This is a genomic window from Weissella cibaria (genome assembly GCF_004521965.1).
Taxonomy (GTDB): Bacteria; Bacillota; Bacilli; order Lactobacillales; family Lactobacillaceae; genus Weissella; species Weissella cibaria_A.
Window position 1 is genome coordinate 1 of the sequence record NZ_SDGK01000025.1, and the last position, 46,635, is coordinate 46,635.

52 protein-coding genes are annotated in these 46,635 nt (G+C 44.1%); 38 read left to right on the plus strand and 14 right to left on the minus strand.

Annotated features, from left to right (window positions below):
* The first annotated feature begins 358 nt into the window (after positions 1 to 358).
* A complete protein-coding gene (locus EST42_RS03840; protein WP_134644288.1) occupies positions 359 to 1,222 on the plus strand; it encodes a helix-turn-helix domain-containing protein in 864 nt (287 codons plus the stop codon).
* Between the two features lie 53 nt (positions 1,223 to 1,275).
* Here the strand turns inward: EST42_RS03840 and EST42_RS03845 are convergent, their stop codons facing one another.
* Positions 1,276 to 2,223 (minus strand): NAD(P)-dependent oxidoreductase, encoded by a 948-nt coding sequence (locus tag EST42_RS03845; RefSeq protein ID WP_134644289.1) that lies wholly within the window; start codon positions 2,221 to 2,223, stop codon positions 1,276 to 1,278.
* Between the two features lie 148 nt (positions 2,224 to 2,371).
* On the opposite strand from EST42_RS03845, the gene EST42_RS03850 reads away from it, so the two are divergent.
* The 12 genes from EST42_RS03850 (at position 2,372) to EST42_RS11535 (ending at position 12,556) form a co-directional block, all read left to right on the plus strand.
* On the plus strand, positions 2,372 to 2,986 hold the full coding sequence (locus tag EST42_RS03850) for an ECF transporter S component (protein WP_134644290.1): 615 nt from the start codon (positions 2,372 to 2,374) through the stop codon (positions 2,984 to 2,986).
* Positions 2,987 to 3,229: 243 nt separating this feature from the next.
* Positions 3,230 to 4,699 (plus strand): cytochrome ubiquinol oxidase subunit I, encoded by a 1,470-nt coding sequence (locus EST42_RS03855; RefSeq protein WP_134644291.1) that lies wholly within the window; start codon positions 3,230 to 3,232, stop codon positions 4,697 to 4,699.
* A 2-nt stretch (positions 4,700 to 4,701) separates the two neighbouring features.
* Positions 4,702 to 5,706, plus strand: coding sequence for a cytochrome d ubiquinol oxidase subunit II (gene cydB / locus EST42_RS03860; RefSeq protein ID WP_134644292.1), 1,005 nt, complete (start codon positions 4,702 to 4,704; stop codon positions 5,704 to 5,706).
* An 84-nt stretch (positions 5,707 to 5,790) separates the two neighbouring features.
* Positions 5,791 to 7,524, plus strand: a complete 1,734-nt coding sequence (cydD, locus tag EST42_RS03865) for a thiol reductant ABC exporter subunit CydD (RefSeq protein WP_134644293.1) — start codon at positions 5,791 to 5,793, stop codon at positions 7,522 to 7,524.
* Positions 7,517 to 9,274, plus strand: a complete 1,758-nt coding sequence (gene cydC, locus EST42_RS03870) for a thiol reductant ABC exporter subunit CydC (RefSeq protein ID WP_134644294.1) — start codon at positions 7,517 to 7,519, stop codon at positions 9,272 to 9,274. The genes cydD and cydC overlap by 8 nt, the downstream gene beginning before the upstream one ends.
* Positions 9,275 to 9,286: 12 nt before the next feature.
* On the plus strand, positions 9,287 to 9,958 hold the full coding sequence (locus EST42_RS03875; RefSeq protein ID WP_134644295.1) for a glycoside hydrolase family 73 protein: 672 nt from the start codon (positions 9,287 to 9,289) through the stop codon (positions 9,956 to 9,958).
* A gap of 26 nt (positions 9,959 to 9,984) precedes the next feature.
* Positions 9,985 to 11,106 (plus strand): ATP-grasp domain-containing protein, encoded by a 1,122-nt coding sequence (locus EST42_RS03880; protein ID WP_134644296.1) that lies wholly within the window; start codon positions 9,985 to 9,987, stop codon positions 11,104 to 11,106.
* 90 nt (positions 11,107 to 11,196) lie between these two features.
* On the plus strand, positions 11,197 to 11,526 hold the full coding sequence (locus EST42_RS10985) for a hypothetical protein (protein WP_245150372.1): 330 nt from the start codon (positions 11,197 to 11,199) through the stop codon (positions 11,524 to 11,526).
* A 22-nt stretch (positions 11,527 to 11,548) separates the two neighbouring features.
* Complete coding sequence (locus tag EST42_RS10990; RefSeq protein ID WP_245150373.1) at positions 11,549 to 11,686, plus strand: hypothetical protein; 138 nt, start codon at positions 11,549 to 11,551, stop codon at positions 11,684 to 11,686.
* A gap of 122 nt (positions 11,687 to 11,808) precedes the next feature.
* The gene (locus EST42_RS03890; RefSeq protein WP_167711082.1) at positions 11,809 to 12,138 is read left to right on the plus strand and encodes an IS3 family transposase; all 330 of its coding nucleotides are present in this window, start codon (positions 11,809 to 11,811) and stop codon (positions 12,136 to 12,138) included.
* Positions 12,139 to 12,169: 31 nt separating this feature from the next.
* Positions 12,170 to 12,358 carry a hypothetical protein gene (locus tag EST42_RS11530; RefSeq protein WP_425335773.1) on the plus strand — a complete coding sequence of 63 codons (189 nt, stop codon included), beginning with the start codon at positions 12,170 to 12,172 and terminating at the stop codon, positions 12,356 to 12,358.
* A 9-nt stretch (positions 12,359 to 12,367) separates the two neighbouring features.
* The gene (locus EST42_RS11535; protein ID WP_134644298.1) at positions 12,368 to 12,556 is read left to right on the plus strand and encodes an IS3 family transposase; all 189 of its coding nucleotides are present in this window, start codon (positions 12,368 to 12,370) and stop codon (positions 12,554 to 12,556) included.
* A 41-nt stretch (positions 12,557 to 12,597) separates the two neighbouring features.
* Here the strand turns inward: EST42_RS11535 and EST42_RS03905 are convergent, their stop codons facing one another.
* Positions 12,598 to 12,717, minus strand: coding sequence for a DUF4044 domain-containing protein (locus tag EST42_RS03905; RefSeq protein ID WP_010373386.1), 120 nt, complete (start codon positions 12,715 to 12,717; stop codon positions 12,598 to 12,600).
* A gap of 113 nt (positions 12,718 to 12,830) precedes the next feature.
* Between EST42_RS03905 and EST42_RS03910 the strand changes: the two genes are divergently transcribed.
* From EST42_RS03910 to EST42_RS03950, 9 genes are all read left to right on the plus strand, one after another.
* Positions 12,831 to 13,199 carry a DUF3397 family protein gene (locus EST42_RS03910; protein WP_134644299.1) on the plus strand — a complete coding sequence of 123 codons (369 nt, stop codon included), beginning with the start codon at positions 12,831 to 12,833 and terminating at the stop codon, positions 13,197 to 13,199.
* A gap of 24 nt (positions 13,200 to 13,223) precedes the next feature.
* Positions 13,224 to 13,436, plus strand: coding sequence for a cold-shock protein (locus EST42_RS03915; protein WP_343109541.1), 213 nt, complete (start codon positions 13,224 to 13,226; stop codon positions 13,434 to 13,436).
* Position 13,437: 1 nt separating this feature from the next.
* Positions 13,438 to 14,007, plus strand: a complete 570-nt coding sequence (locus EST42_RS03920; RefSeq protein ID WP_134644300.1) for an NUDIX hydrolase — start codon at positions 13,438 to 13,440, stop codon at positions 14,005 to 14,007.
* 1 nt (position 14,008) lies between these two features.
* Positions 14,009 to 14,299 carry a hypothetical protein gene (locus EST42_RS03925; RefSeq protein WP_134644301.1) on the plus strand — a complete coding sequence of 97 codons (291 nt, stop codon included), beginning with the start codon at positions 14,009 to 14,011 and terminating at the stop codon, positions 14,297 to 14,299.
* 33 nt (positions 14,300 to 14,332) lie between these two features.
* Positions 14,333 to 15,025 (plus strand): 5'-methylthioadenosine/adenosylhomocysteine nucleosidase, encoded by a 693-nt coding sequence (locus EST42_RS03930; RefSeq protein ID WP_134644302.1) that lies wholly within the window; start codon positions 14,333 to 14,335, stop codon positions 15,023 to 15,025.
* A gap of 280 nt (positions 15,026 to 15,305) precedes the next feature.
* Complete coding sequence (locus tag EST42_RS03935) at positions 15,306 to 16,319, plus strand: VOC family protein (protein ID WP_134644303.1); 1,014 nt, start codon at positions 15,306 to 15,308, stop codon at positions 16,317 to 16,319.
* A 154-nt stretch (positions 16,320 to 16,473) separates the two neighbouring features.
* Entirely contained in the window at positions 16,474 to 17,268 is a 795-nt protein-coding gene (locus EST42_RS03940) for an alpha/beta hydrolase (RefSeq protein ID WP_134644304.1), read from the plus strand.
* 66 nt (positions 17,269 to 17,334) lie between these two features.
* The gene (locus EST42_RS03945) at positions 17,335 to 17,676 is read left to right on the plus strand and encodes a DUF1831 domain-containing protein (protein WP_134644305.1); all 342 of its coding nucleotides are present in this window, start codon (positions 17,335 to 17,337) and stop codon (positions 17,674 to 17,676) included.
* A 513-nt stretch (positions 17,677 to 18,189) separates the two neighbouring features.
* On the plus strand, positions 18,190 to 18,900 hold the full coding sequence (locus EST42_RS03950; RefSeq protein ID WP_134644306.1) for a LysM peptidoglycan-binding domain-containing protein: 711 nt from the start codon (positions 18,190 to 18,192) through the stop codon (positions 18,898 to 18,900).
* 71 nt (positions 18,901 to 18,971) lie between these two features.
* Here EST42_RS03950 and EST42_RS03955 read toward each other — a convergent pair whose 3' ends face one another.
* The 3 genes from EST42_RS03955 to EST42_RS03965 are packed head-to-tail and all read right to left on the minus strand — an operon-like array spanning position 18,972 to position 20,404.
* Positions 18,972 to 19,232, minus strand: coding sequence for a hypothetical protein (locus EST42_RS03955; protein ID WP_134644307.1), 261 nt, complete (start codon positions 19,230 to 19,232; stop codon positions 18,972 to 18,974).
* Positions 19,233 to 19,249: 17 nt separating this feature from the next.
* Positions 19,250 to 19,903, minus strand: coding sequence for a hypothetical protein (locus EST42_RS03960; RefSeq protein ID WP_134644308.1), 654 nt, complete (start codon positions 19,901 to 19,903; stop codon positions 19,250 to 19,252).
* A gap of 51 nt (positions 19,904 to 19,954) precedes the next feature.
* Positions 19,955 to 20,404, minus strand: a complete 450-nt coding sequence (locus tag EST42_RS03965) for a class Ib ribonucleoside-diphosphate reductase assembly flavoprotein NrdI (RefSeq protein ID WP_134644309.1) — start codon at positions 20,402 to 20,404, stop codon at positions 19,955 to 19,957.
* A 269-nt stretch (positions 20,405 to 20,673) separates the two neighbouring features.
* On the opposite strand from EST42_RS03965, the gene nrdH reads away from it, so the two are divergent.
* From nrdH to nagE, 11 genes are all read left to right on the plus strand, one after another.
* Positions 20,674 to 20,910, plus strand: coding sequence for a glutaredoxin-like protein NrdH (gene nrdH / locus EST42_RS03970; RefSeq protein WP_099087764.1), 237 nt, complete (start codon positions 20,674 to 20,676; stop codon positions 20,908 to 20,910).
* Positions 20,911 to 21,006: 96 nt separating this feature from the next.
* Complete coding sequence (gene nrdE / locus EST42_RS03975; RefSeq protein WP_134644310.1) at positions 21,007 to 23,178, plus strand: class 1b ribonucleoside-diphosphate reductase subunit alpha; 2,172 nt, start codon at positions 21,007 to 21,009, stop codon at positions 23,176 to 23,178.
* Positions 23,179 to 23,289: 111 nt separating this feature from the next.
* The gene (gene nrdF / locus EST42_RS03980) at positions 23,290 to 24,252 is read left to right on the plus strand and encodes a class 1b ribonucleoside-diphosphate reductase subunit beta (RefSeq protein WP_134644311.1); all 963 of its coding nucleotides are present in this window, start codon (positions 23,290 to 23,292) and stop codon (positions 24,250 to 24,252) included.
* A gap of 297 nt (positions 24,253 to 24,549) precedes the next feature.
* Positions 24,550 to 25,536 carry a tryptophan ABC transporter substrate-binding protein gene (gene trpX, locus EST42_RS03985; protein WP_134644312.1) on the plus strand — a complete coding sequence of 329 codons (987 nt, stop codon included), beginning with the start codon at positions 24,550 to 24,552 and terminating at the stop codon, positions 25,534 to 25,536.
* A gap of 13 nt (positions 25,537 to 25,549) precedes the next feature.
* A complete protein-coding gene (locus EST42_RS03990; RefSeq protein WP_134644313.1) occupies positions 25,550 to 26,452 on the plus strand; it encodes an ABC transporter permease in 903 nt (300 codons plus the stop codon).
* Positions 26,445 to 27,215 (plus strand): ABC transporter ATP-binding protein, encoded by a 771-nt coding sequence (locus EST42_RS03995; RefSeq protein WP_134644314.1) that lies wholly within the window; start codon positions 26,445 to 26,447, stop codon positions 27,213 to 27,215. The genes EST42_RS03990 and EST42_RS03995 overlap by 8 nt, the downstream gene beginning before the upstream one ends.
* 119 nt (positions 27,216 to 27,334) lie before the next feature.
* Positions 27,335 to 28,873 (plus strand): ClC family H(+)/Cl(-) exchange transporter, encoded by a 1,539-nt coding sequence (locus EST42_RS04000; RefSeq protein WP_134644315.1) that lies wholly within the window; start codon positions 27,335 to 27,337, stop codon positions 28,871 to 28,873.
* 2 nt (positions 28,874 to 28,875) lie between these two features.
* On the plus strand, positions 28,876 to 29,253 hold the full coding sequence (locus EST42_RS04005; protein WP_134644316.1) for a fluoride efflux transporter FluC: 378 nt from the start codon (positions 28,876 to 28,878) through the stop codon (positions 29,251 to 29,253).
* Complete coding sequence (locus EST42_RS04010; protein ID WP_134644317.1) at positions 29,250 to 29,612, plus strand: CrcB family protein; 363 nt, start codon at positions 29,250 to 29,252, stop codon at positions 29,610 to 29,612. The genes EST42_RS04005 and EST42_RS04010 overlap by 4 nt, the downstream gene beginning before the upstream one ends.
* 150 nt (positions 29,613 to 29,762) lie before the next feature.
* Positions 29,763 to 30,539, plus strand: a complete 777-nt coding sequence (locus EST42_RS04015) for a DegV family protein (RefSeq protein WP_245150374.1) — start codon at positions 29,763 to 29,765, stop codon at positions 30,537 to 30,539.
* Positions 30,540 to 30,695: 156 nt separating this feature from the next.
* The gene (nagE, locus tag EST42_RS04020; protein WP_134644318.1) at positions 30,696 to 32,717 is read left to right on the plus strand and encodes an N-acetylglucosamine-specific PTS transporter subunit IIBC; all 2,022 of its coding nucleotides are present in this window, start codon (positions 30,696 to 30,698) and stop codon (positions 32,715 to 32,717) included.
* A gap of 104 nt (positions 32,718 to 32,821) precedes the next feature.
* Here nagE and EST42_RS04025 read toward each other — a convergent pair whose 3' ends face one another.
* The 5 genes from EST42_RS04025 to EST42_RS04045 form a co-directional block, all read right to left on the minus strand.
* The gene (locus EST42_RS04025; protein ID WP_134643832.1) at positions 32,822 to 33,814 is read right to left on the minus strand and encodes an IS30 family transposase; all 993 of its coding nucleotides are present in this window, start codon (positions 33,812 to 33,814) and stop codon (positions 32,822 to 32,824) included.
* Positions 33,815 to 33,987: 173 nt separating this feature from the next.
* A complete protein-coding gene (locus EST42_RS04030) occupies positions 33,988 to 34,728 on the minus strand; it encodes a DnaD domain-containing protein (protein WP_134644319.1) in 741 nt (246 codons plus the stop codon).
* Positions 34,729 to 34,818: 90 nt separating this feature from the next.
* On the minus strand, positions 34,819 to 36,114 hold the full coding sequence (asnS, locus tag EST42_RS04035) for an asparagine--tRNA ligase (protein WP_134644320.1): 1,296 nt from the start codon (positions 36,112 to 36,114) through the stop codon (positions 34,819 to 34,821).
* Positions 36,115 to 36,143: 29 nt separating this feature from the next.
* Positions 36,144 to 36,656, minus strand: coding sequence for a cell wall elongation regulator TseB-like domain-containing protein (locus tag EST42_RS04040; protein WP_245150375.1), 513 nt, complete (start codon positions 36,654 to 36,656; stop codon positions 36,144 to 36,146).
* A gap of 63 nt (positions 36,657 to 36,719) precedes the next feature.
* On the minus strand, positions 36,720 to 39,548 hold the full coding sequence (locus tag EST42_RS04045) for a helicase C-terminal domain-containing protein (RefSeq protein ID WP_134644321.1): 2,829 nt from the start codon (positions 39,546 to 39,548) through the stop codon (positions 36,720 to 36,722).
* Positions 39,549 to 39,688: 140 nt separating this feature from the next.
* On the opposite strand from EST42_RS04045, the gene mvk reads away from it, so the two are divergent.
* The 5 genes from mvk (at position 39,689) to EST42_RS04070 (ending at position 44,449) form a co-directional block, all read left to right on the plus strand.
* Entirely contained in the window at positions 39,689 to 40,624 is a 936-nt protein-coding gene (mvk, locus tag EST42_RS04050) for a mevalonate kinase (RefSeq protein WP_134644322.1), read from the plus strand.
* A gap of 9 nt (positions 40,625 to 40,633) precedes the next feature.
* Positions 40,634 to 41,620, plus strand: a complete 987-nt coding sequence (gene mvaD, locus EST42_RS04055; protein ID WP_134644323.1) for a diphosphomevalonate decarboxylase — start codon at positions 40,634 to 40,636, stop codon at positions 41,618 to 41,620.
* Complete coding sequence (locus tag EST42_RS04060) at positions 41,620 to 42,678, plus strand: phosphomevalonate kinase (protein ID WP_134644324.1); 1,059 nt, start codon at positions 41,620 to 41,622, stop codon at positions 42,676 to 42,678. The genes mvaD and EST42_RS04060 overlap by 1 nt, the downstream gene beginning before the upstream one ends.
* Positions 42,679 to 42,689: 11 nt before the next feature.
* On the plus strand, positions 42,690 to 43,727 hold the full coding sequence (gene fni / locus EST42_RS04065; RefSeq protein WP_134644325.1) for a type 2 isopentenyl-diphosphate Delta-isomerase: 1,038 nt from the start codon (positions 42,690 to 42,692) through the stop codon (positions 43,725 to 43,727).
* Between the two features lie 170 nt (positions 43,728 to 43,897).
* Entirely contained in the window at positions 43,898 to 44,449 is a 552-nt protein-coding gene (locus EST42_RS04070; RefSeq protein ID WP_029237510.1) for a TetR/AcrR family transcriptional regulator, read from the plus strand.
* 65 nt (positions 44,450 to 44,514) lie between these two features.
* Here EST42_RS04070 and EST42_RS04075 read toward each other — a convergent pair whose 3' ends face one another.
* The 4 genes from EST42_RS04075 to EST42_RS10725 form a co-directional block, all read right to left on the minus strand.
* Entirely contained in the window at positions 44,515 to 45,420 is a 906-nt protein-coding gene (locus EST42_RS04075; protein WP_209019472.1) for a YitT family protein, read from the minus strand.
* A 658-nt stretch (positions 45,421 to 46,078) separates the two neighbouring features.
* Positions 46,079 to 46,300 carry an SDR family NAD(P)-dependent oxidoreductase gene (locus EST42_RS11540; RefSeq protein WP_425335771.1) on the minus strand — a complete coding sequence of 74 codons (222 nt, stop codon included), beginning with the start codon at positions 46,298 to 46,300 and terminating at the stop codon, positions 46,079 to 46,081.
* Positions 46,287 to 46,427 (minus strand): hypothetical protein, encoded by a 141-nt coding sequence (locus EST42_RS11545; protein ID WP_425335772.1) that lies wholly within the window; start codon positions 46,425 to 46,427, stop codon positions 46,287 to 46,289. The genes EST42_RS11540 and EST42_RS11545 overlap by 14 nt, the downstream gene beginning before the upstream one ends.
* A 20-nt stretch (positions 46,428 to 46,447) precedes the next feature.
* Positions 46,448 to 46,635: hypothetical protein (locus tag EST42_RS10725; protein WP_209019473.1), on the minus strand; the 188-nt coding region annotated here is incomplete at its 5' end.

A 46,635-nucleotide genomic window follows, 5' to 3' on the forward strand; every position in this document is an offset into this window, starting at 1 on the left:
GATAAATGCAAAAAAAGCGTTGGTGATTAATCACCAACGCCAAAAAGAATAGAACCGTTTTTGACTTTAATCGATTAAGTGGTATGTGCCATGATGAGACAACGTCCCAGGCAGGTATAGTCGCCATGTTTTGTTATGAGATGAAGTTCTTGCATATTCAAATTTAATGTAGTCACCGTACTGAAGGGGTAAGGTTAGGAACCAATGCTGATGTACATTATATTCGTGCAATGATACCTGTCGTAATTGTTTATGAAATTAATTAGCGTACCTGTTAACAGTTAACAGGGTGCGCTTGTAAGTTGATTTTCACCCCGTTAAGATAGGAATATCTTATGGATTATTGGGAGATTATGTAATGAAGGTATTAAGTGGTGCACTAAAGCGTCGGCGTGAACAATTGGGGATTTCTCAAGCAGAGGCTGCGGAAGGTATTTGTCATCAGTCGTTACTATCACGGATTGAACGACTAGATGAAGTGTCGAATATCACAGTGTTACAAAAGCTATGTGATCGTCTACAGCTAACGGTATCGGACGTCGCACGCATGGACAACCGTATGTTGACGACGCTAAGTGTCGTGCGACAATTGATTGAGCGTCGCGAAATTGAGCAGGCAGCAGAAGCGCTGGAAAATCCAGGGTTAATGAGTCGTATTCCAGTCTTTGCTTATCCTGAATACAATGTTTTGTCAGCCCGGGTTGCATTAGCGGAAAATCGAATTGCGGACGCCATGCAATTATTGCAGTTAGCGTTGGGAGATGTCGAAAAGCATCAGTATGAATTGACGGTCGAAATTTTTACGGAGATGGGTGCGACTTGGTTAGCGCAAGGTGAACATATTAACGCATCAGAGTGTTTCGAACGGGCGCGAGGTATTATCCATCGATTGCCACGGGATGTGCAACTCGGTATGGCACGTGTTATTGCGCATACGAACCGTCATCGAGCGGAGATGTATTTGGCTGTTGGAGACCCACAACGAGCGATGGAACGGATTACGGAGGCGATTGATATCTTACCTGCGCCTGAAGTGACAGACTATCATGAAATGGTAGAACTACAAATGTTACGGTCACGTTGTGCAGATGCGTTATCATTAGAAGAAGAAGCAGCCAACGCGAAGATGCTGGTATATGCAGCAGCTGAATTTTCTAAGGATGCCAAATTGCAAGACGATGTGAAGCAATATTTGACACCAGTTATGCCTGAAGAGGTATAGCTAGTAATGAATACTAAAAGCCCCCGGCAAAAATTTTGCTGGGGGTTTAAGCATTAGTAACCACGTGTTAAATCTACGACATTAACCGATAGCGGCTCATTTGCCAAGTAACTTGGTAAGTTCTTCATAAATAGTGGGAACAGGTTGCCAGCACGTCCTGCACTAGAATGTTCTGCCCATGTTGTATGTTGTGTTAGCAGGAGGTTTGGGTGTTGCCACAAGGGTGAATCATCAGGTAATGGTTCAGGCAACGTGACATCCAATGCTGCCTGACGGATAGCCCCTGTTTCCAATGCCGTGATTAAATCACTCTGGTTGACAGTCGTGCCACGACCAACATTGATGAACAAATACAAGTTGCCAAGGGTTGCAAAACGTTCAGCGTTGAAAAAGTTAACCGTTGTGTCAGTGCCTGGCAAGACGTCAACGACAACAGCAATATCATCAGGTAGTGCATCTAGATTGTCGATAGCGACAACGTCATCAAAGTCTTCAACTGGATGACCAGAGGTGTTGACACCATAGACACGTCCACCAAATGCCTTAAGATACCGAGCAATTTGGCGTCCGATGTTGCCGGTTCCAAAGATAACGGTAGGTAGCTCGCTAATTGTATATTGATCAGTGAATTCTTGCCAGCGGGTTTGGGTTTGATAAACATTTAACCCCCGAGCAAAATGCAGGATATAACTGATTACGGATTGAGCAATTGGGACGGACTTCAAACCACTGGCGTTCGTTAACATCACTTGTCGAGCAGAAAGCTCTGCTAAGGGCATGTAATCGACACCGGCCGACATGGTTTGAACCCATCGAAGCCTGCTAGTTGGATCAGCAAGTATTTTCTCACCGATTTCCGTTGACCAGCCGTAACTAATTTCAATTTCGCTGATATCAGCCGCAGTGACTGTGTCAGGTGTTACAACAGTAATGTCGAGATCATGTAAGACGGCGATGTCTTGCGGTTGCAATTTTGTAACTTCTAAGAGTAAGCGTGACATAATAAATTCCTCCTTGATTTGGGTTGCTTACGATAAGTGTATGTTATTTACAGGAGTTCGTCTATTAATAGTGTATTCCCTTTTCTCCACTGTTTGCAAAGATAGCCTGTTAAAATAACCGCATTAATAAATTTAGAGGTTATTGGAAATGACAAATACACGCTTGAAGACTCGTCACATGGTATTGACGGCGCTATTCATTGCAATTATTTTAGTACAATCAATCATTCCATGGTTGGGTTATTTACCACTTGGTGCTTTTGCCGTGGGTGCAGCTGTACAAATTATTAGTGTGACGGTTGCGATCGGTGCGCTTATTCTTGGTCCAGCGCGAGGTGCACTGCTTGGCTTTGCTTGGGGAGCGTATGCGCTATGGAATGCTTGGACGCACGCGCCTGTAATCGGTGGATTTATTTTCCGTAATCCAATTACAGCGCTTGTACCACGTATTCTGGTCGGGTTGATTATTGGCTACCTATATTGGCGTTTTGTAAGGAACCGTTCACTTGGGCAACAAACAATTTGGCTTGTTGGTCTTGGTGCATTATCAGCTTTTATTAACACGTTCTTTGTACTTGGTTTCACCTGGATTGGCTTTACGGTGATGCACACGACCTTTACCGGCATTCCACAAACCGGCTTGCTTGGGTGGTTGATCGTCAGTATTGCTGGATTCAATGGTATTTTTGAAATTATTGTGTCAGCTATTTTGGTGCCCTTGATTGGCGTACCTGTTTTGACGGTGTTGCGTCGAGCAGAGTAAGTCATATTTTTTAGATAAGAGCAACTTGGCCTTAGGCCAATAGCTGCCGTGATAAATCCCAGTTTCATTCGTGAAGCTGGGATTTTTTGCGACAAATGTCCGAAAAGGGTGATTTGTATGAATAAATTCTAAAGCGGTATAAATAAAGTGGTAAAAATAGGACATACTCTGTACAATTATAACTATGTAAGCATTTATTCATTGTTTAGGGATAATTTAATATTTTTATAGGAGGCAAACAGTATGGATTTGACAATAGGGTTGTCTATTTTAGACTTGGCACGTGTGCAATTTGCCATGACAACTGTATTTCACTTCTTCTTCGTACCGCTGTCAATCGGACTAGGTTTGGTTGTTGCAATCATGGAGACGATGTATGTCATCAAAAAAGATGAGCAATACAAACGCATGACGAAGTTCTGGGGTAAGATTTTCTTACTTAGTTTTGCAGTGGGTGTTGTTACAGGTATCGTTCAGGAATTCCAATTTGGGATGAACTGGTCACGATATTCACGCTATGTCGGGGACATCTTTGGACCAGCTTTGGCCGTTGAGGCGTTGGTAGCGTTCTTCATGGAATCGACTTTCTTGGGTTTGTGGATGTTCGGATGGGAGCGTTTCAATAAGGGACTTCACTTGGCGTTTATCTGGATTACCACGATCGGGTCAGCCTTTTCTTCTTTGTGGATTTTGGCAGCTAACTCATTTATGCAAAATCCAATCGGTTTCAAGGTGGATCATAAGTTTGACCGCGCCGTTTTAGTCGATTTTCCAGCATTGCTACAGAATCACCAGTTGTGGCTAGAATTCCCACACGTTATCTTTGGGACGTTCTTGGCAGGATCATTTGTTGTGATGGGAGTGTCTGCTTGGTCATTGTTGCGTAAGCCAACACATGAACTAGATTTCTTTAAGAAGTCAATTAAGATTGCGGCAATTGTGGCATTGGTTGGAACGGTAGGAATTGGCCTGACCGGTGATCGTCACTCATTGTACTTGCAAGATGACCAACCAATGAAGTTCGCTGCAACCGAGGGCCTTGATAAAAACGTTGGTGGTAAGAACGAATCGGCACCTTGGTCGGTCGTTGCTTACACGAATCCAAAAACTCACGAAATTGAATGGTCATTGGACGTGCCATACGTGTTGTCAATTTTGGCGCATCACTCGCTTGTTGGTGGAAGTCAAGGTTGGGCAGAAATTAATAAAGAATTACACGAAAAGTATGATCTTAAATTTGGTAAGGATATGAACTACTACCTACCAAACAATACGATTTACTATGCATTCCGTATTATGGCTATGTCAGCTGGGGCTTTTGGCCTACTATCAGTCGTTGCTTTATGGGCTGTTCGTAAGAAGTCTAAGCTTGATATTACGAAATACAAGTGGGCATTGTGGATTTTCGGACTAGCAATGTACTTGCCATTCGTTGCCATTACGGCTGGTTGGCTGGTTACAGAATTAGGACGAGCACCGTGGGTGGTTTACGGTGTTTTGACAATTGCTGATGCCGTGTCACCAAATGTGTCATTTGCTTCACTACTAACATCAAATATTTTGTACTTCCTAACGTTTGCTGTTTTGGGTGGTTTGATGGTGATGTTGTCACGACGAGTGATGATTTTCGGGCCTGATTCTGAAGAACGTGTGGACGAAGAATTGGTTGATCCATTCTCCGCAAAAGCATTTGAAGCTGGCAAGGAGGTTTAAGCATGACAGATTTTCAAATTTTATGGTTTGTTTTGATTGCCATTCTATTTGCTGGATTTTTCTTTCTAGAGGGATTTGATTTCGGAATTGGAATGGCATTGAAAGGTGTTGCGAAAACAGAACATGAAGAAGATGCGTTGATTGCATCAATTGGTCCTCACTGGGATGGTAATGAAGTATGGTTGATTACTGCCGGTGGTGCCATGTTCGCAGCATTGCCATTTTGGTATGCATCACTATTTTCTGGCTTCTACTTAATCTTATTTGCGATTTTGCTAGGGTTAATCTATCGTGGTGTTTCATTTGAGTTTCGTGAACAAATGAAGACAGCCAAATATCGCAATTTGTGGACAACCATTTCGGCGGTTACGTCGTTCTTTGTACCATTCCTATTCGGTGTTTTGTTTGCAGATGTTGTGCAGGGAATGCCGTTGGATAAAGCCGGCGACATGTCAGCAAAGTTCTTTGACTACTTCAACGTCTTCTCCATTATTGGGGGTGTTGCAGTGGCGTTGCTGTCATATGTCCATGGTTTGAATTACCTCCGCTTGAAGGTAGAGACGGGCGTCCTACACGACCGAGTTCAAACCCAAATCAAGGTATTGTATCCAGTTTTGTTGGTTGGTGAAGTTGCTTTTGCGGTAGGCTTGTTCTTGTTCACCGACTTCTTTGCTAAGAAGCCATTGATTACAGTAGCGTTTCTAGCTGTGATTGTCCTATTGACAGTCATTGCGTGGCTGACCGGTTTGAAGCGTCGTAATGTTTGGTCATTTATCACGTTGGGATTGGCCATTATTGCAGTCGTACTACTACTATTTACCGGTTTATTCCCACGTGTGATTGTTGGGGATGTACCAAGCATGTCATTGCTGTTGAAGAATGCAACATCATCAGCATACACACTGAAGTGGATGACAATTATTTCGTTGACGGCTTTGCCAATTGTCTTGGCATACCAAATTTGGAGTTTCTATATCTTCCGTCAGCGTATTGTTGTTAAGAAGTAATAATGCCCGTCGCGTGCGGACATGGAAGGGGGTCAAGGTTAACTTGGTCCCTTTTGTACATATCGAGAAAATGGAGAGTTTGTCATGTTAGATAAACGATTGTTTAAATTTCCGGGTGCCCGGCAAGCGCTCGGCATGTTATCACTACTAACGTTGATTCAGGCGATTGCTATTATTGGTCAAGGACGGTTTCTAAGTGTCGCCATTACAGATTTGTGGGGTGGCAACCAATTAACATCAATTGGCATGGTGATTGTTTGGTTTATGTTGGCTTACTTGTTGCGAGAAGTAATGGGGGTCGCTAAGCAATATGCGTTAGCCCCATTCGCCGACAAAACGACGGCTAGTTTGCAGACACAGGTAACACAGAAATATGCGGCTTTAGGTCCTCGAACGGTGGCCAATCAAGGTACTGGTAAGTCAGTGACGTTAGCAGTTGAAGGAATTGACCAAGTTCATGATTATTTAACTTTGGTGTTGGTGAAATTATTTGATATGAGCATCACCCCATGGCTCATTTTGTTGTATATTGCGACCATTAATTTCAAACAGGCGGTATTTTTATTTGTCATTTATCCAGTGATTGTGATTTTTATGATTGTGCTGGGATTGGCAGCCCAAGCAAAGGCTGACCGAGAGTATGAAACGTTTAACCGTTTATCAAATCATTTCGTTGATTCACTCCGAGGCCTAACAACGTTGAAACAATTGGGGTTAGCCAAGCAATATGCGCAAAATATTTACGATGTTTCTGAAGACCATCGTAAAGCGACGATGAGTACGCTCAAGATTGCTATCTTATCAACGTTTGCGCTGGATTTTTTTACAACGTTATCGATTGCGGTCGTTGCCTTGTTCTTGGGGTTGGGCTTAATGGATGGAGCAACACATTTATTGCCAGCCTTAACGATTTTAGTTTTGGCGCCCGAATATTTTTTGCCAATTCGTAACTTTGCTAATGATTATCATGCCACGCTAAATGGGAAGAACGCTTTAGCAGATATCATGACTTTGTTAGAACAACCGGTTGCGCCGGAAACAAATCGATATGTGCGACAGAGTCAACGTTGGCAAGCAACGGATACGTTGACTTTAGACCAGGTATCATTTAGCTATCCCAATGCTGACCGACCAGCACTTCAGCAGATTAACTTATCCTTGACAGGTCATACTAAAGTGGCCTTAATTGGCACTTCTGGGTCAGGAAAATCGACTTTGCTCAATTTGTTAGGTGGATTCTTAGTTGGCGAGGGTGATGTAAAGATTAATGAACAAGCATTGCCACACCTACAACAGCGTCAATGGCAAGAGCAAATTCAGGTGTTGCCACAACATCCGTATATTTTTCATGACACACTACGAGCTAACCTGGCATTTTATGCACCCAATCAGCGTGACGAAGATCTGGTTGCAGTGCTACAACGAGTCGGACTCGCCGATTGGTTTGCCAGTCTAGCTGATGGACTGGATACGTTAATTGGTGAAGGGGCAATGCAAACGTCCGGTGGTCAAGCACAACGGATTGGGTTAGCACGGATTATGCTCGACGAAGAGCGTCGTGTTCTTCTGCTGGATGAACCGACTGCACACTTGGATATCGAAACTGAAGCGTTACTAAAAGAAACGATGTTACCGGTTTTCGACAATCGATTAGTTATTTTTGCCACGCATCGTTTACACTGGTTGCGCCAAATGGATTGGATTATTGTGATGCGAGATGGTGAAATAGTTGAACAAGGAACACTGGCTGACTTAATTGCGAATAACGGCTACTTCGTGACCTTACAAGCAGCGATGCGAGGAACGACACATGCGTAAAATGGTATCACTGATCAAACGAGACACCTGGGTATTTCCATACCTCAGGTCATATAAAAAATTATTAGCCTTGATTATTTTCTTAGGATTTATGACAACGTTTTCTGGGGCGGCTTTGATGTTTACCTCAGGGTTCCTGATTTCACGTTCGGCACAGATTCCTGAAAATATTTTGATGGTATATGTTCCCATCGTGTTGACACGTGCATTCGGAATTGGACGACCATCATTCCGCTACGCCGAGCGACTCGTGTCACACAATTGGGTACTTAAAATTGTGTCTACTTTCCGTCGGCGGTTATATGAATTAGTTGAAACGGGAACAAAATCGGTTTATGCGAAAACGCAAACGGGTGAGGTTTTAAATGTTTTAGCAAATGACTTGTTTAAGATTGAAAACTTTTACTTGCGGACCCTGTTTCCAACCGTAATTGGGTCAGTCATCTACGTACTAATTGCGATTGGTGTTGGCGTATTTAACTGGAGATTTGCCTTGGCAATCTTCTTGATATTGGGGATGAGCACCATTTTAGCGCCGATGATTACGCTAGCCGTCAATGGGGCACGTGACTTTAAACAACAGCAACTAGAAGCCGAATTATATACAGACTTAACTGATACGGTCATGGGCTTGCAAGATTGGATTTTAGCTGGCCGAACAGCAGAATTGGCTGAGCGACAACAAGCTGACTTTAATGCCATTAATCAGTTGAAGTCTAAACAGGCGCATTTTAATTGGTGGCGTGATTTTAGTGGTGCGATAATAATTGGCTTTACGGCAATTGTCTTGCTAGTTTTTGCAACGCGTCACTTTGGGAGCACAAGTTTAGGGGTTAATTGGATTGCAGCATTTGTGTTAGCTATTTTTCCGGCCGAAGATGCCTTGACCTCGATTAGCACTGGGGTAGGTGAATGGCCGCGTTATCAAAATTCGATTACACGGTTAAATGAGATGGATGAACAGGCGCAAGCTGAGGCACAGTTACAAACGGCACAGCAGGATGCACTGCCAGGCAATTCGACAATTGTGCTCAATCAGGTGACGTTTGGTTATGATCAAACACCGGTACTACAGGACCTATCTCTGACGATTCCAGATGGACAAAAAATCGCGATTCTTGGTCAATCTGGTGCAGGAAAGACAACCCTTTTGAAACTATTACTTGGTGACGAAATGCCCTTAGCTGGTAAAGTTACCATTGGTGGGACGGCAGTGGCTGATTTGAGTAGCCAACGGTCGACATTAATTGCGGTGTTAGATCAACAACCGTACCTATTTGCTAGTACGGTCGCTAATAATTTGCGGTTGGGGAAACTTGACGCGACTGATGCAGAGTTATGGGACGTGTTAGAACAGGTTAATCTAAATAAACTCGTGGTACAATTACCTGATGGCCTAGCCACACCAATGAGTGAGATGGGGAGTCGTTTCTCCGGTGGTGAACGACAACGATTCGCGTTGGCCCGTATCTTATTGCAAGATACACCGATTGTAATTTTAGATGAACCAACAGTTGCGCTAGATCCAATTACGGAATTGGCCGTATTGCAGACAATTTTTAAAACATTACATGATAAAACTGTGATTTGGGTTACCCACCACTTGACCGGAATCGAGCTCGTTGATAAGGTTATTTTTATAGAGAATCAGCAAATTGCGATGGCGGGTACACCAGCTAAGTTAACGACCACTGAGCGTCGTTTCCAGCGCCTGCTGGCTCTGGATCATGGCGATTTAATGTCGGAATAGGAGGGGAAGGTGATGGCAAAAAGAAAAAAGCGTCGGTCAGGACGGCCAAAACGCAATTTTCAGTTGTCACATTTTTTCGTTAAAAAAGGGCGACTGCAATGGTCGCGGGTGATTGTATTAGCTGTGCTTATTCTAGGCGTGGCTGTTTGGCAAACTGATATGCAACATCATGAGGCTGTCGCGCAGACGCCGACGGCTGATTTACCGTTAAATCAATTAACCCGGGAACAATTCATTGACCGTCTTGCCCCAGAAGCCCAAAATTTGCAGGCGGAGTATGGTGTACGTGCCTCAATTAGTATTGCGCAAGCCGCTTTAGAATCAGATTGGGGACGATCGGAGCTTGCTGCAAAATATAATAATTTCTTTGGGGTGAAGGCTTCACCCGGTATGCCGAGCGTGACACTGGCTACTAAAGAATATGTTAATGACGAATGGGTGACCATCAATGCAAGTTTCAGAACGTATCAAGATTGGCGTACGTCGATGGATGACCACGCGTACCTCTTGGCCCACGGGACGACGGATAATGCCAAACGTTATGCAGGCGTGATTTATGCAGTCGATTATAAAGCGGCGGCGCAGGCGCTAGTTAGTGGTGGTTATGCGACTGATCCAGGTTATGCGACAAAAATCGTGCAAATGATTGAAACGTACCATTTAAATCAATATGATGTTAATTAGAGTTACGAAACGAAGTGAGAAAAAGTATGAGTCTTGAATTTTTACCAGGATCAACAATTGGTATTTTAGGCGATGATATGATGAGCCAGTATGTCGCTCAAGTTGCCCATAATATGGGTTATAATGTGGCGGCATATAGTACGAGCCCTGAGGCGCCAGTGTTGTCTGAAGCGGACTATCGTTTCGTTGAAACAGCCGGTGATCTAACAGCGCTGCAAAATTTTTTGGCGCTATCATCAATGGTGACTTATACGTCATCATGGTTACCGGCCAAAGTTATCGACGCATTGGCTGAATCACGGTTACCACAGGGTACGGATTTATTACAACTGACCGATGATCACGCTCTGGGACGAGCATTTGCCGAAAGTCAGTCATTAAATATTTTGCCGTATGAAACAGTGAGCTCATTGGACGAGGTTGCACATGCAGCCACGGACCTTGGTTACCCGGTGGTGGTTAAACCAATTTTTAAACACAAGCATCACGATGATACCGTTATTCTGCGAGGCGATTGGGATTTGGGCCTTGTTGCACCAATGATTGATGGTGGCACGTTGATTGTTGAGACGTGGCTCGATGATGTCCAAGAATTTACCATGACGGCAGTTCGCGGCGCCACAGGGGACATTAAAATTTACCCATTGCGACAAACTGCGGTTGCGACAGATCACATGCGACGTGCGTGGACTATTGGAGACATCGCCGATGATTTAATGACGGTTATGTTGGGCGTAACAGAGCAAGTCGGTGGAGCTTTGCAGTACATTGGTGCTTATAACGTGGCATTCTTCTACAGTAGTACGGGTAACCTTTATATTCGTGATATTGCAGCGGGTGTGCAAGAAACAGCTGCCGTTTATACAGCAACAACCAATGTATCTGTTGCTGAGCAACACGTGCGGGCTATTACGGGACAAGCACTGTCAGACATTTTAATTAATCAGGCAGCAATCTATATGCCGTTTACAACTGAACAAGTGCCGGCATTGATGCGTCATTGGGAAATTCAAGCTAATTGGCAGATTTATTTTTACCGTTTTCCTGATACAACTGGGACAGCAGGGTATGTCTTAGCTTGTGGTCCTTCAGTGACGTTGTTGTTTAATCAATTGCACGTGGCCGGTGTTTGGCAGTTTGCCGATTAACATTATCAAATAAAAAAATACCTTTACGTACGCCCTAAAGGTGAACTGAGCCCCATGAGTTGGAGTAAATCTAACTCATGGGGTTTTTGTATGTTTTCAAAAGAAATTCAAATAGAAGCGGTTTCTCTGTATCTCAAAGGTGTACCAACTGTTGAAATACGCAAGAAATTCGGAATTAAGGGATCAGCAATGCTTGGAATCTGGGTAGAATCCATAAAGCGTGACGGAATATATGGAATTAAAGATTCCCATAGAAAGCAGACAAGTTATCCGTATTCCTTTAAAATCAAGGTAATTAATTGGCGACTTACACATCACGCATCTTATCCTGTAGCAGCGAGAAAGTTCAGGGTGACTAGCCCTTCGTTGATTTGGCAGTGGGAACGTGCATTGGAGTCTGGTCGGTCGTCTAAAACCTGACAAACGAAGGCGGAAACGAACCATGAACAAGCAAGAACAAGATAAACTCAAGAAGCTAGAAGAAGAGAATGAACTGCTTCGCATCAAGGCGGTCTACCTGGAAAAACTCGAAGCCTTAGCTCAGGAAAAGAAGAAATTACAAACCAAGACAAAGCGGTAGTAATCGCTGTGCTAAGGCAAGAGTTGAAGTGTAAGTTGAAGCTACTTCTTCAAGTAGCTGAAATGTCTAGTAGCAGTTATCATGACGCGTGCAAACGTGCGTACAAGGAGTATCCGCGTGAGTTGATTGATACGATCATATCAATTCGTGATGGCAATCCGGATTACGGTTATCGTCGTGTCACACAAGAGCTTCGCAATCGTGGATTCAACACCAACCATAAGGTTGTGTTGGAAATCATGAAGATGAATGGGCTTCTCTGTACTGCTTTCAATCGTTTGACGCGGAAGTACAATTCGTACGTCGGCACTGTTGGTCATATCGCACCGAACCGTGTAAACCGTCGGTTCACAACAGGTCGACCATATCAGAAGGTTCTCACCGACATCACAGAAATCCGCTGGGGATCAGGCACGGTGACAGAACAGACTTATTTCACTGTATATTATTGATGTTTATAGCGGTGAAATACTCACCTGGAATATTGATTTATATCCAGCGGTAGAGTTCGTTACTAAGCCATTAGACGAACTACTACAAAATAGGCCAGAGTTAAATTATCGAATGACAATTCACTCTGACCAAGGTTTTCAGTATCAAAATTATGAGTATGTATCACGGTTAAAGAATAACCGTGTGTTCCAGAGCATGAGTCGCAAAGCGACATGCTGAGATAACGCAATGGCCGAAAGTATCTTTCACATCGTAAAGGTAGGAACGGTACACAACAACCACTACCAAAGTTATGACGGACTGAAGTCCGCCATAACCAACTATGTCTATTACTACAACAATAAGCGGATTAAAACAAAATTGGCCGGAAAAACTCCGGTTCAATACCGAAATCTTTCCGACCAGTTAGCCGCTTAAACTTCACTCCAATTTTTGGGTTTCAGTTCAAGGTAGTTTTTTTAACCCATCATAACTTGGAACAGCGTGATGAACACACCTGCCAATGAGAGTAATAACATAAAAATAACGAAGCCTTGAATAATCTTTTGCATCGTTGACTTTTCTTTTTTCTTAGCCATATGATTTCCTTTTTGATTGCTGATTAATTCTATTGTACCATTTGACGATATGATAGAATAGACAAGTAGAACGACTATTAGGCAGTTGTTAAAATTAGTGTAGGAGGACAACCATGCTGACGGTTTTTAACTGGCCCATTACAGCCGCCCTGGTTTTTGTTATGTGGGGTTTCCTGTGGATTGGTCAACGCACGGTCTTCCTGTATAGCTGGCCGAAGCATATGCGGTCAATTGATTTAGCAACTTTTGTAACGTGGTGGAGTATTGAATCGATGGCGTTTCAAATTTGGCATCAATCAATTTTAGCGCCAATTTTATTGATGTTTGTCCTCTGGGGCATTGGTATTGCTCTGTATCAAGGTTTTGTGCGCGAAACATTTGAGACGCGCAAATTCTGGATTATGTGGTGGCGCGTTGTTGGTCTGGGCAGTTTTGTAGTAATGATTGCAATGGCAATCTTTGCTTTTGTTGTGACGAAATAGAAAGAGATAATAATTATGGAGAAAATTGAAGGTTACGTTAAGACCTGGAATGCTGATAATGGATTTGGTTTTATTGAATTGAAGGGCGAAGAGGACGTATTCGTCCACTTTTCAGCAATTGAAACACCACGTGTTCGTGATTTAGAAGTTGGTGAACCGGTTAAGCTGGTTGTCGTACAGGGCGTTCGTGGTCCACAAGCAGCGGCTGTTGAGGTTAAAGTGACTGGGGAGGCATAACATGGCGTCACAATATGACGATAAGTTTCGTGAGCGCGTTATTTCTGAAGAGGAACAATATGACGGTCATATCGTTCGGGTAACCGAGCAGACTGTTATCTTACCAGACGGTCGCCAAGCTAAGCGTGATGTTGTTTATCATGCCGATGCCATTGGTGTATTAGCATTGACCGCCGATGATGAAATGATTCTGGAACGTCAATGGCGTGCACCGGTCAAAAAAGTGACACTGGAAATACCGGCCGGTAAAATGGATGAACGCGATACGGATCCGTTAGATACGGTTAATCGTGAGTTAAATGAAGAAACGCGGTTACAAGCGGGCCATGTCGAAAAGATCGCCGGCTTTTATACGTCGATTGGGTTTGCAGATGAATTCATGACGCTTTATTTAGCGACCGATTTGGTGCCAGTCGGAACCGAACTGCCACAAGATGACGATGAGCAAATCGATTTGGTGACCGTGGACTTTGCTGAGGCAACACGTTTGTTTGAAGCGGGCGAACTTGATGACGGTAAGACCGCAATGGCTTATTTGTACTGGAAGACACTTCGTTTGGCAGGTAAGTGATATGTTTTGGCAGAAGGAAAAGACACCTCAAGGCCCAGCTGATTATACGACCGATGGCAATGATGATGGGCTAGGTAGTGTACCGTTACAGTCGCAACCTGAACAAGTAAACGATCATTTAACGCGGCGAGAGTATCGTTTATCGGGTAAGGGGCGTTATGAACTCGACCCGATAACGCATGAACTGACGCCGGTTGGAAAATCTGCCCGTTTAAAGCATCGACTTAATATCGCGATTATTGTGTTAGGGGTATTAATCGTTGTAACTTATTTAATATTATTTTTGTTGTAGTAGAGTGATTTTGAAAGTGAGAGTTTAACGAACATGCGTTATGGAATTATTAATGCCATGGCTGAAGAAAAAGCAGCCTTGGTAACAGCAATGACGGACGAAAAGCAGACGACGATTGCCGGCAAACTTTTTCACCATGGTAAGATTGGTAACGTTGACGTTGTAGTGGTTGAGTCAGGAATTGGGAAGGTTGCGTCAGCATTGACGACAACTTTGTTAATTACAAACTTTGCGGTTGATGCCGTGATTAATTCTGGATCAGCTGGCGCATTGGGTGCTGACTTACGCATTGGGGATGTAGTGGTAGCGTCAGAATTGGCTTACGCCGACGCAGATGCCCGTGCATTTGGTTATGTCTACGGGCAAGTACCACAACAACCAGCACGCTTTGTGACGGATGAAGACCTATCAGCAGGCTTGGCAGATGTATATGGTGATGTGACTGACGCTCGTTTGGTTCGTGGCTTAATCGTGACGAGTGATTCGTTTATCTCTGGTGAAGAGCAAAAACAAACCATTTTGGCAGATTTTGCTGACGCACAATCTGCTGAGATGGAAGGAGCATCAATTGCCCAAGTGGCGCATTACTTCGATGTCCCATTTACCGTTGTTCGCGCCATCTCAGATAATGCAAACGGTGAGGCTGGCCCAACATTTGATGAATTTATCGTCGATGCTGGTAAGCAATCAGCGCAGGTTTTGATCGATTTCTTCAACAAGCAATAAAGCAGACTAGGAATCTCGGAGGTTTTATACCGCCGACGTGACCAATAGCTGCTGTGATAAATATTAATGGTTAGAAAGCAACGTTGCAGGATGATGCAACGTTGCTTTTTTAGATGATTACAATTCTGCGACCCTACATAGCGTGTCATAACTGGTTGCAATAGTTGTTAAGCATATCAACTTACAAAAAGTACACCTTTTTATTTCCATTTCAAAAATAGTTCTGTTATTCTAATATCATTCATTAAGAGAATTACATGAAACGAAGGAGCATCCGAATATGACTATCCGTGGAATTCACCACTTGACGACGATTACGTCAGATTCACCAAAGATTTTTGATTTCTTTTCAGGAGTTTTGGGTCTTCACTTGATTAAGAAGACCGTCAACCAAGATGACGTACGTACGTACCATTTGTACTTTACTGATGATATGGGATCAGCTGGAACGGTTTTGACGTTCTTCGACTTCCCAGGTATCAATAAGGCCATCCACGGTACGGATGAAATTACGCGTACGGCGTTCCGTATTCCTTCAGACGCTTCATTCGATTACTGGATTAAGCGTTTTGACGAATTCGGTGTTAAGCACGACGCAGAGACTCACGAAGAGTTTGGTGTAAAGTACTTGGACTTTGAGGACTTCGACGGACAATTGTACGCTTTGGAGTCAAACGAAAAGAACACCGGTACTTGGGCTGAAGGTACGCCATGGCAATATTCATCAGTTGAGCCACAGCACGCTGTACTTGGTTTGGGTGCACAATTGTTGACGATTAACAATGAAAACGCTATGCACATGGTTTTGACTTCTGTTTTGGGCGCTAAGGAAGTCGCCCGTGATGGCGATGATGTGTTGTACGAGTTCGACAATGCCGGATTCGGTGGTCAAGTCCACACGCGTTTGGTACGTTTGTTGCCACGTGGTTTGCAAGGTTATGGAAACGCGCATCACTTTGCCTTGGCAGTCGATGATGAGACGGCTTTGAACTTCTGGATCAACCGTTTGCGTCAATTGGGCTTCCAAGACTCTGGATTCGTGGATCGTTTCTACTTCAAGTCAGAGTACTTCCGTCCAACGCCAGGAATCTTGTTCGAAATTGCTACGAACGGACCGGGATTCTTGCAAGACGAGACGTACGAAGAGGCTGGTCACCACTTGGAGTTGCCACCATTCTTGGAGAACATGCGTGATGAAATTGAAGCTGGATTGATTCCATTCAACTCATCAAACGATGATTTGCCTTCACCAGAGGTGTTCAAGAAGAACGTTTCTGATAACGCAGAAAACTAATGATTAATCTGAAGCAGGAACAAGTTGAAACTTGGTTCCTGCTTTTTTTATAAATTAGGTACACTAAAAGTACGGAAAAGAGGTTGCTTTTCACTTGTTAAAAGTTAGTTAAAGTAGATATAATAGAGACACTTACTCGAACGGAGAATAAATAATGGCTAAGAAAAAGTATAAAAACACCATTCGGCATGCCTATGTATCAGGTGACCCTGATTTAGCACCAATTTTGTTACTACACGGAACTGGTGGTAATGAAACCGACTTGCTTGAAATTGCTGAATTCTTGGCGCCCGAAAATCCTAAGATTTCGATTCGTGGCCGAGTTAGCGAAAATGGTATGAATCGTTATTTTGAGCGTTATGGAGAGGGAGAGTTTAATCTTGAATCTTTGCACGCAGAAACAGATTGGTTAGTTGATGCGGTTCATGAACTGGCTAAGCGTTATGAGCTTCATGAAGAGGCCATGATTATGATGGGCTTCTCAAACGGGGCAAATATTGGGGCTCATGCGATGATGGCTCGTGAAGACACGCCATGGAAGGCAGCGTTGCTCTTCCACGCGATGTCGGTTGAACGATTGGAAGAGATTCAAGATTTGACGGATACGCGCGTCTTCGCATCATTTGGTGAATTTGATCCAATTATCTCGGAGACCAACTTCGATATGCTGACGGAAGATTTGCACAAAGGTGGCACACTATTGTCGACATTTGCGATTAAGACGTCACACACGATGTCGCAACCTGAAATGCAAGCAGCGAAGCTTTGGCTTGATGCAAATGACTTACTCGATGTGGATGATGAGCCAGAGTGGCCAGCTTCAATGATGTATGGTAAGGATGAACACGGTCATGACCACCACCACAAAGAGGATGATCATGATTGGCACTACCCAGATGGTGAACCGGCTGAAGATGAAGATGAGGTAGCCAAGTTGCCCGAAGACTAGTAAAATTATTCACATAAGCGGCTGCTTAAATGGTACGGAAAGTTACTAGTAAAGGGAGATGTCACGATGGCATTTGAAACAACAGTTAAGGTGGTAGGCGATCCAGTAACGTATCGCTTCAACCCACAATTAAAGAAATATGCGCTCGGTGATACAGGCTTTGTCACTAATAATGCAGGTGCGTACGTGATGCAACGTTCACTCGAACCAGCTAAGGGATTGGCAAAGGCTATTAAGCTTAAGGTTGTCGTTGATAAGGATTTATCTGGTGTGAAAATTAAAACGGTTAATCCTAACGGGGCAGCCACGGTGAACATTTTCAACCGCAAAGATAACGCTGAAATGATTGAACTCTATCGTTTCTACTTAAACGAACTGGTTGAACGTGAAATTTTATTTGCTGAATAATAAGAAAACGCAATGGCTAAGGATGGCGCCATTGCGTTTTTATTTATCCAGAACTTAAAGAAAATATTGATATTTGGGCATTTGCAAGGAGAAGGGATAACTAAAAGTTACGCTATTCTATAAAACACAACTTATCTTTTGTAATATTAACGTCACAAAAGGTTCAATTAAACCGAATTTTAAGGTAAAATCATGTAAAAATTCGCACTTTGGACATAAATTATCTGGTTTTTTAACTGGTTAATCATTTTTGTAGAAAAGTGATTAGAACAATGATTTCGACTAACAATTCGTGCACTGTTGCATCAAAGTGACCTAAAAACAGGCTTTTGAGATAGAGACGTAACGCAACGACTTTTATTTGTAACAGTACGCGCACTCAGGTTGGTAAACTAATATCTGTTGTTGAGAGGTACACGTGTCACAGTCGCAGAGCAATTTGGCCGCGACAGTTCGAACACATTTGTACATTTATAGATATAGAGTTTTAACCAAGAAGGAGACATATTCCCCATGAATAAGAAGATGATTACTGCATTGGCTGTTGCTGGTATGGCTACGTTCGCTTTGACTGCTGATGCATCAGCTGACACATACACGGTACAATCAGGTGATACGTTGTCACAAATCGCAGCAAACCACAGCACAACGATCGATACATTGGTCGCAAACAATGCTATTGCGAACGCTAACGTGATTTATGTTGGCGAGCAATTGGAAATTGATGCAGGTGCTTCAAACGCGTCATATGATGCAACGCAAGCTTACGTCGCACCAGTTGTTGCGTCACAAGCGCCAGCTGCAACGGAAGCAGTTGTTGCCTCGGCAGAGCCAGTTGCAACGTCAGTACCAGCTACGGTTGTTGCTTCAGCAGAACCAGTTGTTGCAGCAACGTCAGCTGAAGATACGACTGCTTACACAGCGCCTGTTGCCACAACCCCAGTTGCGACGACAACTACTACGGCTGCTGCTTCAGGTTCAACCTATGATCAATTTATTGCCGCTGGTGGAACTGACGCTATGTGGACAGCTATTGTTATGCCTGAATCAGGTGGTAACGTTGATGCCTCAAACGGACAATACCACGGATTGGGTCAGACTAACCAATCATGGGGTTACGGATCAGTTTCTGAGCAAACCTCAGGTATGTTGAACTATGCAACGTCACGTTACGGTTCAGTTGACAACGCCATTGCCTTCCGTGCAGATAACGGTTGGTGGTAAGATTTAACCAGATAATAATTAATCGGTAACACAAAAGCGCTTAACGAACACACTGTTCGCTAAGCGCCTTTTTAGTTAACTTGATGGCTTTTTGCGCCGTCAGGAAAGGCTAGCACGGATCCTGTGACGGGCCACATCCAATACTTTTGATTTGCGATCAATTGCATTTGTAGACTGTAAACATCTGTGGGGGTGGCCATAATGGTCGTGTCTGTGATGTGATCAGTTTGATAACGGCTTGGTACTAAAATTTGCGAGACCAACTGTCGGTCATCATCAATTAGAATACCTTCGCCAAGGGTATCATCTGCAAGTTTTACTAAACGTGTCATAAATTTCTCCAAATTTTTTACATGTCACGGAATAATTCTTGCCAGGCGGCTTTGTTGAGCTTCGGCTTTTTGCGTCGTGGCTGTCGTGGTTTAGGCGTATAGGTTGCTTTTTTATACTGCCGGACGATTTCAGACTGGATATCCTTTTCTAGTGGCAGGGAATGGGCAATAAAATCAATGGCATCAACCGGTAAATCTGGGTAGGCCGTGTGGTTGTCAATGAACCATTGGCGCATCTCGCTATTCAGCCCGGCATGACGCCGGATACGTTGAAGCAACTCATCCAAGCCGAAATCCAAATGGTGAATTTTGGTTTGTAACTGGCGCATGACAGCTTCGGGAATCCCAATGTGATCCGCAAAATGTGTAATGCCAAGTTTGATAAGTGTACCGTCTTCATTTTGAAGGACGTACTGGTGCTTCAAGCGACGACCACAGTCACAATAGAGTTGTGGTCCGTTATTCGCATCATAACTATCGTTGTAATTATAGGCGACAAACTGCCAGGTACTGCCGTGCCCGATTAAATTTTGATCAACAAAAAGCGAAGTGTGCTGATAACGAATATGCTTTTTCAACACTTCTTGCTGCTCTGACGTTAAATTATGCCAAGTTTCTTGTCGTCGTTCCCGTGTCAGGGCGACTTTTGACGACTTTGCGTGCGTTGCCATGTTTGACACGACCTTTCTAGTCAAAATACATGGTAACCATTATACGCGTTATTAGTAGCCCGCCTCAAGTAGGCGTTGTGAAATAGCGGCGTAGACTGTCTCAACATCGCGTGGCGTCCCGCGCAATTCATAGCTTGCAATCACAGGTGCCTGAAAGGAAACGGCATACCGGCGGGCAGTTAAGATGTATTGGGCGTTGAAATTTTTATTACCTGAGCCGATAATCCCTAATAAATGCTGGCGATTATCTCCATATGAAATTTGATCAGCCAGGGCATTGGTCATAATTTCTTTCACACCGTTATCGATGCCGTTACCACCATCGAGGTAAGTTGGTACAAATGCGAAAAATGGTGCCGTTTCATCTTGATCGAAACTGGCGTCAGAAATCTCGACGGCTTCAAACGTCAAATCAGTGTGTTTCGTGGCATATGTCACGAAATGATTGACAAAAGATCGCGTATTGCCGGAAATCGACGTATATAAAAGACGAACTTTCATGATGTATTCCTCATATATGTTTTTTTCTAATACTATTCCTATACAGTAGTTGATTCAACTCCTCTTTGCAAATTTTCGCATAACGGAAAGTTATTTTATAATATTTTTGTAACATTCACGTCGAAGCCTAATGTGGCGGTGAATGCCGTTGTTAAGCCCTTTTTTGTTCGATATTAGTCCCTTGCATTCTGTTAGGTTCGTCGCTATACTCAAAAGCAGATATTAACTAATGTCACTAATTCAAAAAACGAAAGATGGTGGTGAATGATATGCAAAACGTTACCGTATATACGAAGAATAACTGTATTCAGTGCATGATGACGAAGAAGACGCTATCTCAATATGGGGTCAGCTATGTTGAGAAGAATGTTGAGGAAGACCCAACTGCCATGGCTTTCTTGAAGGATCAAGGTTATCAAGCGGTACCAGTTGTGTTCTCTAATACAGCCGAACCAATCAAAGGCTTCCGACCTGATTTGTTGGCGGAAGTTGCCAAGGCAATTTAAACAACCGCTTCATTAGTCGTACACACATGCTACTCAAACGTCGGTGCAGCCATAACGGGTTCCGCTTTACGTTCGGTAGCACAGGGGGAATAATTTATGGCACTAGGAACGCTCGATTTAGATAAAGTATCATACTTTGATCTAAATAATGAATTAAACATTCCAAAGGATAACAGTATCCAACTTGGAAAAGATAAGGAAGCACTAGACGCGTTTATTCGTGAAAACGTCGTCCCAAACACGCTACAGTTTGACAGTTTGCGTGACCGCTTTGATTATTTAATTGCACATGATTTTGTTGACCAAAAAATGTTGCAACAGTATAGTTTCAATTTCATCACGCAACTGCATGACTATTTAAAGTCTCAGGATTTCCAATTCAAGTCATTCATGGCCGCGTACAAGTTTTACGCACAGTATGCAGTAAAGACCAACGATAGCGAATATTATGTTGAAAGCTATATTGATCGTGTTGCGATGAACGCATTGTTCTACGGTGCGGGTAATGAAGAATTAGCTATGAATTTGGCTGATGAGATGGTTCATCAACGATACCAACCAGCAACACCATCATTTTTGAATGCCGGTCGTTCACGACGTGGTGAATTGGTGTCATGTTTTATCCTACAAACAACGGATGATATGAATGCTATCGGTCGTGTGATTAATTCAGCCCTACAACTTTCAAAAATTGGTGGTGGTGTCGGTATCAATCTTTCTAATTTGCGTGAAGCTGGTGCGCCGATTAAGGGCATTAGCAATGCTGCTTCAGGGGTTGTGCCAGTCATGAAGTTGTTGGAAGATTCTTTCTCTTACTCAAACCAAATGGGACAGCGTAACGGTGCAGGGGTGACTTACCTATCTGTCTTCCACCCGGATATCATGAGTTTCTTAGCAACCAAAAAAGAAAATGCTGATGAAAAAGTTCGCGTGAAGACGTTGTCGCTTGGGGTGACGGTCCCAGATAAGTTCTATGACTTGATTCGCTCAAATGCGGATATGTTCTTGTTCTCTCCTTATGATGTTGAACGTGAATATGGTGAGCCATTTAACTACATTGATATTACGGCTGAATACGACAACATGGTTGCAAACCCTAAGATTAAAAAGTACAAGATTCGAGCTCGCGATTTGGAAAACGAAATTTCTAAGATGCAACAAGAGTCAGGTTACCCATACGTGATTAACATTGACACGGTCAATGCTGCCAATCCAATCCACGGTAAGGTGATTTCATCAAATTTGTGTTCAGAAATTTTGCAGGTTCAAAAGGCCTCTGAGATCGATAATGAGCAACAATACGTCACGATGGGATCTGATGTTTCTTGTAACTTAGGCTCAACCAACATCGTGAACATGATGGCGACCACTGACTTTGCCCGTTCTGTTGAAACGATGATGCGTGCCTTGACGTTCGTATCTGATAATTCAGATCTGGATATTGTACCATCTGTCCAAAATGGTAATCGTGAATTACACGCGGTTGGACTTGGTGCCATGGGCTTGCATGCTTTCTTTGCGAAGAACCACATGTATTATGGTGATGAAGAAGCATTGGACTTTACGAATGCGTATTTCTTGATGCTGAACTACTATACATTGTTGGCGTCAAATAAGATTGCTAAGGAACGTGGCGAGTCATTCTATGAATTTGAAAAGTCTGCCTATGCGGATGGTTCGTACTTTAATAAGTATTTGATGGCTGATTGGTCACCAAAGACAGCAAAGGTTCAGGAAATTTTTGAACAACATCACTTCCCAACTAAGCATGACTGGGCAATGCTAAAAGAATCTGTGCAGAAGCACGGCTTGTACAATGCTTATCGGTTGGCAATCGCGCCAACGGGATCAATTTCATACGTGAATGATTCAACGGCATCTTTGCACCCAATCATTAATAAGATTGAAGAGCGGCAAGAAAAGAAGATTGGTAAGATTTATTACCCAGCACCATATCTTGGCACGGACACGTTGCCATATTATGAATCAGCTTACAATTTGGATATGCGTAAAGTTATTGACGTATATGCAACAGCACAACAGCACATTGATCAGGGTATGGCCTTGACGCTGTTTATGCGTTCGACAGTCCCATCTGGTTTGTATGAATGGAAAAATGGCCGGACGGATAAAATGACCACCCGTGACTTAAATATTTTACGGATGTATGCTTACCACAAGGGCGTTAAGTCAATTTATTATGTACGAACGTATACAGACGATATGGAAGAATTCGGGGTGAATGAGTGCGAAAGCTGCTCAATCTAGCGAATTGTGAAATAATAAGCAAAAAGCTAGTATAATCTAGCTATGATTTAAGAAACGGTCAGGGTCTTAAAAACTCTGACCGTTTCAATGTGTAAGTGATAGGGGATTGTTATGACTGAAGGATACGTTGCCATCAACTGGAATGAAGTTGAGGATGCGATTGATAAAGCAACATGGGAAAAATTAACTGAACAATTTTGGCTAGATACACGTATTCCGTTATCAAATGACTTGGATGACTGGCGTAAGATGACTGAAGAAGAACATTATCTGGTTGGCCACGTATTTGGCGGATTAACGTTATTGGATACGTTGCAGTCACAAGATGGTATGGCGTCATTGAAGCGTTCAGTGCGTACACAACATGAAGAAGCAGTTTTGAATAATATCGAGTTCATGGAGTCAGTACACGCGAAGTCATATTCATCAATTTTTGAAACACTGAATACGCCCGCTGAAATCGATGAAATTTTTTCATGGACAAATACCAATGATTTCCTACAATATAAGGCGCAACGAATTAATCAAATCTACCAAACTGGGGATGATTTGCAAAAGAAGGTTGCTTCGGTATTCTTGGAAACATTCTTATTCTATTCGGGATTTTATACACCGTTGTGGTACTTGGGCCACAACAAGTTGAATAATGTGGCGGAAATTATCAAGCTAATTTTGCGTGATGAATCCGTGCACGGTACTTACATTGGTTACAAGTTCCAGCTAGGATTCAATGATTTGACAGAAGACCAACAAAGCGAAATGAAGATGTGGATGTATGATTTGTTGCTAGACCTTTATAATAACGAAGAGCAATATACTAAGCACTTGTATGATGGGATTGGTTGGACAGAATCAGTGTTGACGTTCTTACGCTATAACGCAAACAAAGCGTTAATGAATCTTGGGCAAGATCCGTTGTTCCCAGATGGCGCTGAAGATGTTAATCCAATTGTTATGAATGGTATTTCAACGACTACATCTAATCACGATTTCTTTTCACAAGTTGGAAATGGTTACCGTTTGGGCCAGGTCGAAGTCATGGAAGACGGTGATTATAACATTGGTTTGGATTAGGTTGCATTTAAAAAATTAAAATGCTATCATAATTGCAAGATAAAAGTTAGGTGGAAACAGGTATGCGAATTGCGATGGCAAAATTAAATGGTTGGTGGCGCAGCTAACGCGTCCGAATTCTTGATTAACAGATTCGGTACGTGCTCTTTTAGAGCGTATTGAGTCTGTGCCGACTGATTTCCGTTAACGAAAGGTCTGCACGGGTTACCGAGCAGGCCTTTCTTTTTACCGCAAGAGGGTTTTGCCAGGAGACCCTTTTGCGGTTTTATTTTGTCATGATAGTAAGAGGATAGCGATATGAATAAGAAAGTGATGGTAGCGTTAGGGCTACTCGTGGCAGTGTTAGTGGCGGCCGGCGTGCAAGAGTCAGTTAGTGAGCAACGGGCAGCGAAAGTTCCAACGGTTGGCATTTTACAATTTATGTCTCACCCAGCTTTGGATGCAATTAATAAAGGTATTCACGCGGGACTGACTGAGAGTGGTTATCAAATTGGCCGGGATGTCAAAATTGATTTTCAAAACGCGCAGGGTGACCAATCTAATCTGAAAACGATGGCAACGAAATTTGCGGATGCTAATGATGCCGTATCGGTTGGGATTGCAACCCCAGCCGCAGTAGCGTTGGCAAACTCAATTAAGACGCAACCGGTGGTGTTTTCAGCTTCTACAAACCCGATTGGCGCTAAGTTGGTGAAGAGTTACCAGAAACCCGGTGGTAACGTGACAGGTGTGTCTGATCAAGCCCCTTTGTCAGCACAACTAAAGATGATGCGTGCATTTGTCCCCAGTCTTAAGATATTGGGGGTGATTTATACCTCCTCTGATGACTCGGCGACGACTGAGGCCCGCAAGATGATTACTTTAGCCAAGCAGGCAGGATTAAAGGTTAAAACCTATACAATTGCTTCTTCAAATGATTTAAATCAAACGTCGTTGCAAATGGTAGCAGGGCATCAAGTCGATGCAGTATTCGTCCCAACGGATAACACCATTGCTGGTGCCATGACGACGCTTCTCAAGAATACAGACGCGGCCAAGGTGCCAGTCTTCCCAACGGTTGACACGATGGTGGCAGATGGTGGCGTGGCAGCTGAATCAATTAACCAAACGAAATTGGGTGTCATGACTGGAAAAATGGTAGCCAAGATTTTGAAGGGGTCTGACCCAAAGTCAGTGCCAGTTGATTTTACCAAGGCCGGCGAATTAGTCGTGAACAAAGTACAATTAGATAAACTTGGTCTGACATTACCACGTGGGTATGCAGACGCAAAGCTTGTAAAGTAAGGAGGACACACAGATGAGCATTTTAGTTTCAGCCATTGGGCAAGGGTTATTGTGGGCGACACTCGGTATTGGGTTGTTCTTAACATTTCGAATTTTAGATTTTCCGGATATGACTGTTGAAGGAACGTTTCCACTGGGGGCAGCCGTGACAGTCACATTGATTGCAAACGGCATGAACCCAGCGTTAGCTAGTTTGACTGCTGCGTTAGCCGGTGCGTTAGCTGGTCTGGTTACCGGTTTGATTTATACCAAGGGTAAGGTTCCTATTTTGCTAGCTGGTATTTTAACAATGACTGCCATTTATTCGATTAATTTGCGTGTCATGGGTCAAGCGAACCGGTCACTACTGGGGAAAGAAACGTTGTTTACGGCGCCTTTCTTAGACTTCTTGCCTAAGAGTTTTCCAACGGTTATGGTGGGGTTGCTCATTATCATTGCTGTGACAGGTGCCACAGCGGCATTTTTGCAAACGGAATTAGGACAGGCGTTTATTGTGACTGGTGATAATCGTGCAATGGCACGTTCATTAGGGGTCAATACAGATAATATGACCATTATGGGACTGATGGTATCGAATGCCTTAATCGGCCTTGGGGGTGCTTTAGTCGCACAAAATAACGGGTTTGCCGATGTAAATATGGGGATTGGGGTTATCGTGGTAGCGTTGGCTTCTATTATCATTGGTGAAGTTATTTTTACTGATCAAATGTCACTGACGGACCGGTTGATTACGGTTGCGATTGGTTCAGTACTTTATCGTTTTGTTTTGGTCATCGTTTTGTATCTTGGCTTTAACGCGAATGATTTGAATCTCTTTAGTGCTGTTGTACTTGGATTGGCGTTGATTTTGCCACAGCTACGCAAGCACTTCAAGTTAGGTAGTGTATTACGTAAGGGGGTCGCCTCACATGACTAAGACGAGTTTAAGGTTAGAAAATGCAACGGTGGTTGTGAATCAAGGCACACCTGAGGAAAAGACGATTTTAGATAACGTCTCATTGACGCTTAACGAAGGTGATTTCGTTACGGTGTTGGGTTCAAACGGGGCAGGTAAATCAACCTTGTTCAATGTGATTGCAGGGTCCCTGATGTTAACCACCGGTCATGTGTATCTTGGTGATCAAGACGTGACACGCCTAACTGAAACGCAACGGACGAAGTTCTTGGCCCGCGTGTTTCAAGATCCTAAGCTGGGTACTGCGCCCCGCATGACGGTTGCTGAGAACTTATTGTTTGCTGAACGGCGGGGAGTGTCACGTCGTCTAAAGTGGCGGGGGCTGACCAAAGAAAAACTGGCTGAGTTTGCGACGGTTGCCGCAATGATGGGAAATGGGCTTGATGCACGTTTGCATGTCGCGACTGGTGACCTATCGGGTGGACAGCGACAAGCCTTGTCATTTCTCATGGCGACAAGGCTACGACCTGAGTTACTGTTGCTTGATGAGCACACGGCGGCGCTTGATCCCAAGACCAGTGAGCAGCTGATGCGCGTCACGGACCAACGAATTCGGGAAGACGAATTAACAGCGTTGATGATTACACATCATCTTGAAGATGCAATTCAGTATGGTAACCGACTAATTATTATGTCTGCTGGAAAAGTATCGTTAGATGTTGCTGGTGCGGATAAGACAAAATTGGCGGTGCCGGATTTGCTTGAATACTTTAATCGTTATTAACAAAAAGCGCTCGCGTTTGAGTGCTTTTTTGTTGTGAGCTAGAGACTTAACCTGATGTTTTCCTAAAAGGCTGAATAAGTGGTAAATTAGAGGGTGAGTTTTTTTGCTGGAGGTATGGTATGAAAATTGATCGCACAAGACTGCTTGTTGTCGGTCGTGCAGTAATCGTGGGAATATTAGTTGGTATTATTGTGAGTGCTTTCCGCTGGCTAGTGGAAGCCATGTTAGAACAGTGGCGCTATATCTACCATCAAATTGGTCATGCTGCGAACTGGCCAATTTGGTTATCTGGCACAATTGTTGGGATGATTGGATTGACCATTTTGGTGGGCCTTATTATTAAAGGTGACCCAAATGTCAACGGATCAGGAATTCCACAAGTTGAAGGTCAATTGGCCGGACAGATGACGGTTAACCCATTTTCTGTGCTGTGGCGTAAGTTCACGGCGGGCTTAATCACAATTGGATCTGGTGCGATGTTGGGCCGTGAAGGGCCATCCATTCAATTGGGATCTGCCGTGGCACAGTTATATGGTGAAAAGCGGGGGTATGACGCCCGTGATACAAAATTAATGATTGCGATGGGGGCAGCAGCTGGTTTATCAGCAGCGTTTGGTGCACCCGTAGCTGGTACATTGTTTGTATTAGAGGAGGTTTATCGGACCTTTTCGATGTTGGTTTGGTTAGGGGCTTTAACGAGTGCCGTTGTGGCTGATATGGTGAGTGTGAACGTGTTTGGATTAACACCTGTGTTACACATGGCCAATTTGCATGCATTACCTTTGATTGATTATGCCTGGTTGCCATTATTCGGGATTTTACTCGGGTTGTTTGGTTATGTTTATCAACGGGCAACGTTGGCAGCGCCTAAGTTATTTGCTAGTTTAACGTGGCTACCACGTCATTATCACTTTATTGTGGTCTTTATATTGATGCTCCCAATCGGGATTTGGTTGCCTCACTTGCTTGGTGGTGGGGCCGGGTTAATTTTGAACCCAACGACAGCAACCGCTTCAATTGGTTTATTAGGTCTTATTTTAGTCATTCGGTTTGCTTATTCAACCTTAGCCTTTGGGTCTGGCGTTCCAGGTGGTATTTTCTTGCCTATTTTAACACTTGGTGCTGTTGCCGGTGCCTTATATGGCGCAATATTGATGCACTTTGGCTGGTTGCAACCAATTTATGTATTGGACATGATGATTTTGGGTATGGCTGGCTATTTTGCCAGCATCTCTAAGGCCCCATTTACAGCCATCGTTCTGATTGCTGAAATGGTTGGTTCGATGAGTCACTTGGTCGCCATGGCAATGGTCGCGTTGCTTGCGTATCTTGTGGTCGACTTTTTGGGTGGTGAACCCATTTATGAGTCCTTGTGGGCCCGGTTACGTTTATCTGATCAGCTGACGGAATTACGGGGACGCCTTGAAGAAATGACGATTGTTGTTGCACCGGGGAGTGCATTGGAAGATGCGGAAGTTCGTCAATTACAATTGCCTAAAGGTGTCCTTATTCAACGGATTCGACGTGGCGCGGAAGAACAGTTGCCCAATGGTGATTTTATCCTGCGGGTGGGCGATGAGTTGATCTTGTTAACTGATGAAGCGCAGTTTGGTAAGGTTTGGGATATTATGCAAGCCTTGAATCGGGAGGATCGTTAGAGATGACAAAACTTTTTTGGCAGCGTTTAATGGCGGTTGGTATTGGTGGTTTCTTTGGCGGAAGTCTTCGTGAAGCAGTCGCGCTGCTGGTTAATGTTACGGCTTTTCCGCTAGCAACGCTAATTATTAATTTGACTGGTACTTTCTTGTCGGCTTTTCTAGTCGTCATTTGGTCAAAAAAAGTGAGACTTGCGCAACCGGTTGCTGACTTTATCATGGTCGGCGTACTCGGTGCATATACCACATACTCAACAGCCATCTTAGATATGGTGAAACACGGTTGGTTAATTGGCGGTCTGTATATCCTTGTGAGTGTTGTTGGCGGTGCCGTAGTCGTCTATCTGGGGCGTTATTTAGCTGAAAAGGTGGTGGCAGTATGATACAGATTGTCGTTGCAGGCCTGGGCGCGATTTTCGGATCAATGGCTCGGTTCAGTTTGTTAGAGTTGGCGCCAAAAGTATTTGGTAAGGCAAGTTTTTGGATGGTGATGGTTATCAATCTGTCAGCCGCATTGTTAATCGGTTTTGCGTACGGCATGCAGTTACCGGTTATGCAAAATACGTTCTGGGCGACTGGTGTTTTGGGTGGTTATTCAACCTTTTCAACGCCAATTGTTGCCTTGGCAAATGGGCTGCAAAATACCGGTGAACGGGTTAACATTATCGGCCAAACCCTACTGGCGTTTGTGGGCGGCGTCCCAGTATTATTGATAGGCGCGTGGTTAGGGGCGCACTTTTGATTGGGAACGTGGTAAATCTAATACACGACGTAAACTATTTGGAGAAAAATAAGAGAAGATGAGCAAGATCGCGGTTTTGGTGGATAGTTCAAGTTATATTCACCCGAAGCTTTAGAAGCTTTAAATATTAAGCAAATTAACAATCCTATTATGATGGGCACACAAGTATTTCATGAGAATGAGGATTGGCAAACGTCGGCTGAATTTTATGAAATGGCCCGGACAGCAGCAACGCCTTTTACAACCTCACAGCCAGAAATAGGCGTCTTCATGACGGATTTTAATGACTTGGCTGTAGCAGGTTATACCGACGTGATTGCCGTGGTTTTGTCGAGCGGTATTTCAGGTACCTATTCATCAGTCCAATCATTGTCACAAACGATGGATAACATTAACATCCATGCTTGGGATTCACAAATTGCCGCAGCTGGAGCCGGCAATCAGGCTAAGTTAGCGGCCGAAATGGTGCAAGCTGGCCATGATGTACCAGCAATTTTGACAGCGTTGACAATGCTGCGTGGAACGACCAACGTGTATTTTGCAGTAGATGATATTCGTCATTTGCAACGTACGGGCCGAATTTCAGGTGGGCAGGCAATGCTGGGATCATTGCTAAATATCAAGCCAATGTTGACCTTTGAAGATGGCAAAATCATTGCAATTGGTAAGGAACGCGCCATGAAGCGGGCTTGGAAGAAAATGATGGCTGATTTTACAGCAATCCACGATGTTGCTACTTATTCATTACGCGTTGCTATTGTTGATGGTAACCATCCAGATTTGGCAGATAGCTGGGCGATTGAATTGCAAGCAGCGTTCCCGGATGTGGTTGTCGAACGTAGCATCATTGGGCCTTACATTGGCGTCCACACGGGCGAAAAATCCATGGGGATGATTTGGGGGCAGGATTACAAGTCGTTGTTATAAAGTTAAAGAATAGTTAAAGGTCTATACCAAACGAATGTTGGTATAGACCTTTTTTCATAAGGAATCATTGTCAAATCAATGGTTTAAGTGCAAAATAAAAACATTGGTATAGGAAATTATTCATACTGTTAATTATTTTTTAGGGGAATTGTGAAAATGAAGGATTATCTACAACGAATGGGTCGTTCGTTGATGTTGCCAGTTTCCGTATTGCCAGCAGCAGCGTTACTTGTTGGTATTGGTAATTGGATTTTGCGTTTACCGGGTGGTGTCGCGCAATCGATTGGAAATTTTTTGGCCTTTGCCGGTAATGGCTTGTTGGGCCAGTTGGCCTTGCTGTTTGCAGTCGGGTTGGCCTTGGGTATGGTGCAGAAGAAGGAAGCTGGCGCAGTTTCCCTAGCAGCTGTTGTGGCGTACGAATTACCTGTTAACTTATTAGCACCAAAGAACATCGCAGCGCTGATGAACATCAAGCTTAGCGCCGTAAACCCTGCGTTTGATGCTTTGGTGACAAATAATGTGTTGCTTGGTATTATTTCAGGTTTGCTAGCGGCAGCAATGTATAATCGCTTTAGCGAAGTACGGTTACCAGCTGCTTTAGCCTTCTTTAGCGGTAAGCGTTCAGTGCCGATTATTACAGCAGTCCTAATGTTGTTGGTTTCGGTTGTATTATTATTGGTATGGCCACCAGTTTATACCGTATTGGTTACGTTTGCGAAGTTGATTTCTGGTCTTGGCTGGGAAGGAGCCGGGCTGTACGGTTTTTTCAACCGCATGTTGATTCCAACTGGTTTGCACCACGCGTTGAATTCAGTCTTTTGGTTTAATATTGCCGGTATTAACGATATTGGTAATTACTGGAACTCAACTGGCGTTAAAGGTGTAACAGGTATGTACCAAGCCGGCTTCTTCCCAATTATGATGTTTGGGTTACCGGCTGGTGCTTATGCTATTTATCGGCAAGCACGTCCCGCGCAAAAAAAGCGGATTGGGTCATTGATGCTAGCAGCTGGCATTGCGGCCTTCTTCACGGGGGTCACTGAGCCGCTTGAGTTCTCATTCATGTTTGTGGCTTGGCCATTGTATGTGATTCACGCTGTTTTGATGGGCTTGTCATTGGCCATCGCGGCCTTCTTCCACTGGACGTCAGGATTTACGTTCTCGGGTGGTTTAGTCGATTACATTCTGAGTTATTCAATGCCATTGGCGAATAAGCCATACATGTTGATAGTACAAGGCCTCGTATTTGCGGTCTTGTACTACAGTATCTTTACCTTCGCAATTAAGAAGTTTAACTTGATGACGCCTGGTCGTGATCCTAAGGATGACGATGACGCGGCTAACGATGTCCAAGTTGGTAAAGCTGCAACGGTTGGTGGGGAGGATAAGTACCTCCGCACAGCCCGAATGGTATGGTCAGCGTTAGGTGGCGACGCAGCTGCCAAGGATAATTTGACGTACTTGTACAACTGCACGACGCGTTTGCGTTACAAGATGACAGATACGTCACTTGCCGATGTGGATGCGTTGAAGAAGACGCCTGGTGTCATGGGCGTTAACGTTTTGGACGCTCACCAAATCCACATTGTCATTGGCCCTGATGTTCAGTTCGTGGCCGACAACGTTGAAAAGATTTATAACGGTGAGTTGTCATCTAAGTTGGAGAAGCCATTGTCTGCTGATGAGGTGAAGGCAGTTGATGAAGCACCAGCTGGCAAGGAAGAAAACTTCTTTACGGTTGCTAACGGTGCCCTACTTCACCTGGAACACGTCCAGGATGAGACGTTTGCCTCAAAAATGATGGGTGACGGTTTTGCTATTGAACCCGCTGACGACAATATCTTGGCACCAATTGACGCCGAGGTCACGATGGTTTCACCAACCAAGCACGCTATCGGCTTACGGACGGAAAGCGGTTTGGAAATCTTGGTGCACATGGGAATCAACACTGTTGAACTAAACGGTGAACCATTTGATATCAAGGTGGCCGTAGGTGATAAAATCAAGCACGGTGACTTGCTTGCGACAATGGACATTGCTGCGGTTAAGGCTGCCGGCAAGCTTGCAACCACGATGGTTATCTTCATGGGTTTGTCAGAACAAGCCGAAGTCAAAGTTGATGATGAAGAGATTTTTGACGGTATTGCAGGGAATTATGTTGGTCGCGTGATTTTCTAGTAACGACATTCTAAAATTCAAACACAAAAACTCGTCTTTACGGTTGTAGTAAGTTAGCTACAATTGTGAGGACGAGTTTTGTTTTTTAAATCGTAGGTGAATTGTCAATTCAACCGGAACACTTGAGATAAATAATATTCTTTAGCCGATCTCCAGCCGAAAAGCTTTCGAGGTCGGCTATTAATTTGCTCAACCATTTGTTCAATGTATTCGTCTGAATAATCTTCGATTGCAGTCCCTTTAGGGACGTACTCACGGATTAGCCCATTTGTATTTTCGTTGGTCCCGCGTTGCCATGGAGCGTGGGGATCAGGAAAGTAAAACTGGACATCGAATTTCTTTGTTATCTCATCTTGCGCACTGAATTCATTTCCGCGGTCTGGAGTTAAAGTCTGTATCTGACTGGTTGGAAGGGAATCTAGCATTGAACCTATGATTCTCATAACATCGACGGTCTTCTTTGATGCCGCTCGTTTTGAAAGTAATATTCTGGTCTTCCTATCAACCATTGTGACCAATACTTGACCGCCTTTACGGCCAATAACAGTGTCCAGTTCCCAATCTCCAATTCGAGAGCGACAACCTGCTTCTGCAGGTCGCTCGTCAATCGTATTTGGAATTCTAATCTTACCTCGACGTTCGACATGACCTTTAGTATGTCGAGTTTTTCCTCTATGCCGAAGCGCACGAGCAATGCCCCGAGCTTTGTGACTTTTCACCGGCTGGCCCAAGTTATCTCTATAAATCGCTCGGTAGATTGTATTTGCGCTAATAATCGTATGACCTCTTGAAATCTTTAGTCGACCAGCTATCTGTTCAGGCGACCAATGTTTTTGATTGATTCCATATATAACTAGTTCTCGCAGTTCAGTGTTATCTAACTTTCGGCGTTTATGCGACTTCGTTCGAGCAAGCATGTGCTTTTGATCGGCATCCTCAGCTTCATAAGTTGAGCCAACACAGCGGGCAATCTCACGAGAGATTGTCGAAGCGCTTCTACCAATTTCTTTTGCAATGCTACGCATTGACAACCCTTCTCTGAGTAAAACTTCTATACGTCCGCGATCAAATGCGGTAAGCTGATGATAATGACTCATAATGTTTCCTCGCGTTCTGTATGTTCTAGACAAACTACATTTTACGCTGGTTCATTATGAGTCAGTTTTTATTTAGCTTAGTGTTGCACTTGAATTGTAAATTCAAGCATAATAAAACCCCGAAAGTTACTTTAACTTTCGGGGTACACCGCAAATTCCAAAGGGCTTTTCTGCTACTTAAATTGCGACCAATCAGTATTAAGAATATCAACGTCAGTTGGAATGGTGACGCGTTCTTCTTGACTAAGCTGTTTGAATTGGGAGCGTTTCTGTCGTTCTTGGCGAACCGCTTTAACTGAATGATAATTCTTTTTTTGCCAAGCAACTAAAATAGTTTCGATGTAACGTAGGTTTAACGCTGCATTCAAAACGGCTTCCTGCACGGCCGCTTTGATGAATTCCGGCTGGAAATGATCAACATCAAACCAATTTTTAACTGTTTCCATTTCTATTTGACTTAATGGTCGGCCAAACTCTTGCTCAATAAGGTTGTAAATAGTTGCTCGGCTCAAATCATCTTTACTTTGGGCCGGTTCACCTTGAGTTTCAACCCGTTGTGCAGCTGCTTGTTTTGCCCCACTTGAAATACGCATTAATTGTGTATATAAAGGTTCAAAATCAAGTTCGGTTGTCACTCGCCCACTACCGTCGCGAACACTCACGAATTTAACTAAGCCTTTTATCCGTAATGATTCCAGATGGCCAAATACAAATTGCGGGTCCCATCCAAGTGCTTCGCCAATTTTTGTTGTACTAGGTTCTAATTCGCCATGGTCGATTCCGGCTTTAGTTTGTACGAAAACTAAAAATTCATCGTTACTCATTCCAAGGTCGCGATAATGTTGCAATAGATAGTTACTAATTGTGGTCTGACCAGCTTTTAGGTAGGCCGTCCAGTTTAGTTCTGATGTCATTAACGGTCTCCTTTCGCGTTTTATGCAGTAATATTTGTGATTAAAAAACCGATACAGTTATTGTACCGGCTTTTTAAGTTTATTTTCAGCTTATGGCCACAAACGGTTCATTGTTCGTGGGAATGGAATTGCCTCACGAATGTGCTCTTCACCAGTAATCCAAGTGACAGCACGTTCTAGACCAAGACCGAAGCCTGAGTGTGGCACTGAACCATACTTACGCAAGTCCAAGTACCATGAGTATTCTTTCAAATCCAAGCCTTGTTCCTTGATGCGTTGCTCAAGGTAATCGTAGTCTGTATCACGCTCAGAACCACCAATGATTTCTCCGTATCCTTCAGGTGCCAAAAGGTCAGCTGAAATAACGACGTCGTCACGATCAGGGTGGCGCTTCATGTAGAAGGCCTTAATTTCCTTAGGGAAGTTTGTGACAAAGACTGGCTTTGCAAAGTGATTAGCCAAGAATGTTTCTTCAGGTGAGCCAAAGTCAACACCCCACTCAACATCAAAGTCGTTTTCTTGCAAAAGCTTGATGGCGTCATCATATGAAACGCGTGGATAAGGGAGCTGTGTGTATGATTGCAACAACTCCTTGTCACGGCCTAGCAAGTCCAATTCGTATTGGTTACGATCCAAAACAGCTTGAATCAAGTAGGCGATGTAGCGTTCTTGCACTTCCAATGAGTCATCTTGTGTCATCCAAGCCATTTCAGGCTCAATCATCCAGAACTCAGTTAAGTGACGACGTGTCTTTGACTTCTCGGCACGGAACGTTGGTCCAAATGTGAAGACACGTCCAAAGGCCATCGCGCCTGCTTCAGCGTACAATTGACCAGTTTGTGACATGTAGGCATCCGTATCGAAGTATTCCGTGTGGAACAATTCGGTTGTACCTTCAGGAGCTGAACCTGTCAAAATTGGTGAATCAATCTTGACGAAGCCCTCCTTGTTGAAGAATTCATAAGTTGCAGCAATGATTGTGTTACGAATACGCAAAACTGCAAATGGCTGGATGTGACGTAGGTACAAGTGACGGTGATCCATCAAGAAATCAGTACCGTGCTCCTTCGGCGTGATTGGATAACCATCAGATTCACCAACCACTGTCAAATCCTTAACCTGCATTTCGTATCCGAATGGTGAACGTTCGTCTTCACGAATTGTTCCAATCAAATACATGCTTGTTTCTTGTGTCAAAGCCTTCGCCTTGGCGAAGACTTCTTCGCCAACTGCTTCCTTTGAAACAACACCTTGGAAGAAGGCCGTACCATCACGTAATTGCAAGAATTGCATCTTACCTGAACCACGCTTGTTACGTAGCCAAGCGCCTAGACGAACTTCTTGGTCGACATAGTTTTTCGCGTCTTCAATGCGAATTGTATCCATCTCTATGAACTCCCTTAATTAATATCAACTTATAAGTGTTGGATGGTTCGAACTGCTTTTCCATCCGAGAATTGGAAGGTAATTAAATTAAGATTACCTTGCTTATCAGTAAAGGTTACTTCCCAGACCGGGACCTGCTCATAAATGGCAAGGCCCAAACTGGTAATTCGCTTCGGCTGATATTTTGATTTAACGAGATTGCGCACCTCAGCAGCAGATAAGCCATTCTTCATTTGAACGGTTGTTATCTTTTTCGACTTATCCTTAACAATGACACCAATTTCTTGATGCTTCTTATTTTCCCCAATCACACTGTAGTACGTATGCTGTCGAGAAACTCGGAAAAATTGAGTTGCTGAGGTGATCTTATTTCGCTTCATCGCCAATTCCGTCACACGTTCCCGCGCAGTATTCACGGGACGTAGCGCAATCGACGCAACAGTTGCACCACCTGCGATAAGCACCAGAACAACGATTAAGCCAATCAGCCAACGTCGACCGTGACCACGACGCCGAGAACGGGACATTGTACGCATCTCCATCTTACGTGGCTCCTTTAGCTGTTTTGTCAATGCAAAACAAAATCATCTATTACTTTACCAATATTAGCGATGTTGGTCAAAGAATTTCTTCAATTCAGGGACAACATCTCGGTCTTGCGAAACGTGCTGTGTCATTTGATCTGGCATCATATTTCGCAGGGTCTTCCCGTACGACTTTGTTAAGATGCGTGGGTCATAGATGACGACCGCACCAAAGTCATCCGGCTTGCGAATTAAGCGCCCCACTCCCTGACGAAGCCGTAAGACAGCTTTGGGTAAGGTACTCTGGTAGAACGGCTGTTTACCATGCGCCATCAAAACGGCCTCTTCAGCACGTTGGAGGACGGTATTAGGTTGATCGAATGGCAAGCGGGCAATCACGACCAAACGTAATTGGTTACCCGGCAGATCAATACCTTCCCAGAAACTATTCGCACCAAGCACAACCAAATGTGATTCATTGGCCATGCGCTTCATAATTTTGCTACGCGTACCTGTCATTCCCTGCGCCAACAAGGTCATATTGCCCTGCTGCCAAGTTTGGTTTGACTGCATGTGATTATAAACCTGTTGAATCGTTTCTAATGAGTTAAACAATACCAGCGTGTTCTCTTGCACCGTAGTAGTTAACTGAACCAGCTGCTTCGCTAAGTAGCTAACGTAGCCGCTATCAGTTGGCGATGGTGCATTTTTAACCATCACTAATTCAGCTTGGTGCGCGAAATCGAAGACTTCGGGGTAACGCCGGGCAAAAACCGTCTCACGATCGATATTTAACCGATCATATAGGTAGCCCGATTTTGTTGAGGTAAACAAAGTTGCACCAATCACAGTTGGCGGCATGAAATGCGGATAAACCTTGTCTTTAAAGAAATCAAGCGTGTGTAACAACCCGCCACTCAACTTCAGATTACTGTTGTCGTGATTTTGATTTTCAGTTAACCAGAACACACTTGCATCTGGGAAATCGACCAAATCCTGTTGGAAACTGGTCAGACGTTGTTCGTATTTCGCAATACTTTCAAGTAACCGGCGAAAATCAGCCAGATGTTGGCGTTCGCTAAGTGAGAAGGCGTTCTTTGTGTTGCTAAATTGGGCTAACAAATAATCCAAAGAATCTGCTAGATCACGTACGGCCTGTCGCATGCTTTGCAAACGATGTGTTTGATCAACCCAAAATTGTGCTAAATCAGAGATTGGTAGCTCAACCTCATAATGACCCTCTGTTGCCGGTGTGTGTCCGTTTAGCAAGAAACGACGGTAGAATGCCACTTGTAATTTGGGCAATTCTGAAGACAATGCTTCAAGACTTTGCAGAAAACGTGACTTGAGCTGTTGCCCACCAACTAACCGGTTCAAAATAATCCCAATTGAAGGTTCGTTATCGCGCAAAACCAAATTTGACGCGTTCTGAACTCGTGTCAGCCAAACCTGAAATGGTAATTGATGGCGACTTTGTTCTAAGACTGCATTTGGCAAATTTTGCGCTTCATCAATAATTAAATATGGTGTATCAATACTATCGCCCAATTCAGCGGCATATTCTGCTAAGTAGGCGTGGTTAACAACCAAGAATTGGGCGTTTTGTGCCAAGGCCAAGACGTGTTGCCGTTCACTAAACTCGTGACCGTAATAAGGTGATCCTGCTGGATTATTGGCCGGTTGGGCTAATTTCGCCATAAAATCAGCTTGCGGGTTAATTAAGTTCAACTCGTCAAAATCGCCAGTTAACGTTTCGGTTAACCAAACTAGGATTTGTGCCTTAATAAATTGGAGGGATGTTGATCCTTCATCAACGCGAAGTGCGCGCTTGAAGCTCTGCAAGTTCAAGTAATGTGTGCGCCCCTTCAAACTGGCACCACGAACTTCAAACGGCAGAATATCCTTCAACGTTGTATTGATTGTTTCGGTCACTTGCTGTTGTAACGTAATTGTTGGAACTGCGACGACCACTTGCTTGTGCTGTTCATCAGCTAGGTATGCGTATGGCAACAAATAAGCTAATGTTTTCCCCATCCCCGTCGGTGCTTCCGAAACAAAGGCCGTTTCTCCTGGTGTTTCTGACAGTTCAGCCTCGGTGTAATGCGTGTAAATGGCATTCATCAACTTAGCTTGCTGTTCACGGTACGTCAACGTCTTGCCGTAAAGTTGCTCCTTCGCAGCCTTTTTCGCAGGATAGCTCGTTGCCTTACCAGTAACCAAAGGTGCTGGTTCTGAAAAACGACGTAACGCTAAACTATCGATCACTTGTAAGTGACCAGGCAATGGTTGTGGCTCTGCTTGATTTTTCGCTAACGCTTTTTCAAATACGGTTTTCGTGTCACGCGGTAGGACTAATGGCAAATCAGCTAATGCCTGAAGCGTAATCATCGGTAACCCTTCGGCCCTTTTTAAGATGGCAATTAACAACTCACCGGTTGCTAATGCATCGCTATCAGCCTGGTGCGGATGATCATGTTCGAGTGACAGGTAATTTGTCATGTCAACTAATCGGTAACCTGGTGCTGTCGGCCAAAGAATTTGACTAAGTGGCACTGTATCCAGAGCAGTACTTTTAAGCGTGGTTAACCCAACACGTTCGAACTCCGCATTTAAAAATGGCAAATCAAAATTGACATTATGCGCAACGAAGATTGTGCCTTGTAGCATCGCATGAAGTGTCATTGCGACGTCTTCAAAGAACGGTGCCCCTTTTACCATATTTTGATTGATACCAGTCAATTGTGTAATATTGCGGGGAATTTGCTCGCCTGGATTAACCAATGTTGAAAATTGATTGATGATTTTTTTGTTTTGTACGAATGCGACCGCAATCTGAATAATACGGCCCGTTTCGCTCGTTGTACGGGTTGTTTCTAAGTCTACAACCGCATAGATGTCTCTATTTAGCATCAGAGCGTACCACGACCTTCTTTTATAATATTTAAATTATACCATACGTTTTACTGATTCATTTCCCTATTTATAGGCGGGTTTGGTATGATAGTAGCAGTTTAAAAACAAAAATGAGAATGGATTGGTGGTTTCTAATAGTGGAAAAGCTAGCGAGTGGTTCTAGCCACGCCAAAGTGATCTTGCTTGGCGAACACGCGGTCGTTTATGGCCAACCTGCCATTGCCCTCCCATTACCGGATTTGGCAATGACAGCAACAATCGAAGCTCGAGAAGCTGGACAAGTCGTGATTGCACAAGGGTATCAAGGACCTTTGGCAGCGATGGCTGAAGTATATGAAGGCGTTCGACAATTAATTCTGCGCCTCCTGCGTCATTTCGACGTACCAGATACGCCGTTTACTTTGCGAATTCAATCAAACATCCCCCAAGAACGCGGAATGGGGTCTTCTGCTGCATCGGCAATCGCCATTATTAGGGCGTTTTTCGCATTTTTTGATACGCCCTTACCAGATGAAGAATTGCAGCGCTGGGCTAATGTTGAAGAGGCTATTACCCACGGTTCACCTTCCGGCATCGATGCGGCAACAACGGCCCATGATGTGCCGGTTTGGTTTGTAAAAGGTTCGGTTCCTCAACCCATGTCAATGGCGCTGCATGGCACCTTGATCATTGCTGATACGGGCGTTCATGGCCAAACCGGTCTGGCGGTTTCAGTTGTTCGTGAACAATTAGCCAATGAGCCTGTTGAAACGCAGGCCCATATTGATGCATTAGGGGTCATTGCCCGTGATACACGTGAGGATTTAGCTCACGATGACATCGTTGCCCTGGGTAACCACATGAATGCGGCCCACCAACGTCTGGCAGCACTCGGCGTTTCACACCCACAGCTTGAAGTCCTTGTGCAAGCAGCTCGTGAAGCTGGGGCTTTAGGAGCAAAGCTAACTGGTGGTGGCGTTGGTGGTGCTATGTTAGCACTAGCCAAGGATGATTCTGATGCCCAACGTATCATGTTGGCATTGGAAGCGGCTGGTGCACAAGAAGTATGGTCACAACAGTACCCGCAAATCTAGGAGGCAGTTATGACACATTACACAGCACGTGCACACACGAATATTGCCCTACTGAAGTATTGGGGTAAAGCAGATACAACGCTCATGCTACCCACAACAACGTCAATTTCGCTAACCCTGGATGAATTTTATACCGATACCACTGTTTGGTTTGACGCAGATTTGGTCGCGGATGACGTAATGCTTGATGATGCGGTAATGACCGGTAAAGGTTACGACAAAGTCACCCGATTCTTAGATTTGGTCCGTGAAACGGCTGGCGAAACACACTATGCTCATGTTCATTCGTCCAATCACGTCCCAACGGCAGCCGGTTTGGCGTCTTCGGCTTCTGCGTTTGCTGCCTTAGCTGGTGCAGCTAGTCGCGCAGCCGGCTTAACATTATCACCGGCTGAACTGTCACGATTAGCGCGTCTTGGGTCTGGGTCAGCGGCGCGCTCGATTTTTGGCGGTTTCGCCCAATGGGATCGCGGTCATGATGACCTAACTTCAGTTGCTAAGCCGTTGGTCGAGACAATTGACTGGCCAATACAATTGTTAACAGTGATTATTGACGATCGGCCTAAAAAAATAGATTCACGTGGTGGTATGCAACATGCAAAAGCAACCTCACCCTTCTATGATGATTGGGTTAACCGGTCGAATGCCTTGGTACCCGTTATGCAAACAGCTATTGCGAACCACGATATTGATCAAATTGGTCAATTGGCGGAAGCCAATGCGCTACAAATGCATGCAACAAACGCCACTGCCCAGCCAGCGTTTAATTACTTGACTGATTCCTCGTGGCAGGTAATTAACCTAGCAACCACGCTTCGTGAACGTGGCATCTCCGTCTACGCGACAATGGACGCTGGACCAAACGTCAAGTTAATTTCACGACCAGCTGATACTGAGGTCATCACAGCAGCTTTAGCTGAGGCAATTCCTGGCGTCGTCGTTCGCGCTGCAACGCCAGGTCCAAGTATCAAAATCGTTGAAGGAGATCAGATTTAATGGTTATGGCAAAAGCCCCCGGCAAATTGTACTTAGCCGGTGAATATGCAGTCACACTACCTGGACAACCTAGCATTATCATGGCAGTCGACCGGTTTGTCACGGTCAATCTTGACCCACGAACAGATACATTAATCAGTGTGACGAGTAATTTACTTGGCCACCGTGAATTATCAAGCTCTGAATTGTTGACGGTCGCTTTGGATGATGACTGGCGTCTAGTCCTTCGCACCTTGCAATTAATCCAGACGTACGCCATAGAAAACGGTCAACCTTTTACTGGGTTGACCGTTTCTATTGATAGTCAACTAACCATGGCCGGACAAAAATTAGGTCTTGGTTCATCAGCAGCCGTTACGATGGCTTTGATTAAGGCTTATGTTGCGCTCAGCGAGTTACCAATGTCGCCACTACAACAGTATAAGCTAGGTGTATTGGTTACCTTAACGACCCCTAATTTTAAGGCGGGGTCTATGGGAGATTTGGCTGCTGCGACATTTGGTGGCATTATTCGCTACCAAAAATTCGCATCGCCCGTTATATTCGATTGGCTTGACCAACGTCGCTATGTTTCTGAAATGTTAGCAGCAACCTGGCCTGATTTGGTAATTGAACCCTTAGCACTACCAGGCGATTGGTCACTCTTGGTTGGTTGGACTGGATCGCCTGCGGATACACAAGCTCTACTGGCAAGTGGTGACCAAACCAATCGGGATGCTGCTAAACAACTCTTAGCACAGAACACCGCCCCCTTAGTGGGTATGATAGAAACTGGATTGCGCCAAGCTGATTTTGATAAAATTCGTGCAGCCATGCATTTGAGCCAGGAACAATTATTTGCCTACGCCAGTCGCGTTGGACTCGCCTATGTCACACCTGCACTCCTATCACTCCTATCAATCGCCATAGAAGCTGGTGCAGGTGCTAAAATATCAGGAGCTGGCGGTGGTGACAATGGTATCGCCCTAACAAATGATGAGACAGTTGCAACTGCAATCAGAGACGCCTGGCAACGCGCCGGCATTACGCCGTTACCTTTAGCAATTGCATTTAATTAGGAGAAAGTATTATGGAATCTGCACACGCACATCGTAAAGATGAACACTTGTCATTGGCAGAAGCCGAATTCCGGCGCCATGCGCCAGTGTCATCTTTGCACCAGGTTCGGATTATTCACCAAGGGTTACCTGAAACGAAAGTCTCTAATGTTGATTTAACGGTTGATGATCCAATTTTTAACTTCAAAACCCCTTTCTATATTGAAGCGATGACCGGTGGTAGCCAAAAAACCGGTAAGATTAATGCTCAGTTAGCAACTGCTGCCAAAGAGACTGGTTTAGCGATGGCTGTTGGTTCACAAAGCGTGGCCTTAAAGGACGAAAATGCGATCGACACATTTAAAGTTGTTCGAGAAATCAACCCCGATGGCTTTGTTATGGCCAACATCGGTGCCGGTCATACCGTGGCTCATGCCCAAGAAGTTGTTGATATGATTGGCGCAAATGCCTTAGAAGTTCATATTAATGTTGCCCAAGAAGTTGTCATGCCTGAGGGTGATCGTGAATATATTTGGCAAGACGAGTTAGCCAATATTATTCAGACGGTTTCCGTCCCCGTGATTATCAAAGAAGTCGGCTTTGGCATGGCTAAGGAAACCATTGGCCAATTACATGATTTAGGTGCCCAATATATCAATCTTGGTGGCCGTTCAGGGACAAACTTCACCGTCATCGAAGATCGTCGTAATCGGGTGATGACGGCTGAGCACGGCTATTTGTATGACTGGGGTCAAACAACTGCTGAAAGTTTGTTAGAAGCGCAACTAGTCGCAGATGCGCCAACAATCCTCGCCACTGGCGGTATTCAAGACCCACTTGACGTTTTGAAAGCTCAAGTTTTGGGTGCAAAAGCGGTCGGTGTCGCAGGACATTTCCTACACACGGTCTTGAACGAGGGAACTGATGGCGTCATCACTGAAATTCAGCGTTGGCAAAAGCATCTCGCAAAGCTTTACGCGATGGTTGGTGCTGAACAGCAAGCTGACTTACAGCACGTACAAACAGTCTTATCACCCGAGTTGAAAAACTATATCGATCAACGTCGGTAAACAAAGTCTTTAATCGCAAAGCAATCAATTGGTATTGTTTTGGGATTTTTTTATTGGGTTAGTCTTAAATTTCAGTGGCAAAGTTAAATGATTGTTAAAGGCGTTAAAGGTCAGCTTGCGATTATCGAGAACCCACCCCGTTCAACCTTAAAAGTCGGTATATTGGAAGCATGAAGAACATGTTAACGGAGAGTATTCGTCAGCAGACTGACGATCAAATCATTGATGCAACGCTGACTTTGTTGCAAAGCCAGTCCTATGACCAACTTGCGGTTACTGAAATTACCCGCATGGCAGGCGTGTCACGGATGGCTTTCTATCGTCACTTTGGCACAAAGGAAGCGGTAATCAAGACTATTGTTGAACAATTAACAGATGACTTTGCGAAGGAAGCTGCTGCTCTGCCTTTGGAAAGTGAACAAATTGCAAGTGCCTTCTTTGGCTTTATCCAAGCAAATGGAATGGCGATTGCCGTTTTGTTGAACGCTGGATTGCGAGAGCAATTTTACCCACCTTTGCGCGATATTTTGCATGGGTTGTACGCAGAATTGTTCCGCAGCCAAGCAAACCATTCGACATCTATCGATTACGTTTCTGACTTTACGGCATCTGGCATGTTGGCATTAGCTATTCGCTGGATCGCTACGGGGATGCATGAATCAGTACCTGAGATGGCACGGATTGCAACAGAAATGACTGATGCGCAACACGCAAACCTATAATTATTGTTGTGCTAGTTAACTAAAAAGACGAGATAACCAATTTGAGGTTATCTCGTCTTTTTAGTTTAAGGTAAAAGGTTGAACCGGCGCTTCTTGGGTTGCGCGTAACTGAACCCTTCACCGAATGTTTCCTGTGTATCCATCACAGTCACAAAGGCTTGCGGGTCAATATCATTGACTAACCGACGTACAATGTTCATCTCTGAAGGATCGACGACGGCATAGACAACTTTCCGTTCATTATGTGTAAAGCCCCCCTCTGCATGCAACAGTGACGTGCCCCGTTCAAGTTCTTGCATAATAGCATGCGAAATTTCTTCGGGGTAATTTGTGAAAATCAGGAATGCCCGAGCTGCATAAGCGCCCTTTTGGGTAAAGTTAACAAGTTGGGCGAACACAAACGCCGCAATCAGTGTGTACATCATTTCCACAACGTTAACGTAGACTAGCGAGACCGTTAAGACCACCACATCTAATGCAAACAATGTTTTCCCCATCGGAATGTTTAACTTTTGTTCTAGAATACGCGCAATGACGTCTGTACCGCCCGTTGTGCCACCAAAACGATAAATCAAGCCGGAACCAAGGCCACCAAAGAAGCCGGCTAAAATGGCTGAAATAAGCAAATCATGATGTAGATCTAAATTCATAGGATACAGTTGCCAAAACCAGAGCCAAAATGATAAGGCGACGATACCGTACAACGTATAAATTAAGGCCCGCTTCCCTAACATTCGTAAACCGAGTAGCAATAAGGGAATATTCAAGAACAAGGTTGATAGGGCCGGATTAATATGGAATAGCGCTCTAAAAATCAGCGTAATTCCGGTCACGCCACCTTCCGCCAAGTGGCTTGGAATATTAACGTTAACTAGGCCCCATCCATACATGCTGGTTCCAATTGTAAATATGATGAAATCGCGAAGTCGAATTTTTTCAATCACCCGCGTGGCCATTGTGTGTTCTGTCATGGCACAATCCCCAATCTGAATAAATTATCATGTGGCAATCAGTTACCCCTTGTCCAAATTAAGGCACAAGACTAACCGGCCGTATTGTTTTAAGTGTACCAAAAATTTGCTTAATCGGTTAAAAATAACGAAAAAAACCGTGACAAGTTCAAAAGTCACGGTTAGCATCAACCGATCGATCATGACTTTAGACACGGCCACCTAGGAATTCGTTATAGAGGGTAATTCCCCATCAATCTAAAACGTTGTACCGGTAATGTAAGAAGCTTCATTCGAAATCAACCAAACAGCCCGCATTCGCAACGTGAACCGGGTCACCGACTTTGTTCATTGAAATCATACTTTCTGTGTCAGCTCGAACGGCAGGATCTGCAAATCGTTGCGCTTTAATCTACGTTTTTAGGGCACCTGGTGAAATTGTTTTAATCCGAATACTCTACTCAGCATATTCCAAAGCCATTGTTTTAGTAAACATCAGCACACCAGCCTTAGCCGTTGGGTATGACGCCTAGATAGGCCAAGGAATAATGTCGTGAATTGACGACGTGTTTAGAATGCTACTTTGCTTATTGTGCTTCAAAAAATGTTGTACAGCAATTTTAGTCCCCAAGAATACGCCATCTAAATCGACGTGCAGTACACGTTGCCAGTCCTCATATTAAGTCTCGTGCGCAGCTGATTGAATCTCGAAGCCTGCATTATTGACCCACACGTCAATATCACCAAACGCTTCAATTGCCTTATCATAAATTGTTTGTACGCCGGCTTCTGTTCCCACGTCAGCCCGGATACCAACGGCGTGTCCGCCTGATTGTTCAATTAGGTAGATCAGCCCGTCGATTACCTTTTCATCAGCACTCATGTAGTTAATTGACCACATCCATTGCTTCTGACCCCATGTGACGTGCGATCGCTTCACCGATACCTGACGATCTACCAGGCACAACTGCAGTTTTAGCACGCAAATCGGGACAGCGCGTTGTATCAGTCGTATGATTAATTGTCATAGATATCGCCCTCCATGTGACTATTGTATGTCATAACCTATTGCTAATAATGAATAACTTTTAATATCAGATGAACCAAACAAGAGGCTGTGCCAGAACAGTTCTAGCTGAAAATGAAGAAGGAGAAGAAAATCCGGTGTATTTCCTCTCCTTCTTTCTTTTTTACCATTATTATAAAATAAAATCAGGCGCAAACCCATGTATATCA

Excerpts from the sequence above, each read along its gene's own strand:
- EST42_RS04075 (WP_209019472.1), bottom strand. The coding sequence starts at position 45,420 with ATGACAGAACACACAATGGCCACGCGGGTGATTGAAAAAATTCGACTT.
- nrdE (WP_134644310.1), top strand. The coding sequence starts at position 21,007 with ATGGCACTAGGAACGCTCGATTTAGATAAAGTATCATACTTTGATCTA.
- EST42_RS03905 (WP_010373386.1), bottom strand. The coding sequence starts at position 12,717 with ATGGCTAAGAAAAAAGAAAAGTCAACGATGCAAAAGATTATTCAAGGC.
- nagE (WP_134644318.1), top strand. The coding sequence starts at position 30,696 with ATGAAGGATTATCTACAACGAATGGGTCGTTCGTTGATGTTGCCAGTT.
- EST42_RS04030 (WP_134644319.1), bottom strand. The coding sequence starts at position 34,728 with ATGACATCAGAACTAAACTGGACGGCCTACCTAAAAGCTGGTCAGACC.
- EST42_RS03965 (WP_134644309.1), bottom strand. The coding sequence starts at position 20,404 with ATGAAAGTTCGTCTTTTATATACGTCGATTTCCGGCAATACGCGATCT.
- EST42_RS04000 (WP_134644315.1), top strand. The coding sequence starts at position 27,335 with ATGAAAATTGATCGCACAAGACTGCTTGTTGTCGGTCGTGCAGTAATC.
- EST42_RS03910 (WP_134644299.1), top strand. The coding sequence starts at position 12,831 with ATGCTGACGGTTTTTAACTGGCCCATTACAGCCGCCCTGGTTTTTGTT.
- cydC (WP_134644294.1), top strand. The coding sequence starts at position 7,517 with ATGCGTAAAATGGTATCACTGATCAAACGAGACACCTGGGTATTTCCA.
- EST42_RS03855 (WP_134644291.1), top strand. The coding sequence starts at position 3,230 with ATGGATTTGACAATAGGGTTGTCTATTTTAGACTTGGCACGTGTGCAA.
- cydD (WP_134644293.1), top strand. The coding sequence starts at position 5,791 with ATGTTAGATAAACGATTGTTTAAATTTCCGGGTGCCCGGCAAGCGCTC.
- EST42_RS04015 (WP_245150374.1), top strand. The coding sequence starts at position 29,763 with ATGATGGGCACACAAGTATTTCATGAGAATGAGGATTGGCAAACGTCG.
- asnS (WP_134644320.1), bottom strand. The coding sequence starts at position 36,114 with ATGGATACAATTCGCATTGAAGACGCGAAAAACTATGTCGACCAAGAA.
- nrdF (WP_134644311.1), top strand. The coding sequence starts at position 23,290 with ATGACTGAAGGATACGTTGCCATCAACTGGAATGAAGTTGAGGATGCG.
- EST42_RS04045 (WP_134644321.1), bottom strand. The coding sequence starts at position 39,548 with ATGCTAAATAGAGACATCTATGCGGTTGTAGACTTAGAAACAACCCGT.
- EST42_RS04025 (WP_134643832.1), bottom strand. The coding sequence starts at position 33,814 with ATGAGTCATTATCATCAGCTTACCGCATTTGATCGCGGACGTATAGAA.
- EST42_RS03950 (WP_134644306.1), top strand. The coding sequence starts at position 18,190 with ATGAATAAGAAGATGATTACTGCATTGGCTGTTGCTGGTATGGCTACG.
- EST42_RS03960 (WP_134644308.1), bottom strand. The coding sequence starts at position 19,903 with ATGGCAACGCACGCAAAGTCGTCAAAAGTCGCCCTGACACGGGAACGA.
- EST42_RS11535 (WP_134644298.1), top strand. The coding sequence starts at position 12,368 with ATGGCCGAAAGTATCTTTCACATCGTAAAGGTAGGAACGGTACACAAC.
- mvaD (WP_134644323.1), top strand. The coding sequence starts at position 40,634 with ATGACACATTACACAGCACGTGCACACACGAATATTGCCCTACTGAAG.
- EST42_RS03930 (WP_134644302.1), top strand. The coding sequence starts at position 14,333 with ATGCGTTATGGAATTATTAATGCCATGGCTGAAGAAAAAGCAGCCTTG.
- EST42_RS03935 (WP_134644303.1), top strand. The coding sequence starts at position 15,306 with ATGACTATCCGTGGAATTCACCACTTGACGACGATTACGTCAGATTCA.
- EST42_RS04010 (WP_134644317.1), top strand. The coding sequence starts at position 29,250 with ATGATACAGATTGTCGTTGCAGGCCTGGGCGCGATTTTCGGATCAATG.
- EST42_RS03955 (WP_134644307.1), bottom strand. The coding sequence starts at position 19,232 with ATGACACGTTTAGTAAAACTTGCAGATGATACCCTTGGCGAAGGTATT.
- nrdH (WP_099087764.1), top strand. The coding sequence starts at position 20,674 with ATGCAAAACGTTACCGTATATACGAAGAATAACTGTATTCAGTGCATG.
- EST42_RS11545 (WP_425335772.1), bottom strand. The coding sequence starts at position 46,427 with ATGACAATTAATCATACGACTGATACAACGCGCTGTCCCGATTTGCGT.
- EST42_RS10985 (WP_245150372.1), top strand. The coding sequence starts at position 11,197 with ATGTTTTCAAAAGAAATTCAAATAGAAGCGGTTTCTCTGTATCTCAAA.
- EST42_RS04005 (WP_134644316.1), top strand. The coding sequence starts at position 28,876 with ATGACAAAACTTTTTTGGCAGCGTTTAATGGCGGTTGGTATTGGTGGT.
- EST42_RS03840 (WP_134644288.1), top strand. The coding sequence starts at position 359 with ATGAAGGTATTAAGTGGTGCACTAAAGCGTCGGCGTGAACAATTGGGG.
- EST42_RS03850 (WP_134644290.1), top strand. The coding sequence starts at position 2,372 with ATGACAAATACACGCTTGAAGACTCGTCACATGGTATTGACGGCGCTA.
- EST42_RS04040 (WP_245150375.1), bottom strand. The coding sequence starts at position 36,656 with ATGGAGATGCGTACAATGTCCCGTTCTCGGCGTCGTGGTCACGGTCGA.
- cydB (WP_134644292.1), top strand. The coding sequence starts at position 4,702 with ATGACAGATTTTCAAATTTTATGGTTTGTTTTGATTGCCATTCTATTT.
- EST42_RS03940 (WP_134644304.1), top strand. The coding sequence starts at position 16,474 with ATGGCTAAGAAAAAGTATAAAAACACCATTCGGCATGCCTATGTATCA.
- trpX (WP_134644312.1), top strand. The coding sequence starts at position 24,550 with ATGAATAAGAAAGTGATGGTAGCGTTAGGGCTACTCGTGGCAGTGTTA.
- EST42_RS10990 (WP_245150373.1), top strand. The coding sequence starts at position 11,549 with ATGAACAAGCAAGAACAAGATAAACTCAAGAAGCTAGAAGAAGAGAAT.
- EST42_RS03920 (WP_134644300.1), top strand. The coding sequence starts at position 13,438 with ATGGCGTCACAATATGACGATAAGTTTCGTGAGCGCGTTATTTCTGAA.
- EST42_RS04070 (WP_029237510.1), top strand. The coding sequence starts at position 43,898 with ATGAAGAACATGTTAACGGAGAGTATTCGTCAGCAGACTGACGATCAA.
- EST42_RS03880 (WP_134644296.1), top strand. The coding sequence starts at position 9,985 with ATGAGTCTTGAATTTTTACCAGGATCAACAATTGGTATTTTAGGCGAT.
- EST42_RS11540 (WP_425335771.1), bottom strand. The coding sequence starts at position 46,300 with ATGTGGTCAATTAACTACATGAGTGCTGATGAAAAGGTAATCGACGGG.
- EST42_RS03990 (WP_134644313.1), top strand. The coding sequence starts at position 25,550 with ATGAGCATTTTAGTTTCAGCCATTGGGCAAGGGTTATTGTGGGCGACA.
- fni (WP_134644325.1), top strand. The coding sequence starts at position 42,690 with ATGGAATCTGCACACGCACATCGTAAAGATGAACACTTGTCATTGGCA.
- EST42_RS04060 (WP_134644324.1), top strand. The coding sequence starts at position 41,620 with ATGGTTATGGCAAAAGCCCCCGGCAAATTGTACTTAGCCGGTGAATAT.
- EST42_RS03875 (WP_134644295.1), top strand. The coding sequence starts at position 9,287 with ATGGCAAAAAGAAAAAAGCGTCGGTCAGGACGGCCAAAACGCAATTTT.
- EST42_RS03845 (WP_134644289.1), bottom strand. The coding sequence starts at position 2,223 with ATGTCACGCTTACTCTTAGAAGTTACAAAATTGCAACCGCAAGACATC.
- EST42_RS03995 (WP_134644314.1), top strand. The coding sequence starts at position 26,445 with ATGACTAAGACGAGTTTAAGGTTAGAAAATGCAACGGTGGTTGTGAAT.
- EST42_RS03925 (WP_134644301.1), top strand. The coding sequence starts at position 14,009 with ATGTTTTGGCAGAAGGAAAAGACACCTCAAGGCCCAGCTGATTATACG.
- EST42_RS03945 (WP_134644305.1), top strand. The coding sequence starts at position 17,335 with ATGGCATTTGAAACAACAGTTAAGGTGGTAGGCGATCCAGTAACGTAT.